Here is a 56590-nt window from a genome sequence, read left to right as displayed (position 1 = left end):
GCGAACGGGCGTTTCACCTGGCCGAGTCTAAAAGGCCCGGCATGGCGCGACCGTGAGTGCCGGATGAGAACACTCTCATCGAACCCATGCCGCGAAATCGGCTGGCTGTGGTGGGCCGATCACGGCACGATCGAGCGCCATGCACCTCTCGTTCGCCGACAAGCCGACGATGCCGGGCTCGGCCGTCGTACTGCGTCCCGTCTCCGTCACCGATGTTCCGGGCCTGCTCACGATGCTCGCCGATCCGGAGGTGCAGCGGCTCACCGGCACCCATCGCGCGCTGGAGTCCGGCCGCGAGCGAGAGCAGGCCGAGTGGTGGTACGCCACCCGCGCGGACCACGACGACCGCCTCGATCTCGCGATCACGGCCCGCGAGTCCGGCGAGTACCTCGGCGAGGTCGTGCTCAGCGAACTCGACACCCACAACCGGTCGTGCGCGTTCCGCATCGCCCTCGCGGGCAGCCGCCACCTCGGTCGCGGCTACGGCACCGAGGCCACCCGGCTGGTGCTGGCCCATGCCTTCGACACCGTGGGCCTGCACCGGATCGAGCTGGAGGTCTTCGCGTTCAACCCCCGCGCGATCCACGTGTACGAGAAGGCCGGCTTCCGGTGGGAGGGCACCCGGAGGCAGGCGCTGCGCTGGGACGACGAGTGGATCGACGCGTACGTGATGGCTGTGCTCGCCCACGAGTGGCGTGCCCTGCCGTAATCACGATGCGGCCGGACCACTGTTCGGTGTTCGGTCAATACCGAACACCGAACAGTGGTCGCGCCACGAACACCAGTTCCCGTCCCGGCCGGTCGGGCGCGTCACGGACGTCCTCCACGCGGTAACCGGCGCGCTCCAACGACTCCGCCACCTCGGCGCGCGAGCGGAACCGCAGGGTGGAGTCCGACGTCAGGGTCTCGCCGGAGGCGAACGCGTACGTCCAGCGGAAGGTGACCAGCGGCAGCGCCACGGCCAGCACCTCCCGCCAGGCGGTGACCACACCGGCGCCGGGGACGTCGAACTCGGTGAGCATGCGGTCCAGGGTCCAGTCCTCCCACGCGCGCCGCGCGGGATCACGCGTCTCGAAGACCAGCCGCCCGCCGGGACCCAGCGCTGCATGGATGCCGCGCAGGGTGGCGTGCCAGTCGGAGTCGGTGAGAAAGACCTGCGCGACGTTGGCGGTCATCGTGGCGAGCTCCACCGTCAACGGCGGCAGCGTCGTGGCGTCCCCGGGCAGCCAGCGAACCCGGTCGGCGAACGGCTTGGCGCGCGCCACCTCCAGCGACGCGGCGGCCGGGTCGACCCCGACAACGTCGTAGCCGCGCTCGGCGAGCAGGCAGGCGAACGTGCCCGTCCCGCACCCCACGTCGAGCACCCGGCGCACCCCGAACTCGTGCGCCATCGCGAGGTACGGGTCGAGATCGTCGCGGTAGTCCTCCAGCTCGTCGTACAGCGGCGCGAGCCGTGGGTCGGCGAACAGCGCGTCGGGCACCGTCAGCCTCCCGCCTCGGGCGCGAGCACGCAGAACTCGTTGCCGGACGGATCGGTGAACACCGTCCACGGCAGGTCGGGCGCGGCAGGCTCGACGGTGCGGGCGCCGAGTTCGGCCAGCCGGCCCAGCACCGGGTCGTCGGCGTGGTCGGGGCGGACGTCGAGATGCAGCCGGTTCTTGCCCCGCTTGGGTTCCGGCTCGGGGCACAGTTCCAGCAGGGGCCCGGTGCCGGAGGGATGGCGCAGCGTCGCCGCTGCCGGGCCGCCGACCCGCGTCCAGCCGGTCAGCTCGGCCCAGAACGCCGCGTCCCGCTCCGGATCGGCGCTGTCCAGCGGCAGCGCCGCGATGGGTTCGGCCCCGGCGTAGGCGTCGCGGTGTTCCATGACGCAGAACGCGTTGCCCTCGGGGTCCGCGAGTACCACCCACGGCACCTCGCCCTGCCCGACGTCGGCGTGGGTCGCGCCGAGGCCGAGCAGCCGGTCCACGATCTCGCCCTGCCGCGCGCCCCCGGCGAGATCGAGGTGCAACCGCGCCGGGGCACGCGACGGTTCGGCCACGGGCTGGAAACACAGATCGAGGAAGTAGCCGGGCGCGAAGGACAACCGGGCCTCGTAGTGATCGGGGTCGTCGATCTGTGGCTCCGCGTTCAGGGCGGCGGCCCAGAACGCACCGAGCCGTCGCGGGTCCCTGGCGTCCCAGATGATGTTTTCCAGTCGCATCCCCCGCTTCTACCAGCCCGAGCGGCGGGCGACGAACGAATAACCGCGTCAGCGGTCCCAGCCGCGGGCTTGGCCCTCGTCGATGAGACGCTGTCCTGCCTGCCAGAGAGCCGTGGAGGCATCGCCGATCACTGCCTTGCGCCGACGCACGTCGTCAGCGCTCACGCCGGGCGTCCGCCACGTTCCGCCCCGCGCCATCCAGTTGAGCAGCAGCGGTTGCAGCCGGTCCATCGCCTTCGCGAAGCGCGCCTCGGGCGTGCGGCGTGCCTCGAACTCGTCCCACAGCTCCCGCATCCGCCGCGCCTGGTCGCCGGGCAGCAGCGCGAACAGCTCCTCCGCCGCGCGAACTTCCCGCTCGAGCTGATTCTCCGCGGCGGTGCCGTCGTAGAGCGGGGTGTCACCGGCGTAGATCTCCACGAGGTCGTGGACGAGGACCAGCTCGACCGTGCGGGCCACGTCGAGTGGTTCGTCGGAATACTCTGCCAGCAGCACCACCATCATCGCCAGGTGCCAGGAGTGTTCCGCGTCGTTCTCCCGCCGTGGTGCCGAGGCCAGCGGCGACTGCCGGAGCACCGCCTTGAGCTGATCGACCTCGATGAGGAACGTGAATTGACGTCGTATCCGCTCGTCCACGCCGTCCGGCAGCGGCGACTTCTCCACCAGCAGTTCGCGGTCCTGAGCACTCACGGCGCCATCATGGCACCGCCACGACCCCGTGGGAACCACGTGGTATCCCACGGCACGCCAGCGCTACCGTTCGGGGTGACGTCGGCCCCCGAGATGCTCGGCGAAGTGCTTCTCGACCGCGCGATACAGCCAAATCTGGTTCTCGGGATTCTCGAAACCATGGCCCTCGTCCTCGGCCAGGAGATACTCGACGGGCACACCCCGCTCCCGCAGGGACGCGACGATGTTGTCGGATTCCGCCTGCACCACGCGAGCGTCGTTGGCTCCCTGCGCGACCAGCAGCGGTGTGCGGATGTGGTCGACCATCGTGATCGGAGAACGGGCCAGCATGTCGGCCTCGGCATCGGGGTCCTCGGGATCCCCGACGTAGGCGTACCAGTTGTTCAGCATGTGCGCCTTCGCGAGCGGCGGCACCGAGCGGAGGAAGTTGGTCAGGTCGGAGATGCCGACGTAATCGACCGCGGCCGCGAAGTAGTCGGGGGTCACGGTGACGCCCACGAGTGCGGCGTAGCCACCGTAGGAACCACCGAAGATGCCGATCCGATCCGCATCCGCGTAGCCCTGCTCCACGGCCCAGTCGGCGGCGTCGATGAGGTCGGTGTGCATCGCTCGGGCGAACTCACCGACGGCCGCCTCGGTGTGGCGCCTGCCGTAGCCCGTGGAGCCGCGGAAGTTGACCTGCAGCACCGCGTGCCCGCGGTTCGCCAGCAACTGGACGACGGGGTTGTACTCCCATGCGTCGTGGAACCAGGGCCCGCCGTGCACCAGCAGGACCAGGGGCAGCCGCACGGGCTCGGTCCCGACCGGCAGCGTCAGGAATCCGTTCAGCGGCAATCCGTCGCGCGCCGGGAAGTGCACGGCGGTCATCGGCGCCAGGTCAGCCGGGTTCAGCCGCGGGAACCCGCGGAAGAGCTGGCGGCTCTCTCCCGTGGCGTGGTCGTACAACCAGGTCACCGAAGGATCGCGGTCATGGACGAACGTCGCGATCCACCGTTGTTCCGACTCGTCGGAGGACAACGTGCTCAGCACCCCGTCGGACAGCGTCGACAACGCGGCGTAGACGTCGGCGAAGTGAGCGTCCAGGACTTCGATCCGAGGCCGGTCACCGACGAACCGGGCCGCGATGACCTCGTGCGTGCGTCGGCTGGTGAACACCATTGGGGGCAGCACCCCGGGTGCCATCGCGCCACGCACGTCGAGACTGTGCCCCTCGACGGCGGCGAGCACGCGCTCCTCTCCGGTCTCCCGGTCGAGACGAACCAACCGCAGATCATCGGAGTCCTGGTACGCCCCGATCAGCAGCCCCGTACCGTCCGGCGTCACCAGTTGCGGCTGCACCACCATCGGGTATGCGGTGCCACCCATCCGGCGCAGCACCCGCCGTTCGCCGGTGCCCGACTCGATGGCGGAGAACTCGTAGTCCCCGTCCTCGGTCAGGCGCCACGCGAAGGCGGGCTCGCCCGACCGATCGAGCAGCACAGTTCCATTCGGGTCGTCCTGCTCCAGATGCAACGTCACCGTCCCGGTGGCGACATCGACCAGGAAATGGTCGACGAACTCCGGCCGCTGATTCATGGCCACGATCATCGTGGCGCGCTGCGCGGCCAGCGGTTCGGCGCTGAAAACCCGGGAGCCCGGCGCCATGGGCGTCAAATCCACGGCGGGCTCGCCGGGAGCCGTGAGATCGACCCGGAACAGATGCCAGTCCTCGTTGCCGTCGGTGTCCTGCAGGTACAGCAGCCAGCGTGGATCGTCGGTCCAGAAGTAGTTCGTGATACCGCGACGGGCGTCGTGGGTGACACAGACGGCGTTGGCGGGGTCCTCGTCGACCCCACACACCCACACGTTCCGGCGTCCGTGCGCAGGCGCCAGAAAGGCGATTCGTGATCCGTCCGGGGAGATCGAGGGATTGGAGAAATCGGGGTCGGCGAAGAATTCCTCCACTTCGATCAGTCGCGGCAGAGTTTTAGGTTTCGCGGAAGTCACGAGCGTGCTCCTCGGGTCAGCGGTCGGAATCGTCGGCGAGAAGGTCATTCACCTGATGGATCACCCTGAGCTGTGCGGGGTTGTAGAGGTCGGCGAGCGCCTGGGTCACGACGCTGGCTGGCGATGTCGGCCCCGATCCGTACTGTGCGGCCGGCTCCTCGGTCAGTGGATGCTGCTCCTGAAGGGTCCGAATCACCGGAAACATCCGCGCGGCCAGCGCCTTGATCGTGTCCTCGTCCGCATCGGCGGGAAGGCCGCGGAAGTCGCGATCGGTGTCGTCGGACACGGCAGCCAGGGTGTGAATGACGCCCATTGTCTTGGGCGTGAAGAGCCGGGCGCAGACCGAGATCAACGCACGATCGGCATCGGAGAGATTGTGGGCGACCGGGCCGAACTGAGCAGGCAGGTCGGTCGGTGCACGATGCCGCAGGACGAGTGCCAGCTCGGCCCGCACTCGTTGCAGTCGCTCGATCGTTGCGGCCAGCTCGTCGTCGAGAGCACGGATCGACTCGTCGGAATCCCCGTCGCTCATCTCCGCGATCTGCGACAACGGTAGCCCCAGGTCACTCAATCGCCTGATGTGCAGCAGGCGCACCAAATGCTCGGTTCGGTACTGCTTGTACCCGTTCGACGCACGCTCGGGGACATCCAGCAGTCCGATCCTGTGGTAATGCCTGATCGCCTTGATCGTCGTACCCGCGAGGTCGGCAAGCTGCCGCGTGCTCCAAGCCATAGTCCTCCCTCCGCCCCGCGCGGCCCACGGTGTCTCACCGGTCCGGCATCCGGGTGATGCCCACGGCGAGTAGTCCAGACCATGCCCTTGGGGCCGAGTCAAGGCCCGGGTTCAGCGTGAAATTCCTCGACGCGTCACACGGTGAAGCCGAACTCCGCCGGACCGCGAGGCCCCGCGACCTCGGGCCGCGTCCACCCGGCAAGGCGCGATGCGACGTCGCCGTAGCTCAGCGACCCGGTGGACACGCCGATCACCAGGTCATAGGCGTCGTCCTCGGGAGCGTCCAGATCGACGCCGTTGAGGCCGTAGAACGTGAACGTGGCCATCCAGCCCAACCGCTTGTTGCCGTCGATCAACGGCTGGTGGCGCACAATCGACTCCAGCAGCACGGCCGCCTTCTCATGCACCGTCGGATAGGCATCCTGCGCCATCACCGACGACTTCGGGCGATGAGCCGCCGAGTCGAGCAGACCAAGGTCACGTACTTCGAGTACACCCAGGTCGTCGGCGAGACCAAGCAGATCCTCCAGGGTGAGGTACTCCACCCTCACTGGGCGAGGCGGTCGAGTAATCCGGCATAGCGATCGCGGCCTTCGCGAGACAACGCGCGTACCCGTTCGTCGCGCACACGCCGGGCCGCGGCCTCGGTGATGGCCCGTACCGCCGCCTCCTGCTTGCTGACGCCTTCGGACTCGGCGAGCAGAGCGAGGGCCCGCTCCTGCTCTTCGGTCAATCGCAGTGTCATCGCCATGACTCAATGATACCGTTTTGGTAGCACACCCGATGTCGAGGACAGTCACTCGAATTGCACCGCTCGGGCGGCGTCGCTGCGTTCCGGAACCGGAAGATCGCCGACACCACCGAACTCCTGCGCAGACCGCATGAGCGCGGAGCCGATATGGGCCTGCGCGCGGCCGGGCGCGGGCTGGCAGGAACGCTGACACGTCGAACCGGAACTCCACCACGTATCGGCAAAGAAGTGATGGAGGGTTGTATTTACAAGAGCCCGTGTCGCGATGAGTCGACGAAGAAGCCCCACGATCTCGCGATCATGGGGCTTCTGACACAGCGAAGGAGTTGCGACCGCTACGAGTCGTCACCGGCTTCGGCTGGCGTGACCTCGATCTTGTGGTTCAGCAGCGCGTCCAACAGCGCTGCGCGCACGGTCTGGGCGCGGGCCACCTCGTCCGAGGTCGCCTGCACTTGACGGTCGATGGCGTCCATGGTGTCGGCGATCTCCTTCTGCGTCTCGGGCAGCGGTACCGGGATGGTCAACCGCTTAAGTGCGTCCTTGGAGACACGAACGACCTTGGTATTCGAGATCACGGCTGGCAGCTGCGCGCGGAACTCCGGAGACGCAAAGGCGTAGGACGCGAACCGGGGCTCCAGTCCGTGCTCGAAGATGTAGGCGTCGTCGTGCAACGCCACGTCCTCGTCGCCGAGCCAGGCAACGGCCTTCAGGACCCCGTCGACGTTCTCGCTGGTGCCGGCGATCACGAGATTGTCGGGCTTGGCGAACCGCAGCTTGGGGCGCATCTCCTCCGGCAACCAGGAGTGGACCTCGTCGGTGTGCGCGCCGAAGTCCGTGTGGATCTGCGAGTAGTGGATGCAGCCGATGCCGCTCTCGACGTAGTCGGACTTGATGAATCGCTTGCCCCGGGTGACGGTGCCCAGCTTGCCGATCGGCGTGTCGGTCCACGTCTCGTCCCGTCGCTGCAGCAATTCGTTGAGCAGTGCGGTCCGGGCTGTTTCTGCGGCCTCGGCCTCAGCGAGCAACGCGTCGATAACGACATCGACGGCCGAGATGACCTCGAGGATGCGCTCCTGCACCGGAAGCGGCGGGCACGCGACCTCCAAGCGGAGGAAGTCGGCCACCTTCAGCCGGTTCCGGCTCACGGCTGCTGATCCGGACGACAGGCTCAGCGCCTTGGACGCGAATACGGGCGAGGAGCAGTAGAGGGCGAGGAACTCGGGCGTCGCCTGCGTGGCGTCCACCTCGAACTGAGGGAACTCGTTCGAGACCACAACGCCGTCGAACTCGTCGGTGACGACCGCGAACGACTGCTTCCAGGCGAAGAGCCGGTTGTAGACCAGCAGGCCCGGCTTCAACGCGTAGCACTTCGCCTTGACCGCGGAGCCCTTGCGCTGCTCGCGCACGAACAGGCCGTCGCCGTACCAGCGCACGCCAGCGAACCGCACGATGTCGTCGTCTGCGGGCGTGACCAGGTCCGGGACATGCTGGGTCACGAGCTTAGCGAGCGGAACAGAGGGCCACTCAGTCATCGAAGCCGCCGATCCCCGCGGCCGACAGCACCGCCGCCATCGCCGCCTGGGCCTCCTCTCGGACAGCACGCGCTTCCTGCCAGTCGGCGATCGCCGTGTCCAGGTCGTGCGACTGCGTCTGCGGCCACGGGTTCTGCCGGACGCCGCGCGGCAGGAACCTGCCAGCGTCGTCGAAGATCTGCGTGCGCCAGGAGCGGGCCTCGCAGTCTTCAAGGCCGTCGCGGATGGCGCGCTGGACGTTGGTTGCGATTCCACCCCAGCGGCCGATGTCGCGGCGGCCGTGCGCGAGCTGCACCTCGTGCCCGTCATCTTCCATGTCGACGAAGGTGACCAGCGCGTCGTGGTCGTGGCCGTTGCTGGTCTTGGTGAAGCCGAAGATCGACGTCTTCACGCCGCGCTTCTGCTCGAAGAACAGCTGCTGGGGCATGTCGATGACGAAGTCGAGGCGGGCACGCTTAAGGATCGCGAGGGCTGCCTTCTGGTTCGCGTTCTTCGACAGCGTGTTGTTCGGCATGATAATGACCAGACGACCGCCCTCCTCGAGGTACTCGATCGCCGACATTGTGAAGTTGATCGGGTTGTCGTTCTCGTACGGCGGGTTAATCACGCACTTGGTCGGCTTCTGGCTCTTGATGTAGTCGCGGAACTTCTCGTCCCGCTTGGCCACCGTGAAGGACTTGCCGCGCGTGACGAGCGAGTCGCGATACAGAAGGTTCGAGCGGCCGTCGCCGTGCAGGAACATGTTCGAGCAGGCCAAGGCGAACAGGATCGCGTCGTTCTCGAGCCCGATCAACTGGTGCTCGTGGATGTGGTCAATCACCTTCTCGTCGCCATGGGCCTTGTCGACGAGCTGTTCCATCGCATCCATGAGGAAGCCGCCGGAGCCCATGCAGGTGTCGAGGACGACGTCGTCGCGCCCTAGCCTGGCCAGGTCGACCATGAAGGTCTTGATGTGGTCCGGCGTCAGGATGATGTTCTTGTTGTCCATCTTGCCGGCGCGCGACAGGAAGATCTTGTACGCACGGCCCAAGATGTCCCGCTTCACCGAGCGCTTCGACGGCTGGTGCACCCGCTCGTCGATCTCGCCGATGATCTCCTTGTACTCGTCGAGCGGAATGTCGACGGTCTTCACGAACGCGAAGCGGTCGCGCCAATCGATCTGCTTCGACTCAGAGTTGATCTTCTTTTCCAGCTGGCGGGTGACGGCCTCGACGATTTGGTCGTTGAGATACCTGGCCCCGACCAGCCGGTCGTCCTCGGGCTTGCTAATCGACTTGTAGACGTTGCGGAACGGCTCGTCGTCGAGCGCGATCATCAGCGCCGAGAAGAACAGCGAGCGCTCGGTGTCCCGCACCCGAGAGTCCTTGTGGAAGCGCTCGTTGAGCCGCCGCAGGAAGCGCCGCAACTGGGTGTCGGAGAGCGGGTCGCCGATGGCTGCGGCCGCGTAGTGGTTGCTGAGCGCTTCAAGGCTCACCAGGCTCTGCAGGCCCTCGAGCTCTTCGATCTCGTCGCTGTCGCCTTTGCGCAGCAGATGGGTGACGCGCAGGCTCTCGAGGGTCTGGCCGGAGACGGCGATGCCGACGACGTCGGTGTGGGGCACCGCGTTGTTAATCATGTAGCTGCGCACGTCGGTCAGGGCTGCGGCGTGGTCCGATCGCGGCCCCGGCTCACCGGACTTGGCCTCGACGACGATGAGCCACGACCCCATGTCCTTGAAGAAGTCGGGGAAGCCGTCGTCGGTCGACCCCTTGCGCTTGGACTGGAAGCCGAACTTCTTCGGGATGTCGCGCTTCTCGACGAACGTCGAGGCCCCGTAGAACTCGCGGAACAGATTCTCCGTGGTGCTCTCTGCCATGACAGCGCCTACTTCTTCGAGGCAGAGGTTGTATTGTGTCGGAACTCCACCACGTCGCCGTCGGCCATGACGTAGTCCTTGCCCTCTATGCGGACCTTGCCCGCCGAGCGAGCCGCCGCCATCGACCCAGCCTCGACCAGATCGCCGAAGGAGATCACCTCGGCCTTGATGAACCCGCGTTCGAAGTCGGTGTGGATCACGCCAGCCGCCTGCGGTGCCGTCGCGCCCTGCGGGATCGTCCAGGCGCGGGCCTCCTTGGGGCCCGCCGTGAGGTAGGTCTGCAACCCGAGCGTGTGGAAACCGGCCCGCGCCAGGGCCGACAGGCCCGGCTCCTCCTGGCCGACGGACTCCAGCAGCTCGCGCACCGACTCCTCGTCGTCGAGTTCCAGCAGCTCCGACTCCACCTTGGCGTCGAGGAACACGGCGTCGGCGGGTTCGACGAGCTTCGCGAGTTCCGCGCGCCGCTGCGGGTCGGTCAGCACCGGCTCGTCGGCGTTGAACACGTACAGGAACGGCTTGGCCGTGAGCAGGCTCAGCTCGCGCAGCCCGTCGAGGTCCACCTCGTCGCGCGCCGAGAACAGCGTCCGGCCGGAGTCGAGAATGTCCTTGGCGCGCTGCGTGTTCTCCAGCTCGGGGCGCCGCTCCTTCTTGGTGCGCGCCTCCTTCTCCAGCCGGGGCAGCGCCTTCTCCAGCGTCTGCAGGTCCGCGAGGATCAGCTCAGTGTTGATCGTCTCGATGTCGGACAGGGCGTCGACCTTGCCGTCCACGTGGGTGACGTCCGGGTCGTCGAACACCCGGATGACCTGGCAGATCGCGTTCGCCTCACGAATGTTGGCGAGGAACTTGTTCCCCAGTCCCGCACCCTCGGACGCGCCCTTGACGATGCCCGCGATGTCCACGAACGAGACGGTCGCGGGGACCGTCTTGGCGGAGCTGAACAGCTCCGCGAGCGTGTCGAGCCGGGGGTCCGGCAGCGGCACCACCCCGACGTTGGGCTCGATCGTCGCGAACGGGTAGTTCGCCGAGAGCACGTCGGCGCGGGTCAGGGCGTTGAACAGGGTGGACTTGCCGACGTTGGGCAAGCCGACGATGCCGAGGGTCAGACTCACGGCTACCCAGTCTACGGGCGGGCGCGCGAGCCAGGTCAGCCGCCGTAGCCACCGCCGTCCTCGTCCTCGTCCTCGTTCTCGTCGTCCTCGCCGTCGTCGTTGCCGTTGTCGTTGCCGGGCTGGTTCTCCTCCTGCTGATTGCCGCCGTTGTCGTCCTCGACCGGCTCGTCGCAGGCAGCGGCACCCAGGCCCAAGGCCGCGGCTGCCGCACCGACGGCGACCAGGGCCCGCAACGGGTTGCGGCGGGTTCGCTCGCTCATACTCCGACCGTAGGTCGCGGGCCACCAGCCCGCACGCCAGCCGCCGTGTCCGATTTCCGCCAGTCAGGGCGGAGTCATGGTGGCACGATCGCAGCATGAGCCAGGTGACGACCGTGGAGCCCGCCCCAGACGGCACGGGGCTGTGGCGCGACACCGAGCGTTGCTACCGGGCGGTCAGCTCGCGCGACGCGCGCTTCGACGGCCAGTTCGTCGTCGCCGTGCGGACCACCGGCATCTACTGCAGGCCGTCCTGCCCGGCCCTGACACCGAAACCGCAGAACGTGGAGTTCTACCCGACGGCCGCCGCCGCGCAGTCCCGCCGCTACCGCGCGTGCCGGCGTTGCCTGCCCGACGCCGTCCCCGGCTCACCGGAGTGGGACGTGCGCGCCGACCTCGCCGGGCGTGCCATGCGCCTCATCGCCGACGGCACCGTTGAACGAGACGGCGTGTCGGGGTTGGCCCGCAGGCTCGGTTACTCGGAGCGACAGCTCGGCCGCGTCCTGACAGCGGAGCTGGGGGCGGGGCCGCTGGCGCTCGCCCGCGCCCACCGGGCCCACGCGGCGCGGGTGCTGATCGAGATGTCCGGACTTCCCATCACCGACATCGCGTTCGCCGCGGGGTTCACCAGCGTGCGGCAGTTCAACGACACCATCCGCGAGGTCTTCGCCACCACCCCGTCACGGCTGCGCGCCGCCGCCGCCCGGCGAGGCCACCACCGCACCACCGGTGGGGAACCGGTCCCGCACGGGGTGCGGTTGTCGCTGCGGCTCCCGTTCCGAGCACCGTTCCATGCCGCCGGTCTGGTCGACTTCCTCGCCGCGCGCGCCGTGCCCGGAGTGGAGGCGATCGGGACGTCCGGGGACGCGCCCCACTACAGCCGGACCCTGCGGCTCCCGCACGGTGCCGCCCTCGTCCACCTCACGCCCCGGCCCGCGCACGTCGAGTGCGCACTGCATCTCACCGACGTCCGAGACCTCGCCGGGGCGGTGTCGCGGGTGCGGCGACAGTGGGATCTCGACGCCGACCCGCAGGCGGTGCGGCACTGCCTGACGACCGACCCCGCGCTCGCCGCCGCCGTCGACGCCGCACCGGGGCTTCGCGTGCCCGGCGCGGTGGACGGCGCCGAACTGCTGCTGCGCACCCTGCTCGGGCAACAGGTCTCGGTGGCGGCGGCACGCACGGCCGCGAGCAGGCTCACCGCGGAACTGGGCGAGCCGCTGGCGCCCGCACTGCCCGACAGCGCGCTGTCGCGGCACTTCCCCAGTCCCGCGGCGGTCGCGGAACACGCCGGGGACGTGCTGACCGGCCCGCGCCGCCGCATCGACAGTGTGCGGGCGGTCGCCACCGCGCTGGCCGAGGGAGATCTCGACCTGCACGTCGGTCGCGACGCCGGCGAGCTGCGCCGCGACCTGCTCGCCCAGCCCGGTGTGGGCCCGTGGACGGCCGACTACGTGCTCATGCGGTTGCTGCGCCGCACCGACCTGCTGCTCGACACCGACGTCGCGCTGCTGCGCGGCGCCCGCGCGCTCGGCATCGCGACCACCCGCGACGAGCTCTCCACCCACGCCCGGCGCTGGCGGCCCTGGCGCTCGTACGCGGGGATGTATCTCTGGCGGGCGGCCACGCCCCCACGCCCGGCACCATCGACGGCACGGAAGGACACGACATGACCGCCTCCTGGTCCACACTCGACACACCGATCGGGCCGTTCACCGCACTCGTCGACGACGACGGCGCCGTGCTGGCCTCCGGCTGGACGGCCGAGCTCGCCGCGCTCACCGCCGTGGTCTCCCCCGGGTTGCGGCCCGGCGCACCGCGCCGGTTCACCGACCTCGGCCCGGTCACGGCCGCCGTGCGGAAGTACCACGACGGCGACCTGGCCGCGATCGAGGAGATCCCGGTGCGGCAACGGTCCGGGGCGTTCCTCCAGCACGCCTGGGAGGTGTTGCGCACCGTGCCCGCGAACAGCCCGGTGACCTACACCGAGTTCGCCGCGCTCGCCGGACGGCCCGCCGCCGTGCGGGCCGCCGCGTCGGCGTGCGCGCGCAATGCCGCCGCCCTGTTCGTCCCCTGCCACCGGGTGCTGCGCACCGACGGCACGCTCGGCGGCTTCCGGTGGGGACTCGACGTCAAGCGCGCGCTGCTGGCCCACGAGTCACCCACCGACGAGCAGGGTCGATCCCGTGCGTGACTTGCGCACGCGCAGCCGGGTAGGGATGCGCTGCCGCAACTCCTCGACGTGGGAGACCAGGCCGACCACCCGGCCGCCCGCCCGCAGCTCGTCCAGCACACCCATCACCACGTCGAGCGTCTCGCCGTCGAGCGTGCCGAAACCCTCGTCCACGAACAGCGTGTCGAGCAACGCCCCGCCGGTCTCGGCCGCCACGACGTCGGCGAGCCCCAGCGCCAGTGCGAGCGAGGCGAGGAACGACTCGCCTCCCGAGAGGGTCTTCGCGGGACGCACCATGCCCGAATAGTCGTCGAGCACGTCGAGCCCCAGCCCACCCCGCGTGCCGCGGCTTCCGGCCGCGTCGGAGTGGACGAACGAGTAGCGGCCCTGGCTCATCGACCGCAGCCGGGCAGTGGCCGCGAGCGCGACCTCCTCCAACCGCGCGGCGAGCACGTAGGAGCGCAGGGACATCCGGCGCGCGTTCTGCCCCCTGCCGTTGACGACGTCGGTGAGCGCGTCCAGTTCGGCGTACTCCCGCTCGACGGGCACCAGCGCGTCGAGCGCGGCCTCGAGGCTTTGCCCCAGCTCCGTGACCTCACGGGCGGTGCGCTCGGCCGCGTGCAGGGCGGCCACCGCCGCATCCGTGGCCTCCCGTGCGCGGTGAGCCTCCTGCTCCGCCGCGCTGACGTCCACCTCGTCGTCCGGACAGACGCCGCTCAGCTCGGGTTCGGCCAGCACGCCCCGCGCGGCCGCTGCCTCCGTGTCCGCCTCACTGATCAGGTGTTTCAGCTCATCGACTCGCTCGGCCGAGCGCACGGCGCCCAGCGCATCGTCGGTGGTGGAGAAACCGGCGCGCCGGGCCGCGTCGGCGAGCGAGTGGTGCCGCTCGTCGCGCTCCCGCCGTGCGGTGCTCACCGCCGTGCGCGCCTCGGCGAGCCGGTCGAGCGCCCGCCCGAGGGTGAGCAGGTGGTCGCGACGTGCCGCGACGTCGGGGAACTCCCCCCGTGCCTCGTCGAGTTGCCGCGCCCGATCGTCCACGCGCTCGGCGAGCAGGGCGCGCTCGGTCTGACTCTCGCCGAGCGATCGCTCGAGGGAGTCCCGGTCGGCCCGGAGGCTCTTCTCTTCCTCGGTGGCCGCCCGCACCGAGGCCGCGAGCGCCGCCGACCTGCCCGCGTGTTCAGCGAGCGTGGCCCGCTCGTCGCGCACGCCCGACAGTTCCCCGGCGAGCTCGGCCGCGCTGCGATCGCCGACCCGCCGCGCTGCCGCGTCGCGCTTCTGCCGCGCCTCGAAGCAGGCTGCGCGAGCGCGCTCGCACACCCGTTCCGCCTCCGTCTCCCGCTCGGCGGCGGCCCGCTCCGCCTCCTCGCCGACGGCGTCAGCGGTGGCGATCGCGGGAGCCGGGTGCGACGCGGACCCGCACACCGGGCACGGATCGCCCTCATCGAGCCGGGCCGCGAGCTCCGCCGCCATCCCCGCCAGTCTGCGCCCTCGGAGGTCGAGCAGCGTCTCCTTCGCGGCGAGCCGGTCGGCCTCGGCGGCGTTCTCGGCGGCGACCGCGGCGTCCACGCTCCGGCCGAGTTCCGGCAACGCCTCCGCGTCGGCGAGCAGCTCGACCAGCTCGGCCTCCCTGGCCGCAATTCCGTCGAGCTTCGCTTCCGCCTCGACCGCCCGTTCCCGCTCACGGGTCAGCTCCGCGACCCGTTCGGGCAGCCCGTCGAGCTTGGAGCGGAGCACGGCGACCCGCTCGCGGTCGTAGGTCGCGGACTCGTCGAGCGCCGCGATCCGGGTGAGATCGGCGTCCTGACGCCGCGCCTGCTCGACGAGCCCGGCGAGCCCGCCCGCCTCCTCGCGAAGCGCACCCGCCCGGTCCCGCAGCCCGGAGACCTCAACGTCGAGGACGTCGAGTTCGCGCAGGCCCAGCGTGGCGCACACCCCTTCGGCCTCGGACTCCTCGGCCACGGCCTGCGCGAGACCACCCTCGCTCGCCCTGGCCCCGGCCGCGAGTTCGGACACCGCCACCGCCCGGCGGGCGGCCTCCAGTTCGTCGGCCCACCGGCTCCGTTCGGCCGCTGTCCGCTCCAGCTCCGCGAGCCGCGCCCGCGCCGACCGCACCCGCCGCACCCGCTCGGCCGCCACCTCGCGCTCGCGGACCACGGCCTGCGCGTCCTCCCACGCGGCTCGCGCGCTCCGCTCGTCGTCCCGCGCCGCGGCGATGCCGGCGTCCGCGCTCTGCCGCAGCCGTGACACCCACTCGCGGTCAGGCTCCTCGGGCGGCTCCACCGCGGCGGCCTGGGCGAGCCGGGTCTGCCAGTCGCGGGCGTCGGCCCGCTGCCGGTCGAGCTCCGTCTTCCTGGCGAGGCGCTCCTCGCGGAACCACTGCTCCGCCACGGCGAACCGTTCGGTGCCGAACAGCCGTTCCAGCAGCTTCTCCCGCTCGGTGGTGTCGGCCCGCAGGAAACGGGCGAACTCGCCCTGGGGCAGCAGGACAACCTGGAAGAACTGCTGCGCGTTCATGCCCAGCAGCCGTTCCACGACCCTGCCCACCTCGTCGATGCGCGTCACCGCCTCCGCGGTGCCCCCCTCGGGGGGCGGGGTGAGCCAGGTCAGCGACGCCTTGGCCTGCTGGGTGGTGACGCCCTCGCCACGACGTTTGGGCCGCTCGTACTCCGGGCTGCGCACGACGCGCAACCGGTGGGACTGGATGGTCAGCTCCAGCACCACCTCCGTGTGGACGTCGGCCTCAGCGAGGTCGCACCGCAGCCGCTTCACCTGCCCCCTGGCACCGGGCACGGAACCGAACAGCGCGAACGCCACCGCGTCGAGCAACGTGGTCTTGCCCGCTCCCGTGTCACCGTGCAGCAGGAACAGCCCGTCGGCGCCGAGGACGTCGAAGTCGACGACCTCGCGTCCCGCGTAGGGGCCGAACGCGCACACCTCCAGCCGGTGCAGTCTCATCGCGTGGTGTCCTTCCGGTCCGAGTTCGCCCTTCCCGCGGTCTCCAGCGCCGCGACCAGCAGCTCGCGCTCACGCCGCCCTGGCTCGTCGCCCCGGCAGTCGGCGAGGAAGGTCTCGGCGATCTCCAGATCGGTCCGCCCTCGCACCGCGTCCGCGTACCGCAGCGGCCGGTCGCCACCCCCGTCGGGCTGCCAGTCGAGATGCACCGCGTGGGGGAACCTGGAACGGACCCGCCGCATCGCGTCGAGCGGGCGCACCGGGTCGGTGAGCGTCACCGAGAGATAGCACTCGCGCAGGGACTCGTGCGCCGGGTCCTCCAGCAACGACTCCAGCCTGTCCCGCACGGTCGCCAGTGCGCGCGGCACGGGAAGCTCGGCGCGCTCGGCGCCGGCGAACCCGTTCGCGTCGAGGTCCACGAGCCACACCGCCTTGCGGGCGGTTTCGGAGAACGAGTACGCCACCGGGCTTCCCGAGTAACGCAGGTGCTCCGCCAGTGTCTGCGGGCCGTGCAGGTGTCCGAGCGCGACGTAGTCCACGCCGTCGAACACGGATCCGGGGACCTGCTCCATCCCGCCGACCGCGATGGTGCGTTCGGACTCGCTTCCGGCTCCCCCCGTCACGAACGCGTGCGCCAGCACCACGGAACGGGTGCCCGCGGCACGTCCGGCGAGGTCCTGCCTGATCCGCCGCATCGCCTCGGTCAGCACTCCCGTGTGCCCGCGTGCTTCGGGGACGCCGAGCGCCAGCCGCGCCGGATCGGGTTCGAGGTAGGGGATGCCGTACAGCGCCACGGGCCCGTGCTCGTCGTCGAGCAGCACCGGCCGATCGAGCGCGTCGACCGTCGTCCGCAGGTGCAGACCACCCGCCTCGGCGAACTCCGCGAACGCGCCGAGCCGCGCCGCCGAATCGTGGTTGCCCGAGGTGATCACGAGTTGCGCCCCGGCCTCCCTGAGCCTGCGCAGCGCCGCCGTCGCCACCCGGACCGCCTCCGCGGACGGCACCGCGCGGTCGTAGACGTCGCCGGACACGAGAACGACGTCGACGGCCAGCCGTTCCACCAGTTCGGCCAGGTGCGCGAGGACCGCGTCCTGGTCGGCGAGCAGGTCGGCGCCGTGGAACGTGCGTCCCACGTGCCAGTCGGAGGTATGGAGCAGTCGCACGCCGCCAAGCTAGGACCCGGGGCCGACGAAACCACGCACAAATCCCCGGCGTGTCACTCGAACGTGTGTTCGAGTCGTCTGACCGGCCATGCTGGGCCCCGACTGCGCCATGATGAGGCGAGAACGACACAAGGCAACCACCACACCCGGGTGCGGCGTCCTGAGGGAATGCCGGGTTCCCGAGCGGAGCAAGGACGGGGGAGACACGTGGGTTCGACGATCGTCGCCACCGCGGCCGTCGTGGTCGCGGTGCTGCTGGCGCTCGCGGCGGTGCTGCTGTGGCGGCTCTACCAGGACGGAGTGCGCCGGGCGGACCGCGCGGCGAGGCAGGTGGAGGCCGAGCGCACCAAAGTGGACGCCCAGCAGGCCGCGTTGCGTCGCTACGAGGTCGCGTTCGCCTCCATCAGCGGGCGCGGCGAACTCGGCGAGCAGGTACTGGTGGAGACCGCGAGGGCACTCGGACTCCGCGAGGGTCTGCACTTCACGGTCCAGACCGATGTGGCGGGTGGCGGGGCGGCCAAACCGGACCTCGTCCTCACCGTCGGTGGGGGCCGGAGTGTGCCGGTGGACGCCAAGGCGAGCCTCGCCTGCTGGGCCGAGGCCGTGGAGACCGACGATGCCGAGGAACGACTCGACGCGCTGCGGGTCCACGTGCGCAACCTGCGCTCACGCGCGGCGGAGCTGTCGGGCAAGAACTACCAGCGCTGGGCCGACGCCATCTACGGCACGGTGATGTTCGTACCGTCCGACGCCGCCGTGGTGGCGGCGCTCGACACCGATCCGGAGCTGCTGCGCTGGCTGCTGGACCGCCGGATCTTTCTGTGCGGGCCGACCGGGTTCGCCGTCGTCGCGTCCGCCGCCCTGTTCGCCGCGACGGAACGCACACTGGTCGACGACGTCGAGCGGGTGAGGTCGCAGGCCGCCGCCGCGCACCGGGCGGCGGGCAACGCGGTGGAGGCGGTCAATCTGTCGAGCACCCACCTCCAGCGCTTTCTGTCCGCCCGCCGCCGGGAACTCGAAGCCCTCGACAGTTTCCGCGCCCAGGTCGCCCCTCTGACCGACGCGGCGGCCAGTCCGTCCCCGGTACCCGAGGTCCGCAGAACCGACGAGATGTCGGCGACCTGACCCGCCGATGCCCGGAACAGCGATAAGGTCACAGATCATGGTCTTCGTGCCGTCCGTCACACCACCACCCGACCGGATCGCGGTCGCCCGGACACGTCACCTGCGGCGGGGCCGCACGGGATACGGTGTTGCCTCGTGACCGCAATTCGTGACCGCAGGCGTGACGCGGTGAGCGACGACGCCAAGGACACCGAGAAGGACGCCGCGAAGAAGGCCGCGGTGCCCGCGTGGTCCGAGCGCTCCGTGCTGAACTCACGTCGCGGCATCCCCTGGTGGGCCGCCGCGATCCTCGGGTTCGGCCTCACGCTCATCGGCGCGTTCGTCGACCAGGCCGTCACCGACAGCTTCTTCGTGATCTTCCACGGCTGCTACGTCGTGGGTTCGGTGGGCGCCGTCCTCGCGGTGCGGCGCAGGAGCCTGTTCGGCCCGATGGTGCAGCCACCGCTGGCGATGGCACTGGCGGTTCCGCTCGTCGTGCTCACGGCCTCGGGCCTGCCCGAAGGCAGCGACATGCTGTCGAAGGCGCTGGCCATCGGCACCCCGCTGATCAACAGCTTCCCGTTCATGGCGGGCACCACAGCGGCCACGGTGGCGCTGGGGGCACTGCGGATGATGAAACAACGCGATCCGGACGCGGCGCGCACTCGCCGGAGCAAGGGCGAGCCCGACGATTCCGGCGCCGCCGACGACGCCGACGACGCTGGTGGCGCCGGTGGCGCCGACGACGCCAGGCCCGCCACAGGCTCCCGGCAGGAGGACAGGCCCAGGGACGACCGGGACCGCAAGCCGCGCCGTCCCGGGTCCGCGGCGCGGGAGGACTCGGCGCGCAAGGAAGCACCACGGAAGCGGCGGCCCAGCACACCCGACACCCCGCCCGAGGCCAGGACCAAGGGCGCCGACGCACCGCCTCCGCGGCAGCCACGGCCGCCGCGTCCACCGCAGCGCGAGCGTCCGGAGCCGGGCGAGAAAGGGCGCGTCGCCCGGGACGGCGAGCCGCCACCGAAGAAACGCCCCGCTCCCCCACCCGCACAGGGCGATCCTCGCCGCCGTGGCGACGGCCGCGCACAGCCGCCTGGTGGGAGGGGACGCCGGGTTCCGCCACCGCCGAGGCCCGACGAACCGCCCCGGGGCAGGCAGCCCGGAGGACCGAGGCGCGGCGGCCCCGGCGCCGAACCGCCCCGTGGTGGCCGCCCTGGGGGCGGCAACCGGCCCCGGCCCGAGCGGCCGTGGGACGACGACCGGCGGTGACGAAACCGGCGGTGACCGACTGTCAGCGCGCGGGCGTCAGCGCACGCCGCTGCGGGTTTTCTCGCCGTCGCGCAACTCGCGCGGCAGCGCGAAGGTGATCTTCTCGTTGGCGGTCGTGACCTCCTGAACGTCCTCCCAGCCGCGTTCGGCGAGGTAGTCCAGCAGTTCGAGCACCAGCACGTCCGGTACGGAGGCTCCGCTGGTCACGCCGACGGTGTCGGCTCCACGCAGCCAGGACTCGTCCACCTCGCGCGCGTAGTCGACGAGATGCGCCTCGCGGGCCCCGGCCTGCAAAGCCACCTCGACGAGCCGCTTCGAGTTCGACGAGTTCCGCGATCCCACGACCAGCACGAGATCGCACTCTGCCGCCATCGCCTTGACCGCGACCTGCCGGTTCGACGTCGCGTAGCAGATGTCGTCACTGGGCGGGTCCGCCAAACCGGGGAACCGCTCCTTGAGCTGATCGACCCGCTCCATCGTCTCGTCGACACTGAGAGTGGTCTGTGACAGCCAGACGACCTTCGACGGGTCGCGGACCTCGACCGTGTCCACGTCGTCGGCGGTGTCCACCAGTTGCACCCGGTCGGGTGCCTCCCCGGAGGTGCCCTCGACCTCCTCGTGTCCCTCGTGTCCGATGAGCAGGATGTCGTAGTCGTCGCGCGCGAAGCGGTTGACTTCCTTATGCACCTTGGTCACCAGCGGACAGGTCGCGTCGATGGTCCGCAGGTTGCGTTCCTCGGCCTCGGCATGCACGGCGGGTGACACCCCGTGGGCGGAGAACACGACGAGCGCACCCTCCGGTACCTCGGTGGTCTCCTCGACGAAGATGACGCCGCGTTCCCGGAGCGTGTCGACGACGTGCTTGTTGTGCACGATCTCCTTGCGGACGTAGACCGGAGGACCGTACTTCTCCAGTGCCTTCTCCACCGTGACGACGGCCCGGTCCACACCCGCGCAGTAACCGCGGGGCTTGGCCAGCAGGACGCGCTTGCCGTTCGGGGCGGGGCTCGCTGCACTCATGGCACCAGGGTACGGGAGGGCGTCGTGCCCACGCTCAGGCCGATCTTGTGGGACGCCCGACACGCTCGCGGAGGACCGGGTTGGGCGCGCGGCCGATGTGCGGCAGGCTTGACGGTATGAGACATGTCCCGTTCCCGCTGCGGGTCGCCGCCGGCCTGGCCGTCTCCACGGCCGAGCGGGCGCGTGAGCTGCCCAGGCAGGTCGTCGAGCTACCGGTCACGGTGGCCAGCCAGGTGCTCCAGGCGTCCATGCGCGTCCAGCAGCACGTCACCGAGTTGGCGATCAAGGGCGACGACGCGCTGTCGACGCTGCGGCGAGCCGACGAGAGCCCGGAGTGGGCGACCTTCGACGAGGACCTCGGCGACGACGCCGACGCTCCGGCGGCTTCCGGGAACGCGGAGGTCGACAGGGAGGCCGCCGACCCGTGGGCCGAGGAGGAGCGGGCGCTGGCCGCCGAGCACACCGAGGGTGAGTTCGACGTGCTCGACGCTCCCGGCGGGCTGGCCCGGTACGACGAGCTGACCCTGCCGCAGGTCCGGGCCCGCCTGCGGTCGCTGTCGCAGCCTCAGCTGGAGGAGTTGCTGGCTTACGAACAGGCGCATGCCAACCGCCCTTCGTTCGTCGGCATGCTCACCCGCCGGATCGCGAACGTGCGGCAGGCCGGTGAGCCGGACGACACCCGGGGCGCGGCGGCCGGTGAGTAGCGCGGAGGCTCGCGGCGGCGCGGCGCCGCCCACGGCCGAGGCTCCGTGGCCGGTGCGCACGGTGTCCCGCAAGATCGCGGACTGGATTCACCGGCTGGGCGCGGTCTGGGTGGAGGGCCAGGTCACCCAGATCTCGGCGCGGCCGGGAAACCAGACGGCGTTCATCACGCTGCGCGACCCGGCTGCGGACGTGTCGATGACGGTGACGTGCCCGTCGCGGCTGCTGCGGGCGTGTGAGCCGCCGCTGCGGGACGGCGCCAGTGTCGTGGTCCACGCACGCCCGACGTTCTACCTCGGCAGGGGAACGCTGAGCCTGCGTGCCGACGAGATCCGGCCCGTCGGCATCGGCGAGTTGCTCGCCCGGATCGAGCGGTTGCGCAAGCTGCTGGCGGCGGAGGGACTGTTCGCGCCGGAACGCAAGCGCCCGCTGCCGTTCCTGCCGAGGGGCGTCGGGCTGATCACCGGGCGGGCCTCGGCCGCCGAGCACGACGTCCTGGTCAACGCCCAGGCCCGCTGGCCCGCGGTCGCGTTCCGGGTGCTGAACACGGCGGTGCAGGGCGCGAACGCGGTGCCGCAAATCCTGCGCGCGCTCTCCACGCTGGACGCCGACCCGGACGTCGACGTGATCGTCATGGCGCGCGGCGGCGGCAGCGTGGAGGATCTGCTGCCGTTCTCGGACGAGACGCTGTGCCGCGCGGTGGCGGCGGCGGGCACGCCGATCGTCAGCGCCATCGGGCACGAACCGGACTCGCCGTTGCTCGACCTCGTCGCGGATCGGCGCTGCTCGACGCCGACCGACGCGGGCAAGACGGTGGTTCCCGACGTCGCCGAGGAAACCGCACGGGTCCACCAGCTCCGCGACCGGGCGCGCCGGGCGCTGCACGGCTGGGTCGACACGCAGTGCAGGCTGCTGGAGCAGGTGCGCAGCAGGCCCTCGCTGGCCGACCCGCTGGGGCCGGTGGAGCGCCGCGCGGCCGAGATCGAGACCAACCGGGAACGGGGGCGGCGGGCCGTGCTCACCACGCTCGGCCACGAGCAGGCCGCGCTGACCTCGGCGCGGGCTCGCCTGGCCACGCTCGGACCGTCCGCCACGCTCGAACGCGGGTACGCGGTCGTGCAGTACACCGACGCGGAGGGCCACTCGCGGGTGCTGCGGTCGGTCTCCGAAGTGGCGGAGGGAACGCAGCTTCGGGTCCGCGTCACCGACGGGGCCGTCCGGGCGATCGTGGCCCCGCCCGGGTGATCACCGCGTCGGATGCGGCGAAGGTGGCCTTCGCGGCATCACGGTGACCGGCCGGCGTCACGGTAGGGTGCGACCGTGAGCGAAGCGAACGACGGCGCCGACGAGGTGGCCGACCTCGGCTACGAAGAGGCCCGTGACCAGCTGATCGAGGTCGTGAAGGGGCTGGAGGCAGGCGGGCTGTCCCTGGAGGAGTCGCTCGCGTTGTGGGAGCGGGGCGAGCAGCTGGCCCGGCTGTGCGAGCGGCACCTGGAGGGCGCCCGCGAGCGGATCGAGGCCGCGCTGGCTACCGTAGAAAACACTGAAACCACTGCAGACGCTGAAGACACTGCGGACACGGACACCGAGAATGCGGGCGGCGACGGCGGCGCGTGATCTTTCCGACACGGCCGTGGGCGTGTCAGCCGGGCACCCGGTAGAGAGAAGCGACGCGGGACGACATCCTCGGGAGGCACCATGACCAGCGCCAGCCAGCCACCTGCCACCCGGCGCGGTGAGGCACCGGATCGCAACCTCGCGATGGAACTCGTCCGGGTTACCGAGGCCGCCGCCATGGCCGCGGGCCGCTGGGTCGGCAAGGGCGACAAACTCGGCGGCGACGGTGCCGCCGTCGACGCGATGCGGCAACTGGTGGGCACGGTGTCGATGCGGGGCGTCGTGGTGATCGGTGAGGGCGAGAAGGACGAGGCGCCCATGCTCTACAACGGCGAGCGGGTCGGCAACGGCGACGGCCCGGAGTGCGACGTCGCGGTGGACCCCGTCGACGGCACCACGCTGATGTCGAAGGGCATGCCCAACGCGCTCGCCGTGCTGGCGGTCGCCGAGCGCGACGCGATGTTCGACCCGTCCGCCGTGTTCTACATGGAGAAACTCGCCGTGGGGCCCGAGGCGGCTGGCGCCGTGGACCTGTCGGCTCCGATCGCCGAGAACATCCGCAGGGTGGCGAAGGCCAAGCACAGCAGCGTGTCCGACGTGACCGTGTGCATCCTGGACCGGCCGAGGCACGAACAGCTGGTGCGGGAGGTTCGGGAGGCCGGGGCACGCATCCGGTTCATCAGCGACGGTGACGTGGCCGGAGCGATCGCCACGGCGCGGCCCACCACCGGCGTGGACCTGCTGCTCGGCATCGGGGGCACGCCGGAGGGCATCATCGCCGCGTGTGCCATGAAGTGCCTCGGCGGCGAACTCCAGGGCAGGCTGTGGCCGAAGGACGACGAGGAGCGCCGCAAGGCGCTGGACGCGGGCCACGATCTCGACCGGGTCCTCACCACCGACGACCTCGTGGGTGGCGAGAACGTGTTCTTCTGCGCCACCGGTGTCACCGACGGCGACCTGCTGCGCGGCGTTCACTACCGCGCGGGCGGCGCGACGACCCAGTCGATCGTGATGCGCTCGAAGTCGGGCACGGTGCGGCTCATCGACGGCTACCACCGGCTCACCAAACTGCGGTCCTACTCGTCGGTGGACTTCGACGGCGCGGCCGACGACGCCGACGACGTGGTGCCTCCGATCCCGTGACGCGGCGCCGGGCGGCCGGGACGCTCAGACGTCGCTGGAGTGGCCGGGGAAGAGCTTCGCGCCGGGATCGAGTGCCACGGCGATGTTGTTGACGGCCGTGGCCGCCTCACCGAACCCCGTGGCGATGAGCTTGACCTTGCCGGGGTAGGACGCCACGTCCCCCGCCGCGTACACGCGCTCGCGCGCGGTGGCCATCGTCGTGTCCACGGTGATGGCCCGCCGCTCCACCCGCAGTCCCCAGCTTTCGAGAGGCCCGAGGTCGGCGGTGAAGCCCAGCGCGGCCACCACCGTCTGCGCGGGCAGGGTGAGCGTGTTGCCGTCCCTGCCTTCCAGGTCCACTTCGGCGAGTGCGCCGCTGTCGTCGCCGCGCAGGGCGGTGACCTCGGTGTCGGTGAGCACGCGCACGCCCTCGTCGTGGGCCTCGGCCACGACCGAGGGGGCGGCCCGGAACCGCGCCCTGCGGTGGACGAGTGTCACGCTCGCGGCGATCGGCCGCAGTGCCAGCGCCCAGTCGAACGCCGAGTCGCCGCCGCCGACCACCACCACGTGCTGGCCCGCGTGGACGTCGAGGGCGGGCACGAAGTGGACGAGTCCCCGGCCGAGCCAGTCGCCGCCCGAGGGCAATGGCCGGGGCGTGAACTCCCCGATCCCGGCGGTGATCAGCACCGCCCGCGCGTCCACCACCTCGCCGCTGGTGAGGGTGACCCGCAGGCCGTCGCCGGTGTCGTCGAGAGTGTCGGCCTTGCGGCCGAGGAGATATCCGGGATTCCAGCGGCTCGCCTGCTCCACGAGCCCCTTCACGAGGTCGCGCCCGCGCACGGCGGGGAATCCGGCGACATCGTAGATCATCTTTTCGGGATACATGGCCGTGATCTGACCACCGGCTTCGGGAAGCGAGTCGACGATCGCCGTCGACAACCCGCGGAAACCCGCGTAGTAGGCGGCGTACAACCCGGTGGGTCCCGCACCCACGATCAGCAGATCGACCGACAGTGTCCCGGACCCGCTCATGGGCCCACCGCCTTCCGGCTCGCCTGCGCTGGCAGTGGTGATCCTAGTGCCTCAGGCCACGCGGCGGTGGGTGTGAAGCTGCGCCAGACTGGCCGTATGGCTGAACAGGAGTACCGGATCGAACGCGACACCATGGGCGAGGTCGCCGTCCCGGCCCATGCGCTCTACCGCGCCCAGACCCAGCGGGCCGTCGAGAACTTCCCGATCTCCGGCCGAGGGCTGGAACGTTCCCAGATCCGGGCGCTGGGGTTGCTCAAGGCCGCCGCAGCGCGGGTCAACGCACGGCTGGGGGTGCTCGACGGTGACGTGGCCGCCGCCATCGCCGCCGCCGCGGACGAGGTGGCCGAGGGCGCGCACGACGAGCATTTCCCGCTCGACGTGTTCCAGACCGGCTCCGGCACGTCGTCGAACATGAACGCCAACGAGGTCATCGCCACGCTGGCGTCGCGCGCACTGGGCCGCGACGTCCACCCCAACGACCACGTCAACGCCTCGCAGTCGTCGAACGACACGTTCCCGACCACGATCAGGGTGGCGGCCACCGAAGCCGTGCTCGCGGACGTGGTGCCCGCGCTTGATCACCTGGCCGGGGTCGTCGAGCGGCGCGCCGCCGAGTGGCGGGACGTCGTGAAGTCGGGCCGCACGCACCTGATGGACGCCGTGCCCATCACGTTCGGCCAGGAGGCCGGTGCATGGGCGGCCCAGGTGCGATTCGGGATCGAGCGGCTGCGAAGCGGCCTGCCGAGGCTCGCCGAACTGCCCATCGGCGGCACGGCGGTGGGCTCGGGACTCAACGCCCCGCCCGGATTCGGCTCGGCCATGGCCGCCGAGCTGGCCCAGGTCACCGACCTGCCCCTGACGGAGGCCCGGGACCACTTCGAGGCGCAGGCCACGCAGGACGGCGTGGTCGAGACCTCCGGACACCTGCGCACGGTGGCCGTGTCGCTGAACAAAATCGCCAACGATCTGCGCTGGCTGGGGTCCGGGCCCCGGACGGGCCTGGCCGAGGTGGCGTTACCCGACCTCCAGCCCGGTTCGTCGATCATGCCGGGCAAGGTGAACCCGGTGATCTGCGAGGCGACCCTGCAGGTCGTGGCCCAGGTGGTGGGCAACGACGCCGCCGTGGCGTTCGCGGGCGCGCAGGGCAACTTCCAGCTCAACGTCAACCTGCCTGTGATCGCTCGCAACGTGCTGGAGTCCGCCCGGTTGCTGGCCGCCGTGTCCCGGCTGCTGGCCGACAAGGTGTTCGCGGGACTGACCGTGAACGTCGAGACGGCCCGCGCCTACGCCGAGGGCTCGCCCTCGATCGTGACGCCGCTCAACGCCTACCTCGGCTACGAGGAGGCCGCCGCCGTGGCCAAACAGGCGCTGGCCGAGCTGCGGCCGATCCGCGAGGTCGTCCTCGAGCGCGGGCACGTCGCCGGGGGCGCGCTCACCGAGGAGCAGCTCGACGAGGCGCTCGACGTGCTGGGCATGGCGCGAGGGCACCGCCCCCGCTCATGACCGGAGCGGAGCCCGCCGAGCCCCGTCACCGCGCGAGTCGTCGCGCGGTGACGGTGGCGCTGCTGCGCACGGCACTGTCCGCGGGCCTGCTGGTCACCGGCTACTACCTCGCTCCGCTGGAGGGCCAGCTGGACTCGCTCGGGTGGCTGTGGTTCGTGCTGGCTCTCGTCCTGTTCGTCGTGGTCGTCGTGCGCCAGCTCAGGGCGATCGTCGTCTCGGACCAGCCGAGGCTGCGGGCGGTGGAGGGCCTGGGAGTCGCGTTGCCCCTGCTGTTCGTGGTGTTCGCCCTGACCTACGTGTCGCTGGACCGCGCGGCCCCGGGCAGCTTCACCGAGGCGCTCGACCGCACCGACGCCCTCTACTTCACGGTCACCGTCTTCGCCACCGTGGGATTCGGCGACATCACGCCGGTCACCGCCACCGCGCGCATCCTCACCACCGTGCAGATGGTCGTCGCGATCGTCGCGCTCGGGGTGATCGCGAGGATCTTCGTGGCCGCCGTCGACGTCGCGGTCCGCCGCCGGGACAACCCGCCCTCGTAACGTTCAGCCCTGGTCGAGCAGCTGGCGCGCCACCTCCTTGGCATTGCCCACCGCACCGGGCACGATGCCCAGTGAGGCCGTGACCGTGGCTCCCTCCAGGAGGTTGAGCAGCGAGGTCGCCAGCTTGCGCGGGTTGCGCACCCCCACGTCGCGCACCAGCGTCCGCAGGTAGTCGAGCATCCACTGCTTCTGCTCGCGGATCACCTCGCGGGCCGGATGGGTGGCGTCGGGCAGCTCCGCCTGGGCGTTGACGAACGCGCAGCCCCTCGGGTTCTCCGTCGCGATCCACTCCTCCAGCGCGTCGAACACCAGCAGCACGCGCCGCGCGGGCGCGATCCTGCCCCGGCGCTCCACCACCGAGCGCACGTGCTCGCGGTAGCGCTCGTCGCGTCGCTTGAGGTACTGGCCCACGAGCGCGTCCTTGGAGCCGAACCGGTCGTAAAGCGTCTTCTTGGTGACGCCGGCCTCCGAGGCGATCGACTCGACACCGACGGCGTGAATGCCGTTGTCGTAGAACAGCTTCCCCGCCACTTCGAGCACCCGCTCGGCGGCAGGGGTCAGCACGAGGTCCTCACTCATACCTTGACGGTATACCGATCGGTCTAGTATGTCTAGTAACCATACCGGTCGGTATACTTCAGAGACGGAGGATCCATGCGACTCGACTCCGTGCTGTCCGCCTGTTTCGTGCTGACGTGGAGCTCCGGCTTCGTCGGCGCGGCGCTCGGCACGGCACACACCGGTGCCTGGACGCTGCTGGCCTGGCGGTTCTGGATCGTGGCCGCCCTGCTCGGTGGCTGGTGGCTCCTGCGGCGCCGCCACGCACTGCCGCGCCGGGCTGTTGCCGTGCACACCGTGGTCGGCGTGCTCTCCCAGGGTGTCTACCTCGCGGGCGTCGTGTGGTCGGCGGAACTCGGCGTACCCGCTGGCCTCGCCGCGCTGGTGGCCGCACTGCAACCACTGGCCACGGCGGTGCTGTCCGGCCCGCTGCTGGGCGAGCGGACGACCGGGCCGCAGTGGGCCGGGCTCGGGGCTGGGCTGGCAGGCGTGGCGCTCGTCGTGGGCGACGACGTGACCGGGCCCGCGGCGGCGCCCGCCCTCGCCTACGCGCTGCCGTTTTTGGCGATGGCGGGCCTGGTCGCGGGCACCTTCGTCGAGCGGCGAGCCGGAGCCTCCGCCCGGCTGCCGCTCACCGACTCGCTGGTGATCCAGGGCGTGGCCAGCGCGGCGGTGTTCACGGTGGTGGCTGGCGCGACCGGTGGCCTCACCGTCCCGGCCGAGGGCGGCTTCTGGTTCGCCGTGGCCTGGGTGGTCGTGCTGTCGACCTTCGGCGGGTACGGCAGCTACTGGCTCGTGGTGCGCCGCCGTTCCGTCAACCACGCGGCCACCCTGCTGTACCTGACGCCGCCCACCACGATGCTCGCCGGATTCGCCCTGTTCGGCGACACCATCACCCTCACGGGCCTCACGGGTCTCGCGGTGTGCGCCGCCGCCGTCACGTGGGTGCTGCGGGCCGCCTCCAACGCAGCCCCGCGACCCCGTCCGGCGCGCGCGATGTCGGAGTCCGGCGCCATGATGGCGGAATGCAGCTCCACGACGTCGTCACCGCCTCGGCACGACTCGCGGCCACCCGATCCCGCAAGGCCAAGACCGCCGTCCTCGCCGACCTCCTGAGCGGCGCGGCCGCCGACGAGCTCGCCGCCGCCGTGGCGTTTCTGACCGGGCAGCCGACGCAGGGCCGCATCGGCGTGGGCTGGCGCACCCTCACCGCCCTGCGCACCCCACCGGCCACCAGCGCGGAGCTCACCGTGTCGGAGGTCGACGCCGCGCTGGGCGCGGTGGCGGGCACCAGCGGTAGCGGGTCCGCGTCCCGGCGGGGCGAGAAGTTGCACGCACTGCTCGCCGGGGCCACCGCCGACGAGCAGGACTTTCTCCTCCGGCTGCTCACCGGTGAGCTGCGCCAGGGCGCGCTGGAGGGCGTGATGGTGGAGGCCGTCGCCGCCGCGGCCGGGGTGCCGGCCGAGGCCGTGCGGCGCGCGTTCATGCTGTCCGGCCGGTTGCCCGCCGCCGCCCACGCCGCGATGGCGGGCGGGGTGGCCGCGCTGCGCGAGTTCCGCATCGAGCTCGGCAGGCCGCTGCGGCCCATGCTGGCCTCGCCTGCCGACTCCCTCACCGGAGCCACGGCCGAGCTGGGCGCGGTCTCCGTGGAGTACAAACTGGACGGCGCACGCATCCAGGTTCACCGCGACGGCGGCGACGTGCGGGTCTACACGCGCACGCTGCGCGAGGTCACCGACCACGTCGCCGAACTGGCCGCGTTGGTCCGCGACCTGCCGTGCCGGGCCGTGGTACTGGACGGCGAGACACTCGCGCTCACCGACGACGGCAGGCCCCGGCCGTTCCAGGAGACGATGTCGCGCTTCGGCAGCACCCGCGAGGAACAGGTGCGGCAGCTCCTGCTGCGGCCCTACTTCTTCGACTGCCTGCACCTCGACGGTGCCGACCTGCTCGACGCTCCGCTGCGCGAGCGGCAGGCCGCGCTGCGGACCGTCGCGGCCGACCACCTGGTGCCCGGCGAGCGCGCCCCCCGCGACCCGGACGAGGTCCTCGCCGCGTCGCTGCGGGACGGGCACGAGGGTGTGGTGGTGAAGGCACTGGACTCGCCGTACGCGGCGGGCAGGCGGGGTCGCGCCTGGTTGAAGGTCAAGCCCGTACACACGCTCGATCTGGTGGTGCTTGCGGCCGAGTGGGGCCACGGGCGGCGGCGAGGGTTCCTGTCGAACCTCCACCTCGGGGCCCGCGACCCCGACGGCGGCCCTCCGATCATGGTGGGCAAGACGTTCAAGGGGCTCACCGACGAGCTGCTGACCTGGCAGACGGAGACCTTCCCCCGGTACGAGAGCCACCGCGACAGCGCGGCCGTGTTCCTGCGGCCCGCGCTGGTCGTGGAGATCGAGCTCGACGGCGCCCAAGTCAGCACCCGCTACCCCGGCGGAGTCGCCCTGAGGTTCGCCCGGGTGGTGCGCTACCGGCCGGACAAGGAACCCTCCGACGCCGACACCATCGACGCCGTACGGGCACTCGCTCCCGGCGGGCGCTGACACCGGCGGCCCGTACCACGTAGGCTGAAGCCTCGTGCGGTTTCTCGAAGGCCACCGGCCCGCTCACGACCTGACCTACGACGACGTCTACCTGCTGCCCAACCGCTCCGCGGTGGAGTCACGCTTCGATGTCGACCTCTCGGCAGCCGACGGCACGGGCATCACCATTCCCGTCGTCGCCGCCAACATGACCGCCGTCGCGGGGCGGCGCATGGCCGAGACCGTCGCCCGACGTGGCGGCCTGGTGGTGCTGCCCCAGGACGTCGATCCCCACGCCGTCACCGACATCACCGCGTGGGTGAAGGACCGGCATCCCGTGTGGGACACCCCGCTCGTGCTGACGGCGGGCGACGCCGTGGCCGACGCGCTGAACCTCGTCGGGAAACGATCGCACGGCGCGGTGGTGGTCGTGGACGACGACGGCCGCCCGCTCGGCATCGTCACCGAGACGGCCTGCGCCGGTGTCGACCGCTTCGCCCGGCTGGGCGAGGTGCTGGAGGAGTCGGTGCTGACGGTGCCGCTGACCACCCCGCCCCGGGAGGTCTACGAGCGGCTGCACGAGCGCGGCGAGACGCTGGCGCTCGGGGTGTCCGAGGGCGGTCACCTCGTGGGCGTGCTGTCCCAGGTCGGTGCCCTGCGCGCCGGCATCTACACGCCCGCGCTGGACGCGGGCGGCAGGCTCCGCGTCGGCGCGGCGATCGGGGTCGGCGGAGACGTCGCCGCCAAGGCCGAGGCCGTGCTCACCGCCGGGGTGGACGTGCTCGTCGTCGACACCGCACACGGCCACCAGGAGAAGATGCTGGCCGCACTCAAGGCCGTGCGTTCGGTGTCGCCGCGCGTGCCCGTGGTGGCGGGCAACGTGGTCACCGCGGCGGGTACGCGGGACCTCATCGAGGCCGGAGCCGACGTCGTGAAGGTCGGGGTCGGGCCCGGCGCCATGTGTACGACCCGCATGATGACCGGCGTGGGCAGGCCGCAACTGTCGGCCGTGCTCGACTGCGCCACGGCGGCGGCCGAACTCGGCAAGCACGTCTGGGCCGACGGCGGGGTGCGGCACCCGAGGGACGTCGCGCTGGCGCTCGCGGCCGGTGCCTCGGCGGCCATGGTGGGCTCGTGGTTCGCCGGCACGCACGAGTCGCCCGGCGACCTGCGCTACGACGAGCACGGCAGGCCCTACAAGGAGTCGTTCGGCATGGCGTCCAAGCGCGCCGTCACCGCGCGGACCCGCTCCGACAACGCCTACGAGCGGGCCCGCAAGTCCCTGTTCGAGGAGGGCATCTCGTCCTCGCGCATGGCGCTCGACCCGCAGCGCCCCGGCGTGGAGGACCTGCTCGACTCCATCACCGCGGGGGTGCGCTCCGCCTGCACGTACGCGGGCGCGGGCACCCTGGAACAGTTCCACGAGCGCGCCGTGCTCGGCGTGCAGTCGGCGGCCGGCTTCGCCGAAGGCCGCCCCCTCCCCGCAGGCTGGTAACCATGTCCGCAGCCTGCGTAGCCGTGTCCGCAGGTTACGTAGCCGTGTCCGCATCGTGCGGTGCGGACACGGCTACGGGAGGTGCGGACACGGCACCTGAGCTGCGCGTCAGCTGTGGTTCTCCAGCATCTCCGTCACCAGCGCGGCGATCGGGGACCGCTCGGACCGCGTCAGCGTCACGTGGGCGAACAGCGGATGCCCCTTCAGCTTCTCGATCACCGCGGACACCCCGTCGTGCCTGCCGACACGCAGGTTGTCGCGCTGCGCGACGTCGTGGGTCAGCACCACCCGTGAGGCCGTCCCCAGCCGGGACAGCACCGTGAGCAGGACGTTGCGCTCCAGCGACTGCGCCTCGTCCACGATGACGAACGCGTCGTGCAGCGAACGGCCCCGGATGTGGGTCAGCGGCAGCACCTCCAGCATGCCGCGGTCGAACACCTCGTCCACGACCTCCTGGCTCACCAGCGCGCCGAGGGTGTCGAAGACCGCCTGCGCCCACGGCTGCATCTTCTCGCTCTCGCTGCCCGGCAGGTAGCCGAGATCCTGCCCGCCCACGGCGTACACCGGGCGGAACACGACCACCTTCCGGTGCATGTTGCGTTCGAGCACGGCCTCCAGCCCCGCACACAGCGCCAGCGCCGACTTGCCCGTACCCGCGCGCCCACCCAGCGACACGATGCCGACCTCGGAGTCCAGCAGCAGGTCGAGTGCGATGCGCTGCTCCGCCGAACGCCCGTGCAGGCCGAAGACCTCCCGATCGCCCCGCACCAGCCGCACCCGCTTGCCTGCCGTGACCCGGCCCAGCGCGCTCGTGGTGCCCGCCAGCAGGCGTAACCCGGTGTTGCAGGGCAGCTCGCGCGCCTCGGCTCTGCCGTAGTCGCCGAGGTCGGCCTCACCCGTGGCGAACAAGGCGTCGATGGCCTCGGCCGGCACGTCGAGATCCGCCATCCCCGTCCAGCCCGACGGCGTGACCTCCTCGGCGCGGTACTCGTCGGCGGTCAGCCCCACCGCGCCGGCCTTGACGCGCAGCGGGATGTCCTTGGTCACCAGCGTCACCGTCTCGCGCTCCGTCGCCAGGTTCAGCGCGCACGCGAGGATGCGGTGGTCGTTGGAGTCGGTGCGGAATCCGGGTGGCAGCACCGTTGGGTCTGAGTGGTTGAGCTCCACGTGCACGGTGCCGCCGTGCTCCCCGATCGCCACGGGCGCGTCGAGCCTGCCGTGCGTGCGCCGCAGGTCGTCCAGCAGCCGCAGGGACTCTCGGGCGAACCACCCGAGTTCCGGGTGGTGCCGCTTCGCCTCCAACTCGTTGATCACCACGAGCGGCAGCACCACGTGGTGCTCGGCGAACCGGGTGATCGCCCACGGGTCCGACAACAACACGGACGTGTCCAGCACGTAAGTGCGGGGCCGCTGGTCGCCGGTGTCGCCCGGGGCGGAGCCCGGTCGGGGTAAACGCTGCGCAGTCACGACGGCATCTCCCTCAGGGGCGTCGGCACCACGCCCCGCACTCGCTGGGCCGGGCACTGCCCTGGCTGGTCGTCGGCTCCGACACCGTCGGTGTCAGGGCAGACGCCCACGAGGGCCCGGTGCCGGCCCCCTCGCGCGCGTCGGAAGCGGCGGCACCGTGGGTGTCGCCGCCGTTCGCTCCATCACTGCCACGACCAGGGCCTCCCGTGGCGACGCACCTGGGTCCGTGTGCCGCCACCTCGGAAGCTACCCGCGACACCCTGCCTCATGCAGGCAGCCAGGTAGGTGAATCGGTGAAAACGAGCCTTACGTTTCGTAAACGCGGCCCACCGCAACGGGGGATGACCCCCTGCGCGTCACCTGATGTTCACCCGCCGTACCGGCGATGGCGGAGCGCGAAGTCACGCAGCGCACGCAGGAAGTCGACACGGCGGAACGCGGGCCAGTATGCCTCGGTGAACCAGAACTCGGAGTGCGCCGACTGCCAGAGCAGGAACCCGGACAGCCGCTGCTCCCCCGACGTCCGGATGATCAGATCCGGGTCCGGCTGCCCCGACGTGTACAGGTGCTCGGAGATGTGATCGACGTCGAGGATCTTCGCGAGTTCGTGGATGGTGGTGCCCTCGTCGGCGTGCTGCTGCAGCAACCTGCGCACCGCGTAGGCGATCTCCTGGCGACCCCCGTATCCGACCGCGACGTTGACGATCATGCCGCTGCGGCCGTCGGTGCGCTGCGCGGCGGCGCTGAGCCGCGCGGCCACGTCGGTTGGCAGCATGTCGAGCGCGCCGACGATGGACAGCCGCCACGAGTTGCCCGGCTTGGCCAGCTCGTCCACCACGTCCGGGATGATCTCCAGGAGTGCGGCGACCTCCTCGTTCGTCCGGCTGCGCACGTTGTCGATCGACAGCAACCACAGCGTCACGACCTGGACGTTCGCCTCCCGGCACCACGTCAGGAAATCAGCGATCTTGCGTGCCCCGACCCGGTGACCGCCGTTGACGTCGGTGAATCCGGCCTCCCGAGCCCACCGGCGGTTGCCGTCGAGGATGATGCCGATGTGGCGCGGATGCCGCCCCGCGGCCTGTTGTTTGAGCCGCCACGAGTACGCCGTGTACACCACGCGAGAGAGGACCGACCGAAGACTCACAGCACGGCAGCGTACGCCTGGCCGTGACGTGACGTTCGCCGTACTCCCGGCCCCATACCGGTGCGCCCGAACCTACGCTTCCGTAGCCTTGGCCGGGTGAGCGCAGCAATGCACGATCAGCCCCCGGCCCCGGTCTCCGACGCCGTCGACAACCGTCCCCGCCTGAGGGGCCACCTGCACTTCTGGAGTTTCTTCGGAGCCCTCGCGGCCGGAGCCACGTTGATCGCTCTGGCCGCGTCCACCGTCTCGGGCCTGGCCGCGCTGGCGACCTCCGTCTACGGCGTCACGGTGCTCGGCGTGTTCGGCGTGAGCGCGCTGTACCACCGCCGCCTCTGGAGCCCCCGCGCCTACGCCTGGATGAAGCGCGCCGACCACTCCATGATCTTCTTGTTCATCGCGGGCACCTACACGCCGTTCACCCTGCTGGCGATGTCGCAGCCCACCGGCTACGTCGTGCTCGGCGTCGTGTGGGGCGGCGCCGTGGCCGGGGTCGCACTGAAGATGCTGTGGCCCAAGGCTCCGCGCTGGGTGGGGGTCCCCATCTACGTCGCGCTCGGCTGGGTGGCCGTGTTCGTGCTGCCCGAACTCGCCCGCAACGCCGGGGCGGCGGCGCTGGTGCTGCTGCTCGTGGGAGGCGTGCTCTACACCGTGGGGTCGGTCTTCTACGCGACCCGCTGGCCGAACTACTGGCCGAAGACGTTCGGCTATCACGAGTTCTTCCACGCCTGCACCGTGGCCGCCGCCATCGCGCACTACATCGCGATCTGGCTGGCGATGTACTCCTAGCCTTCGTCAGTCCAGCACCGCGGAAGCTTCGACCTCCACGAGCACGTCGGGCTCGAAGAGGTAGTCGACTCCGATGAGCGACGCGGGCGGCAGCGGGCGTGGGATCGCCAGTTCGTCCGCGACCTCGTCGATGCCCGCCATGAAGGCGCCCATCTGGTCGGGTTGCCAGCCGACGACGAAGAAGCGCAGGCGCACGACGTCGTCGAAGGTCGCGCCCGCGCCCGCGAGGCCGCGCGCCGTGTTGCGCAGCGCGTGTGCGAGCTGGCCGGTCAGATCCCCCGGCGCGAGGGGAGTGCCCTGGGCGTCGCGCGAGATCTGCCCGGCGACGTGCACCTGCCTCGACCCGGTTCCGATCGCGACGTGGTGGTACGGGACTGGCTGGAACATGCCCTCGGGAGTCAGGAGCTGCACTGTCATGGTCTTCCCTTCGGTGGTGACGCCGACGAACTTCGCCGGTATACGAGAGGTACCTGGTTTCAGAAAGCAACTTCAACGAGACTAGGTTTCATGCCGGATACCACCCCCATCACTTCGGAACATCCGCAGATCACCGCCGAGCACCGCGAACTGTTGGACCAGCTGCTCGACAAGTGGTCGCTACTGGTGCTCGACAGACTGTGCGAGCGCCCCCGACGCTTCAACGAGCTGCGCCGCACCATCCCCGTGATCACCCAGAAGTCGCTCACGGCGACGTTGCGGCGGCTGGAGCGCAACGGGATGGTCTCGCGGCACGTCGTCGCCACCCGTCCCGTGGCCGTCGAGTACCACCTCACGCCACTGGCGAAGACGCTGCAGGACCTCATCGACGCGCTGCTGGCATGGACCTCCGCGAGCCTGCCCGAGGTGCGGCAGGCACGCGCCCGGTACGACGAGTGCTGAGGCGCCCGGGTCAGGACGCGATGCCCACCACCTGCCGCACGGTGGCGGGGTCGTCGAGTGACGCGAGCATGGCGTGGGCGAGATCGGCGCGCGAGACGGAGTGTCCGCCCGGGACGCCCTGACCGAGTGCGCGCCGGTAGTTCTCGGTCAGCGGCGTGTCCAGCAGCCGGGGTGGACGCATGATCGTCCAGTCGGTGTCGCTGTCGCGCACGTGGCTTTCCATCGCCGCCAGGTCGGCGTAGACGTCGCGGAAGACGGCCCGCACCACGGGAGTCAGCAGCGCACGTCCGAGCAGGGACTCACCGGCGGGCACGGGGCCGACCGGCGCCGCACTGACCACGACGATCCGGCGCACGCTGTCCCTGGCACGCAGGATGGCGCGCACGGCGGTCGCGGCGATGTCGCCGCGTTTGTTGCTTGCCGCCAGCGCCGAGAGCACGGCGTCCCGCCCGGCGATCGCGGGCCGCAGTGCGGCCGGGTCGGCGACATCGGCGGTGAGGACCGTGAGGTTCCGGTGCGAGAGCGGCATTCGCGCCGGGTCTCGCACGACCGCCGTGACCGTGTGATCGTGTTCGAGAGCCTGTTCGACCAGGTGCCTGCCGGTACCCCCGGTTGCCCCGAAGATCGTGATGTCCATGAACGCCTCCTCGATCAGTGAGTACTCACTCACCCTAGTATGGTGAGTGAGTACTCACCAACCACGGAGGTGCGACTGCGATGACCGCTCCGTTCCAGACGACCCACGCCGACACACGCTGGCTGTGGCACCTCGGTTCGCTGCTCCAGCTCAAAGCGACCGGGGAGGACACCGCCGGACGGTTCGCCATCACCGAGCACACGTGCAGGCAAGGCGCGGCGGCGCCACTGCACCGCCACTCCCGGGAGGACGAGACGTTCGTCGTGCTCGAAGGCGAGCTGAGCATCCACATCGACGGCCAAGTCTTCAGCGCAGCCGCCGGGTCACTCACCTTCGCGCCGCGCGGGATCTCCCACGCCTACCGGGTAGAGTCCCCGACCTGCCGCTTCCTCGCGCTCATCACGCCGGCCGGATTCGAGCAGTGGTTCACCGACACCGGCGAACCGGCGACGTCACCGACGCTGCCGCCGCGGCCCGGCCCAGCCGACACCGCGATCCTTGCCGACGCCGCCGCCCGCTACGGCGTGGAACTGCTGGGACCACCGCCGCACTGACGCCCTGCCGAAGACAACGACCTGGCGCCCGCGCCACAGACTGCGGACACGGCTACACAGGCTGCGGACACTGCTACGTAACCTGCGGACACGGCTACACAGGCTGCGGACACGGTGGGGGCGGCCGGGTTCGGCCGCCCCCACCACGATCAGTCGGCCGCCTCGACCCGCTCGGTCGGCTCCGCCGACTTCGGCAGGAACGCCTCGCCGGACTTCTCCCGGCTCAGTGCCTTGTACAGGCCCCACATCACCAGGATCATCACCACCGAGAACGGCAGGCCCATGATGATGGTCGCGTTCTGCAACGTCGCCACGCCGCCGACCACGAGCATCGCCAGGGTGAGCACGCCGATCACGATCGACCAGAACACGCGCACCCACGGCAGTGCGTCGGTCGTGGGCGTCGGCAGCCGCGACGTCAGGTTGCCCAGCACCAGCGCACCCGAGTCGGCCGAGGTCACGTAGAACAACAACCCCACCACGGTGGCGAGCCCCGCGCTGAAGGTCACGCCGGGGTACTGCGCCAGCAGCGTGTAGAAGCCCTGCTCGGGCGCGTTGGCCGCGATCTCGCCGAACTCGGCGTTGCCACCGCGCACGAGGCGCAGTGCGCTGTTGCCGAACACCGACAGGAACGCGAGCGTGAACAGGAACGGGATGACCAGCGTGGCGGCCACGAACTGGCGGATGGTGCGGCCACGGGAAATCCGCGCGAGGAACAGTCCCACGAACGGCGCCCACGCGATCCACCACGCCCAGAAGAACAGCGTCCAGTCGTTGAGCCACTGCACCGGCCGGTCGTAGGCGAAGGTGTTCAGCGTCATGTCGCTGAACCCGCTGACGTAGTCGCCGATGTTGAGCACGAGCCCGTTGAGCAGGTACACGGGATCACCGGCGAACAGGATGAACACCATCAGTCCGAGTGCCAGCACCACGTTGAGCTGCGACAGCCGCCGGATGCCCTTGTCGACGCCCGCGACGGCGGACACGGTCGCCATGAGCACCGCCAGCGCGATGAGCCCGATCTGCGCGGTCGTGCCCTGCGGGATGCCGAACAGGAAGTTCAGCCCGAAGTTCAGCTGCACCACGCCGATACCCAGCGAGGTCGCGATGCCGAACACGGTGCCCAGCGCGGCCGCGATGTCCACGGCGTGGCCCGGCCTGCCGTGAATGCGCCTGCCGATCAGCGGGTAGAGCGCCGAGCGGATCGCCAGCGGCAGCCCGCGCCGGAACGCGAAGTACCCCAGAGCCATGCCCATCAGCGCGTACATGGCCCAGCCGGTGATGCCGTAGTGGAACAGCGTCCACACCACGGCCTCCCGCGCCGCGTCGAGCGTCTCGGGATCGCCCTGCGGCGGGTCGAGGTACTGGGTGACGGGCTCGGCGACGGAGAAAAACATCAGATCGACGCCGATGCCCGCCGCGAAGAGCATCGAGCCCCACGCGAACAGGCCGTAGTCCGGTGTGGACTTCGCGGGCCCGAGAGTGATCTTGCCGTACTTCGAGACGGCCAGGAACACCACGAACACGAGGAACGCGGTCGCGATCAGGATGTAGTACCAGCCGAGTCCTTCCGAGACCCAGCCGACGAGGACGCCGATGGTGTCCGCCGCGTGGTCGGGGGCGAGCATGCCCCAGAGTGCGATCACGAGGATCACCGCCGCCGATCCCGCGAACGTGACGCGGTTGACGGTGTTGGGCTCCTTCGCGACCTGAGGTTCGCCGGACACGGAACTCACCTTTCGTCGGACCGGACGTGCCGGTGGTAGGGGGTCTCGGCCGGGGCCAGCGGGGTGTTGCCGCGGATCAGGTCCGCCGCCTTCTCGGCCAGCATCATCACGGGGGCGTAGATGTTGCCGTTCGTGAGGTAGGGCATGGCGGAGGCGTCGACCACGCGCAGGTTCCGCGTGCCGTGGACGCGCATACTCGTGGGGTCCACGACCGACATGTCGTCGACGCCCATGCGAGCCGTGCACGACGGGTGGTATGCCGTTTCGGCGTCGCGGGCGACCCAGTCGAGGATCTCGGTGTCGGACTCCACGCCGGGGCCGGGTGAGATCTCCCCGCCGTTGTACCCGTCGAGCGCGGGCTGTTTCAGGATGTCGCGCGCCACTCGAACGGCCTCGACCCATTCCTTGCGGTCGTTCTCCGTGGACAGGTAGTTGAAGCGCAGCGCGGGCTTGTCCTTCGGGTTCCGCGATCTGATCTTCACGTCCCCGCGCACGTCGGAGTACATGGGTCCGATGTGGACCTGATAGCCGTGCGGGGTGTCGATCTGCGTCCCGTCGTAGCGGACGGCGATCGGCAGGAAGTGGAACATCAGGTTCGGGTAGTCGACGACGTCGTTGCCGCGCACGAACCCGCCCGCCTCGAAGTGGTTCGTCGCGGCGGGGCCGGTGCGGCCCAGCAACCACTGCAGGCCGATCTTGGGCCGCTTGTGCAGCTTCAGTGCGGGGTTGAACGACACCGGCTGCGTGCAGGCGTGCTGGACGTAGACCTCCAGGTGGTCCTGCAGGTTCTGTCCGACCCCGGGCAGCGCGTGGACCGGATCGATGCCGAGCGGGCGCAGGTGATCGGGGTCGCCGACACCCGAGAGCTGGAGCAGTTGCGGCGTGTTGATCGCGCCGCCCGCCAGGATGACCTCGCCGCCGTAGACGGTCTCCGGTTTGCGGCCCAGCCTGCTCACCGACACACCGGTGGCGCGGTCACCGTCGAACAGGACCCGGTTGACGTGCGAGAGGCACTGCACGGTGAGGTTGCGCCGCCGCTTGACCGGATGCAGGTACGCCCGGGCCGACGACCAGCGCCTGCCCTTGCGGACGTTGCGGTCGAACGGGGCGAAGCCCTCCTGCTGGTAGCCGTTGACGTCGGAGGTCAGCGGGTGCCCAGCCTGCCGCGCGGCGTCCAGGAACGCGCCGAACAGCGGGTTGGTCGCGGGCCCGCGCTCCAGCCACAGCGGGCCGTCGTCGCCACGCCACTCGTCGCCGCCTGCCCGGCAGTTCTCCATGCGCTTGAAATACGGCAGGCAGTGCGCGTAGTCCCAGGTCCCCATGCCGGGGTCGGCGGCCCAGCGTTCGAGGTCGAGCGGATTGCCGCGCTGGAAGATCATGCCGTTGATGGAGCTGGAGCCACCGAGCACCTTGCCCCGGCCGTGGTAGACGCGGCGGCCGTTCATGTACGGCTCGGGCTCGGAGGTGTAGCGCCAGTCGTAGAGCGGGTTGCCGATGACCATCGTCAGCGCCGCGGGCATGTGGATGAGGACGTCCCAGATCCAGTCGGGACGGCCCGCCTCCAGCACCAGCACGCTGGTGGAGGGGTCCTCGCTGAGCCGGTTGGCCAGCACGCACCCGGCCGAACCGCCGCCCACGATGATGTAGTCGTACCGCCTGGCCACGGTGTCATCCCTCCTCGGGCGCGCCGGCGAACCAGCGCATCGGTGCGGGGTTGATGTTGTGGTAGATGTGCTTGGTCTCGCGGTACTCGTCGAGCCCGGCCGGGCCGAGCTCGCGGCCGATGCCGGACTTGCCGAACCCGCCCCACTCGGCCTGCGGCACGTACGGGTGGAAGTCGTTGATCCACACCGTGCCGTGGCGCAGCGCGTTCGCGACCCGCTGCGCGCGCGATGTGTCGCTCGTCCAGACCGCACCCGCGAGGCCGTAGTCGGTGTCGTTGGCGAGCCGGATGGCGTCGGCCTCGTCGTGGAACCGCTCCACGGTGACGACGGGACCGAAGACCTCCTCACGGACGGCCGTCATGTCGGCGGTGCAGTCGGCGAACACCGTCGGCCGCAGGAAGTAGCCGTCGGCCAGCTCCGGCTGGGTGGGGCGGCCCCCGCCGGCGACCAGCCGCGCGCCCTCGTCGACGGTTCGCGCGATGTAGCTCTCGACCTTGTCGCGGTGGGCGGCGGAGACGAGCGGGCCGCACTCGGTGGCCTCGTCGAGTCCGTTGCCGAGCCGGATCAGCTCGGCGCGGCGACCGAGTTCGGCCACGAACTCGTCGTGGACGGAGTCCTGCACGATCAGCCGAGCCCCCGCCGAGCACACCTGTCCGGAGTGGATGAACGCGGCGGCGAGCGCGTAGTCGACCGCCGTGTCGAAGTCGGCGTCGGCGAACACGACGTTGGGATTCTTGCCGCCGAGCTCCAGCGCGACGCGCTTCACGTCGTCCGCGGCCATCGCCATGATCTTCTTGCCGGTGGCCAGGCCACCCGTGAACGACACGAGGTCGACTCCGCCGTCGCGCACCATCGCGGAGCCGACCGTCGGCCCGTCGCCGAGCACGAGGTTGACGACGCCGGGCGGGACTCCGGCCTCGGCCAGCAGCGACACCAGGGTGACCGTGGTGAGCGGCGTCAGCTCGCTGGGCTTGAGGACCACCGTGTTGCCCGCCGCGAGCGCGGGCGCGACCTTCCAGCACATCTGGAGCAGCGGATAGTTCCATGGCGCGATGAGCGAGCACACCCCGACCGGCTCGTGGACCACCCGGCTGACGACTCCGGGATCGCCCGTGTCGACGACGCGGCCCGCGTCGGTGTCGGCCAGGTTGGCGTAGTAGCGGAAGACGTTGGTGACGTCGTCGACGTCGACGCGTCCCTCGGCCAGGGTCTTGCCGGTGTCGAGGCTCTCCTGCCTGGCGATCTGCTCGCGGTCGCGCTGCAGCAGCCCGGCGACGGCGCGGAGCAGTTCTCCCCGCTCCCGGGCCGAGGTGGCGCGCCACGGCCCGTCGTCGAAGGCGCGCCGAGCGGCTGTCACGGCGGCGGCGACGTCGTCCGGTCCGGCTTCGGACACGGTCGCCAGCGTGCTCCCGTCGTAGGGGTTGAGGACCGCGCGGCCACCGGTCGGTGTCGCCGCCTCGGTCCAGGCTCCGTCGATGTAGAGGTCTCTCATGGGACGGGTGTCCTGCTCCCTCCAGAGTGATGTGGTGTGGACCACACCATTTGTGTACGTCGGTACATGTTATATGTACTCACGTACACAATGGGGAGAAGGGTGTGTCGGAACCCACCCGACGAGATGTGGTGTCATGGCGGGTGACCGGCGGATCACGGTCGGGTTCGTGGTGCTCCGACGGGAGGGGAGCCTCGGGTATGACGACACAGGAAACGGCGACGCGCCGGCGCGGACGTGGTCCGAACGACCCGGACCGCCGCAACCGCATCGCGCGCGCGGCCATCAGCGTCATCGCCGACCGTGGCATCGGCGCGCTGACCCACCGTGCCGTCGCCGCCGAGGCCGGGGTGCCGCTCGGCTCGACGACCTACCACTTCGCCACGCTCGACGACCTCATCGCCGTGGCCCTCGACGAGGCGGCCCGGCTCAACGTCGCCGCGCTGCGGGAGTGGGACGCCGCACTGGAGAGCGACACCGATCTGGCGTCCGCGCTCACCGACCTCGTGCTCGACTCGGTGACGCAGCAGCGCGCCAGCACGATCGCGGAGTACAACCTCTACGCGCTCGCGCTGCAACGCCCCGACCTGCGCGGAGCCGCCGTCGCGTGGGACAACGCACTGGCCGAGTTGTTCGTCGCCCGCACCGACCCGCTCACGGGTCGCATGATCGCCATGCTGACGTGCGGGCTCATGATGCAGGCCGTGCTCGGCGACACTCCGCCGCATCGCGACGACGTCGAAGCGCTGTACCGCCGAGCCCTCCAGGACTGACCGTGTCCGGTCAGCTTGCACGTCGTCACCAGGTCTTCCGGGGTGGCCTTCGCGGGGCGCGGGACCGTCGCCGACGGCGGCAACGGCGTGCCCTCGGCCAGGAAACCCTCCAGGGACTCGAACGCCGTGCGGTGACACGGCGTCAACGCCCGCAGCCGGGCCGGGAAGGCGTCCACCAGCGAGTCGGTATGGGTGCCGTCCTCGATGCGGTAGTACCGGTGCAGGTCCCCACGCGCCTGCTCGCGCACCATGTCCGCGTAGACATCGGAGTCCTCGCTGATCGGCAGCAACACGTCGAGCGTGCCGTGCAGCGTCAGCAACGGCTTCCCGATACGGCCCGTCAGCCCGATGCGCTCGACGGCCTCGTGCACCTCCACCGGGCGTTGCCGGTAGTCGTAGTCGGTGTCGTCGCCGTCGAAGCCCGGGTCGATCTCCTCACGGTAGATCCGCTGCGTGAGTCCCCAGTAGACCTCGTGGTGGTACTCCCACAGGAACTCGGACCCCTCGGGAAACCCGGCCGCGACCAGCTCCGCGTGCGCCGCTGCGGCGCCGGGGCCGCCATCGGCATAACGCGGGTAGGCCGACAACGCGGTGGGCAGGTACTCCACCAGATTCGGCCCGTTCTCCGACCACAGTGTCCCTTCCCAGTCCACCCCGCCGTCGTACAACTCGGGGTGGTTCTCCAGCTGCCAGCGGACGAGGTAGCCCCCGTTGGACAGTCCGGTCACCAGCGTCGGATCGGGCCTGCGGTGGTAGTGCCGGGTCGTGGCGGCCTTCGCCGCGCGCGTCAGCTGCGTGAGGCGGTGGTTCCACTCGGCGATGGCATCGCCGGGACGGTCGCCGTCGGCGGCGAAGCCCACGCCGGTGTTGCCCTTGTCCGTGGCGGCGAAGGCGTAGCCCTCCGACAGCACCCAGTCCGAGATCGCACGGTCGTTGGCGTACTGCTCGCGGTTGCCGGGCGTACCCGAGACCACGAGCCCGCCGTTCCAGTTCTCGGGCAGGCGCAGCACGAACTGCGCGTCGTGGTTCCAGCCGTGGTTGGTGTTGGTGGTGGAGTCGTCGGGAAAGTAGCCGTCGACCTGCACTCCCGGCACGGGATCGGGCACCGGCAGCGCCTCCTGGGTGAGCCCCGCCCAGTCGGCGGGGTCGGTGTGCCCGGTGCGCGTGGTGCCCGCCGTGGTGAGGTCGGCCAGGCAGGCGACTTCCTGGTGCTGCGCACCCGGTACCCGCAGGCGCGGAGTGGGGCAGCCGGGACCCTCCGGTTCCGCGAGTACGGCCGGGGTCGCTGTGGCGGTGAGTCCCGCCGCCAGCAGGAGCGTGACGAGCGTGCGCATGAGCTGACCTCCGTTCCCTCGCCACCGTAGAAGCCGCTGTGACCGGGTGGAATGTGCCGCCGACCCACACTCGCGCACCGCGATGTGGCCGTCGGTGACATGGTTCGGACCACCGGCCACTCCCTACCGTGGTGTGGATCACAACGAGGTGAGGAGGGTCCCGTGAGAACGCACGTCCGCGCCCGGCGACTGCTGCCGCTTCTGCTGGCGGCCGCCCTGTTGGGGGTTCCCGTATCCGCTCATGCCGCGCCCGCCGCGGCGGCCGTCGAGGAGGTCGGCGATTTCGGCGCCGATCCCGGCAACCTCCGCATGCTCCGCTACGTTCCCGACGGGCTCGCACCTGACCGCCCGGTGGTCGTCGCGCTGCACGGCTGCACGCAGAACGCCACCGGCTACGGCACCGACTCCGGCTGGGTGGAACTGGCCGAGCGCTGGGATTTCAGTCTCGTCCTGCCGGAACAGCGTGGCGCCAACAACCTGAACAGCTGCTTCAACTGGTTCGACTCGGCCGACACGACCCGAGGACAGGGCGAGGTCGCGTCGGTGGTCAGCATGGTGGACCACACGATCGCCGCGACCGGCGCCGACCAGTCGCGCGTGTACGTCACGGGCCTGTCCGCGGGCGGCGGCATGACGTCGGCCCTGCTCGCGACCTACCCCGAGCGGTTCTCCGGCGGCGGGGTGGTGGCGGGCCTGCCGTACCGGTGCGCCGCCGCGCTCTACGAGGCCTACACCTGCATGTACACCGGCAAGAACCTCAGCCCGGAGGCGTGGGGCGACCGGGTACGTGACGCCAGCTCACACGAGGGCCCGTGGCCGACGATGAGCGTCTGGCACGGCGACGCCGACTACACCGTCACCGTCGCCAACCAGCGCGAACTGGTCGAGCAGTGGACCGACATCCACGGCACCGACGCGGAGGCGGACCGCAGCGACACGGTGGCGGGCTATCCGCGCACCGTGTATGAGGACGGTGCCGGGCGCCCGGTGGTGGAGGCCATCACGGTCACCGGCATGGGCCACGGCCAGCCGGTGGATCCCGGCACCGGCGAGGGTCAGTGCGGCAGTGCCGGCGCCTACGTGCTCGACGTGGACGTGTGCGCGGCCTGGCACCTGGGGCAGACCTGGAGCCTGCCGTGACGCTCAGCGCAGGCCGGGCCTGCCGCTCACGGTCACGTCGACGGCCACCGGACGGTGGTCCGACGCGGTTGTGTCGATCACCCGGGCCGCATCAGGGCTGACAGCACTGACGCTGTCGTCGGCGAACACGTAGTCGATGCGCGTGCGCGGAGCCTCGGCCGGGTAGGTGAGCCCCTGACCCTGCCCCGCCGCGGGCCAGGTGTCGGCGAGGTGGGTGGCCAGGCGCTCGATCTCCGGGGTGCCCGGCTCGGCGTTGAGGTCGCCCACCAGGACCGTCGGCCCCTCGACGTCGGCGAGCACCGCGTTGATGGCGTCGGCCTGGGCGAGCCGCTCCACGCGCGAGTCGTGCTGGAGGTGGGTGGAGTAGAAGTGCAGCGGGACACCGCGCACCAGCACCACCGCCTCCAGCAGCCCGCGCTGTTCACCGCCCTCCGGCCGGGGCAGTGGCACGTTGCGGCTGGCCTCGATGGGATACCGCGACAGGATCGCCGTGCCGTACTGGCGGCGCGGCTGCCCGGCCTCGGCCGGGTCCTCGTCGAGGTTCGCGCCGAAGGCGACGTGCATGTCGAGTTCGGCGCCCAGCCACCGCGCCTGGTCGACGAACTCGCTGCGCTCACCCCAGTGCCGATCGACCTCCTGCAGCCCCACGACGTCCATCCCGTGCCCCGCGATCACCTCGGCGACGTGCGGCAGGTCCAGCTCGTCGTCCGGACCCGCTCCGTGGTGGATGTTGAAGGTCGCGACGGTGAGGTCACGCGACTGCACGGGACTCCCCTGGGCCGACGGCGCTGACACCGCCACCATGCTCACGGCCAACAACACGCTCACGCCAAACCGTCTCACGCCGGTCCTCCCCACAGCTCGTCACGGACACCGTCTGCGACCCTATGCGTACCGGGCGGAGACGAACAGCGGCCGACTCGGCGATGAACCGGCGACGTCACTCCAGCATCGGAGCGCGCAACAGCGGCTCCGGGATGGCGAAGGCGTCCACCAGCGTGCGCGCGTGCGGGCGCAGCTCGCGGCACAGCCGGTTGACCCCCGCCACCACCGCCTTCGCGCGCGGGCTGGTGAGCCTGCCGTGTTCGAGAAACCACGCGCGGTCGGCCTCCACGGTCGAGAGCACGTACAGGTCACACAGCCTGCTCAGCAGCGTCCGCGCGTCCGCGTCCTCGACGCGCTCGATCGCCGCCACGAACGAGTCGAGCACGACGCGCTCGACGTGGACCCGCGCCGCGCGCAACACGTGGTCCTGCGCGTTGTTGAACACCTCGAACGCGTTGTCCCTGCCCGCCGCGCGCAACCGGCGCGCCAGCCCGTCCAGGACGTGCGACTCCCGGTCGGTGAACAGCTTGCACTGCCAGGCCCGGTCGAAGACGACCTCGTCGTCGTCGCGGGCGGGTGTGGCGTCGATCAGCCGCTCCACCACCTTCCTCGCCGCGGTGCGCTCGATCATCGCGCCCACGAACTGCTCCGCCGCGAAACGGGCTGTCGCGAGTGGACTCAGATCCTGGAACTGGTGCTTGTAGTGGGTGAGCAGGCCCTTGGCGACGAGCTGCAACAACACCGTGTTGTCGCCCTCGAACGTCGTGAACACGTCGGTGTCGGCCTTCAGCGACGGCAGCACGTTCTCCGCCATGTAGCCCGCGCCGCCGCAGGACTCACGCGCCGCCTGGATGCTGCTCGTCGCGTGCCACGTCGTCAGCGCCTTCAACCCGGCGGCCAGCGACTCCAGCTCCCGCTGGCGCACCTCGTCGTCCTCGGTGGCGGGAGCGCCGACGGTGGCGGCGCCGCCCTGCAGCTCGTCCAGGGTGGCCACCAGGTCCTCCTGCGCGAAGTGCAGCGCGTACGTGCTGGCCAGCGCGGGCAGGAGCCTGCGCTGGTGGGCGAGGTAGTCGAGGATCGTCACCTCACCGCCGCCGGGGCTGTCGAACTGGGTGCGGGTCTCGGCGTAGCGCACCGCGATCGCGAGCGCGCGCTTGGTGGCACTGCCCGCGCTGCCCGCGACGCTGATCCGGCCGCGCACCAGCGTGCCGAGCATCGTGAAGAAACGCCGGCCGTCCGAGTCGATCGGGCTGGTGTAGGTGCCGTCTTCGGTGACGTCGCCGTAGCGGTTGAGCAGTGCCGCGCGCGGCACCCGCACGTGGTCGAACGCCAGCCTGCCGTTGTCCACGCCGTTGAGCCCGGCCTTGACGCCACAGTCCTCGGCGGTGACGCCGGGCAGTACCGCGCCGCGCTCGTCCCGGACGGGCACCAGCAGCGCGTGCACACCCCGCGACTCGCCGTCCACGACGAGCTGGGCGAACACCACCGCCATGCGGCCGTCCCTCGCGGCGCCCCCGATGTAGGTCTTCACCGCCGACGGATCGGGCGTGTGGACGTCGAACTCGGCCGTCGCGGGATCGTAGGTGGCGGTGGTGCGCAGGCTCTGCACGTCCGAGCCGTGGCCCACCTCGGTCATGGCGAAGCAGCCGAGCAGCGAACCCGCCATGATGTCGGGCAGGTAGCGCTCGTGGTGGCGGCGCGTGCCGAGCAGTTGCACGGCACCCCCGAACAGCCCCCACTGCACCCCGGCCTTGACCATCAGCGACAGGTCTCCGAACCCGAGCATCTCGAACGACACCACGGCGGCGCCGATGTCGCCGCCCCCGCCGTACTCGGCGGGAAAGCCCAGCCGGGGCCGCCCTGTGCCCGCCAGCGTGCGCAACTGCTGGGTGATGCGCTCGCGATGCTGTGTGACGTCGAGCTTCTCGGTGTCGAAGGCTCCGCGGGCGGCTTCGTTCGCCAGGTGCTCGCGGACGTCCCGGCGGGTGTCGGCCCAGCGGCCGTCCAGCAGCGACGTCAGCACTCCGGTCAGGGTGTCCATGTGCCCAGCCTGCCTGAGAAAATCCTCGTGTGCAGGGGAAAGATCATCGAAACACCGTGTCCGCAGCCTGCGTAGTCGTGTCCGCACCCTGCGATGCGGACACGACTACGCAACTCGCGGACACGGCTACGGGAAGTGCGGACACGGCTACGTAACTTGCGGACACGGCGTCAGAGGGAGCGGGTCAGCGCCTCCGGCGTCGTCACCGGGCGGTCGCAGACGTAGCCCCGGCAGACGTAGGCCGCGGGCGCGCCGTCCACCAGTGGGCGGTCGGCCAGCAGCGGCACGCCGTCGGCCTCGGGCGGGCCGCCCAGCACCACGCCGCCGCCGTGGACCGCGGTCGCCGCCGTCGCGAGCAGCTCCGACCGCGCCTGCGCGTCCGGGCCGACCACCGCCACCTGCACGGGACCCGACAGCAGCGCCTCGGCCACCGAGAGCCAGTGCCCCGCGAACCTCGGGGCCTGCGCCACCAATGCGCCGGCCCGGCCCAGTGCCTGCTCACACGCCGCCCGGTAGCGCGCCGCGTCCTCCGGCCCCACCAGGGCCGACGCGGTGAGCAGCGCCGAGGCCAGCGCGGAGGCTCCCGACGGGCTCGCGTTGTCGGTGGGGTCGCTCGGCCGGTGCACGAGGGCCTCGGCGTCGGAGGCCGTGTCGTGGAACGCGCCCGGCGCGTCGGACACGGCGAAACGCCGCAACGCGCTGTCGAGCAGCGTCGTCGCCTCCACCAGCCACACCGACTCCCCGGTGGCCTGGTGGAGGGTGAGCAGGCCGTCGGCAAGGCACGCGTAGTCCTCCAGCACTCCCGCCGCGTCGCCCACGGTCCCGTCGCGGGAGCTGCGGCGCAGGCCGTCCTCCGTGCGGTGGACGTCGAGCACGAACGCCGCCGCGGCCACGGCGGCCTCGACCCAGTCGGGCCGGTGCAGCGCCATGCCCGCCTCCGCGAGTGCCGTGACCGCCAGGCCGTTCCAGGCCGCGATCACCTTGTCGTCGCGGGGAGGCTGCGGACGGTCGCCGCGCGCCGCGAGCAGCGCGGCACTCACCCGCATCCACCGGGCCGGGTCGTCGGGGTCCTCCGGAAGTCGCAGGGTGGAGGCTCCGCGCTCGAAGGTGCCCTCCTCGGTGACGCCGAAGGTGCGCGCGGCCCACGCGCCGTCCTCGGTGCCGAGCACGGCGACGAGTTGTTCCGGCGTCCACACGTAGGTCAGCCCCTCGACGCCGTCGGTGTCGGCGTCCAGCGACGCGGCGAACCCACCCTGCGCGGTCCGCAGGTCCCGCAGCAGGAACTCCGCCGTCTCCCCCGTGATGCGGTGGGCCAGCGCCGAACCGGTCCGCCGAGCGAGGTGCGCGTAGGCGCGCAGCAGCAACGCGTTGTCGTACAGCATCTTCTCGAAGTGCGGCACCACCCACTCGCCGTCCACGGAGTAGCGGGAGAAGCCGCCCGCGAGCTGGTCGTAGAGCCCGCCGCGCGCCATCCCGTCGGCCGTCAACTCCACAACGGACAGTGCTTCGGGCGCGCCCGTGCGCTCGTGGTGGCGCAGCAGGAACTCCAGCACCATCGACGGCGGGAACTTCGGCGCCCCACCGAATCCGCCGTGCTGCGGGTCGGTCTGGGTTCGCAACGTGGACACGGCCTTCGCCACGGTGTCGGCGTCGACGTCGTGGACCGACAGCGGCCGGGTCTGCTGGGCGATGTGGTCGGCGATGCGGCCCGCGCTCTCGTCCAGTTCGTGGCGGCGGTCGATCCACGCCTCGGTCACGGCGCCGAGCAACTGCCGGAACGACGGCATCCCGTGCCGGGGTGCGGGCGGGTAGTAGGTGCCGCAGTGGAACGGCTTGCCGTCCGGGGTGAGAAAGCACGTCATGGGCCAGCCGCCCTGCCCCGTCATCGCCTGCGTGGCGGTCATGTAGACGGCGTCGATGTCCGGGCGTTCCTCCCGGTCGACCTTGATGTTGACGAAGTGCTCGTTCATCACACGGGCCACGTCGGCATCCTCGAACGACTCGTGCGCCATGACGTGACACCAGTGACAGGCGGCGTAGCCGATCGACAGCAGGATCGGCACGTCGCGCCTGCGGGCCTCCGCGAGCGCGTCCGGCCCCCACTGCCACCAGTCCACGGGGTTGTCGGCGTGCTGGAGCAGGTACGGCGACGTGGCACTGGCGAGGCGGTTCATGGCCCCAGCGTGTCACAGCCACCGGCCGCTCACAGCGGGTCGGCTTCCGGGCCGCTGCGGTGGGCTGCCTGGTCGACGAGCACCGCGACGCCGTCGAGGAGCCGGGCGAGTCCGAATTCGAACGCCCTCAACGGAGCGTCAGGACCGTAATGTTCCGCGTCGGTCGCCTCCCCCACCGACGCGGCGACGGGGTACCGCTCACCGTCGAACAGCTCGGTGAGCAGCGGCTCGTACTCACGCCACCACTCGTCGTTGTCCTGGCCCGTGTCCTGCCCGACCCTGCGGAGATCGACGGCGGACCGCACGGCACCGTGGACATAGTTGGCCACCAGGGTGACCACCTGATCCATTTCGATGGGTGTGAGCCCGAGCCTGTCAACGGCGCGCAGGTCGTTGTCCCATTTGGCGAGCACGTTCGGCCCGAGGACGGGTTTGACCGCGGAGACCTGGAGCAGCCACGGGTGCCGCAGGTGCAGCTCCCACGTCTGGTGAGCCACGGCCTCCAGCTCGGCCCGCCAGCCTGAACCGGATGTCTCTGGTGGCCCCAACTCGGCGTGCACGCGATCGACCATGAGGTCCACGAGTTCGGCCTTGCCGGGCACGTACCCGTAGAGCGACATGGCCGTGAGGCCAAGGGCCGACGCGACCGCCCGCATGGTGACGGCGTCGATGCCCTCCACGTCCGCCAGCTCGATCGCCGCACCGACGATGTCCTCGACGGTGAACCGCGGTTTGGGCCCGCGCCGAGGCTTGTCCGCCACTCCCCACAGCAGTTCCATGCTGCGCTTCGGGTCACCGCCGCCCGTGTACACGCTGCTCACATCTCCGGACACTACCCTCGCCTTGAAAACTCCCTACGTTGTAGAGTAAAGTTTCAACTCCCTACAACGTATACCGTTTTGGAGGTGGCATGAGCCCCGCTCCCGCCGTGGCCGCCAGCGCTCTGCGCAAGCGGTACGGCACCACCGACGCGCTCGACGGCCTGAACCTCGTCGTGCCACCGGGCACCGTGCACGGAATCCTCGGCCCCAACGGGGCAGGGAAAACCACCGCCGTGCGCGTACTCAGCACGCTCGTTCGCGCCGATTCCGGCACCGCCCGCGTCGCCGGGTTCGACGTGGCCACGCAGGCGACACTCGTGCGACGCAGCATCGGCCTCGTGGGACAGAACGCCGCCGTGGACGAGATCCTGACGGGCAGGCAGAACCTCGTGCTCTTCGGACGGCTGCACCACCTGCGTTCCGCCGCCGCCACCCGAAGGGCGGGTGAACTGCTCGACGCCTTCGGCCTCACCGAGGCCGCCGACAAGCCGGTGAAGCAGTACTCCGGTGGGATGCGCCGCAGACTCGATCTCGCCGCCGGACTGCTCACCGCGCCGTCGGTGCTGTTCCTCGACGAGCCCACCACCGGTCTCGATCCCCGCGCCCGCACGGAGATGTGGGAGTCGGTGCGGGAACTGGCCGCGTCGGGGACCACGGTCATCCTCACCACTCAGTACCTGGACGAGGCCGACCACCTCGCCGACGCCGTCTCGGTAGTGGACGGCGGCCGGGTCATCGCGCAGGGCACGCCGGACGAACTGAAGGGACGCCTCGGCGGCGACCGGCTCGACGTCACCGTGCGGGACGCCGCCGATCTGGTCCCAGCGGCGGAGTTGTTGCAGCGAGTCACCGGCGGCGACGTGCACACGGACGCCGACCGTCGCAGGGCCAGCGCACCCGTGACCGACCGCGTCACCGCGCTCGGAACCGTCCTTCGCGCGGTCGAGGGAGAGCACTTCGGGGTCGAGGACGTCACCATCCGCCGCCCCACGCTCGACGAGGTGTTCCTGCACCTCACCGGCAGTGACGCCAGCCAGCCCGCGAAGGAGACCACGGCATGACCGTTCCCACGACGAACCACACGATGTCGGCCTCGATGCCGCGCCCCGCCGAGGCACCCGCCACGGGCGGCTCACGCCTGCGCTGGGCGCTCGCCGATGCGTGGACAGTGACCCGCCGCGACCTCATCCACTGGGCCAACCAACCCGGGATGTTGGTGGCCAACCTGCTGTTCTCCGTGCTGGTCCTGCTGATGTTCGGGTTCCTGTTCGGAGGCGCGATGGCGGCACCCGGCAACTACTGGGAGTTCCTCGTGCCGGGTGTCCTGGCGCTCACCATGGTCTTCGGCGTCGAGTCCACCTTCACCGCCGTCAACACGGATCTCGCGCGCGGCGTCACCGACCGGTTCCGTTCACTGCCGATGGCCGGGTCCGCGGTCGTGGTCGGACGCGCGGGCGCGGACCTGCTGAACAGTGTCGTCACCCTCGCCGTCCTGGTCGCCACGAGCCTGGCCGTGGGATGGCAGCCGCACAGCGGGATCGGCCCGACCCTGGCCGCGTTCGGTCTCCTGTTGCTGCTGCGCCTGGCGATGCTGTGGGTCGGCATCTACCTCGGGCTCGTCGCCAAGAGCCCGGAGTCGGTCATGGCGCTGCAGATCCTGGTGTGGCCGGTGGGCTTCCTGTCCAACGCTTTCGTCTCACCGGCCACCATGCCGGGCTGGCTCGGTGCGATCGCCGAGTGGAACCCGCTGTCGGCCACCGTCGCCGCCGTCCGCCAACTGTGGGAGAACCCGAGCTGGTCGAGCGAGTCCTGGCTCGCGACGCAACCCGTGCTGTTCGCGGTGCTGTGGCCGGCGCTGCTGATCGCCGTCTTCTTCCCGCTGTCCGTTCGCCGCTACCGGCAGCTCAGTCGCTAGGAGGCACCTGAAGGTGCTCGGCGCGGCACGGATACCGGCGGGCGGACGAGCCGAACCGGCCTCGTGCTCGCCGTGGCCCGCCTCGTGTCGGGCATCGCCCGGCTGACCACCCGGCGCACGGCGACAGCAGCGGTCAGCTAGTCGCCCCCGCCCCCTCCGGAGTCACCGCCGGAGCCGGAATCACCGGAGCCGGAACCACCGCCCGACCCGACGTCGGACGTGGCGGTGTCGCCGCCGCGGTCGCGGGAGTCGTCCGTACCCGAGGCGGCCGGAGTGCCGGAACCCCGGTCGAAGCTCGCAGGCACCCGCTTGAGGTGCTTGGTCATCGAACGGACGAGAAACGCCACCGCCACGAAGAACACCAGCAACAGCAACAGGCCCACGGGCGAGGACTTGCCGAAGTCCTCGCCCTGCCCGCCGCCGTCGCCGCCCTCGCCGTCGGGCTGCTGCGCCAGCACCAGCCCGGCGGACATGGCGGGACCGACCGCGAAGGCGGGCAGTGTCATGTCGTCACCCTCTCTCGGACCCCGGCGAACAGGTCGTCCTCCGGCAGTGTCGTGTCGACCAGCGAGCGCACCAGTTCGTACTCCTCGGTCGGCCACACCTCGCGCTGCACGTCCAGGGGCACGGCGAACCAGCGGCTGTTCGGGTCGATCTGGGTGGCGTGGGCCCGCAGCGCGTCGTCGCGCACCTCGAAGTAGTCGGGGCACGGCACCCTGGTGGTCACGCGCTCCATCACGTCCGGCCGGTTCGGGTCCCAGTTCTTCAGCCACTCCTCGAACGGCGAGTCCAGGTTCCGTGAGGTGAGCGCCTCGTGGAACCCCTCGAACTTCGCGCGCGAGAAGCCGTGCCCGTAGTACAGCTTGAGGGGCTGCCAGGGCTCGCCCGCGTCGGGGTGGCTGTCCGGGTCCGCGACGACGTCGTAGGCCGCCATCGACACCTCGTGGCAGCGGATGTGGTCGGGATGCGGGTAGCCGCCGTTCTCGTCGTAGGTGACGACGACGTGCGGGCGGAACTCGCGCATGACCTCCACCAGCCGCGCCACCGGCTCGTCCAGCGGGATGCTGGCGAAGCAGTCCTCCGGCAGGGGCGGCGGCGGGTCACCCTCGGGCAGGCCCGAGTCGACGAAGCCGAGCCACCGGTGCCGCACGCCCAGGATCTTGGCGGCCCTGGCCATCTCCTCCCTGCGGATCTGGGTCATGTTCTCGTGTACCTCGGGCCGGTCCATCGCCGGGTTGAGCACACTGCCTGCCTCACCGCCGGTGCAGGTCACGACCATGACCTCGTGTCCCTCGGCGACATAGCGGGCCATCGTCGCGGCCCCCTTGCTCGACTCGTCGTCGGGATGAGCGTGTACCGCCATCAGCCGCAACCCCGCGTCCACGTTCTCCGCCCTCTTCTCGTCGGTTCCCGCCATCTCCGGCTCGGTTCCTTTCCGCTCGCCCGTGCGCTGTGCGGACCCCCTGGCCCACGCCTGTCCGCTCTCACGGATACTCAACACGCGAGGTGGGTGTTTTCATTCTCCCCACCGCGACGACACGACCGATCGGGAGGCCCGGTTGAGCGACGCGGAGCCCGGCCCGGAGCACGACGACGGGTTGGCGGACCGCTACGGCTCCGCCCGGCGCTCCCGGCTGCCGTCACGCCGGACGCTCGGCGGCACCCGCGGCTGGGTGCTCGGCACCGCGACCGCGCTCGCGTTGCTGGTGGGCGGCTACGTCGTGTACACGCAGTTCTTCGCGGTGCCCCTGGAAGCGCAGCGCGTGGCATTCGAGCCGCGGCCGGGCAACGCCATGGAGGTCACCGTGGACGTGACCCGCGACGACCCCTCGCGGCCCGCCGTGTGCATCGTGCGGGTCCGCGACATCTCGGGTGCCGAGAGCGGCAGGAAGGAGATCTACGTCGCACCGGGCGGCGTCGATGTCGAGCGCCTGAACACCACCGTGCGGAGCATCGGAGAGCCGGTTACAGCGGACGTTCACGGCTGCTCCTATGATGTTCCCGAATACCTGTCAAGCCCCCAGCGGCCAACGGAGTGAAATAGGCGCCGGACGCACCGGGTACCGGTATTGGCGGCGGCCTCCGGGGGTCGTTTCGTGCTATCCTCTGGGTGTCGGCACGGCCCCGCGCGGGCCGTGTCTTTCCTTTATTCACCAGCCACGACAGCGTGGCAGATCCGGCCTGTAGACCCAGGTTCGGAGGGCCCAAGAGGAGATGGTGACCGTGAGCGACAGCAAGGTGACCTGGCTGACCCAGGATGCCTACGACAGGCTCAAGAGCGAACTCGACGAGCTGATCGAGAATCGTCCGGTCATCGCCGCGAAGATCAACGCCAGCCGCGAAGAGGGCGATCTGAAGGAGAACGGTGGCTACCACGCCGCCAGGGAGGAGCAGGGCCAGCAGGAGGCCCGCATCCGGCACCTCCAGGAGTTGCTGCGCTCCGCCAAGGTCGGCGAAGCACCGAAGGACGACGGCGTCGCCGAGCCGGGCATGGTGCTGACCGTGCGCTACGACGGCGATGACGACGAGGAGACCTTCCTGCTCGCCACCCGCGAAGAGGGCGGCAGCGGGCCGGTGGAGGTGTACTCGCCCGATTCCCCGCTCGGCAAGGCGTTGCTCGGCGCCAAGGAGGGCGAGTCGCGGGAGTATCCGCTGCCCAACGGCGGGAACCAGAAGGTCACGCTGGTCAAGGCGGTGCCCTACAGCTCGTGAGCAGGCGATGACCGGCGGCCCTTGAGGCACTTCGAGACTTCCGAGTCTTTCCCGGACACGTGAGCGACGGCCGGTGAACGCGACCCGCGAAGGGCGCGGTCACCGGCCGTCGTCATGCTCAGCGCCCCGCGATGCGTTCCAGCAACGGTCGCACGCGCGGCGGCACGGGTGTCGACAGCGCGATGGACGTCGCGGTCCTTCGCACCCCGGGCACGCCCACCACCTCGTCGATGACGCGCTGGAGGTCGTCGTTGGAGCGTGCCACCACCCGCACGAACAGATCGCCCTGACCCGTGGTCGCGTGGACCTCGCAGACCTCGTCGATCGCGGCGAGCGCGGCGGCCACCTCGCCCCGGTGCCCCTGGGCGATCTCCAGTACCGCGAACGCGGTCAGCCCGTAGCCCACCGCGGCGAGGTCGAGCTCCGGAGGGAATCCGGTGAGCACTCCCGCCGAGGTGAGCCGGTCGAGCCGCGCCTGCACGGTGCCGCGCGCGACGCCGAGCCGCCGCGCGCACTCCAGCACTCCGAGCCGCGGCGCGTCGGTCAGCAGCAGGAGCAACCGCGCGTCCAGGGCGTCGAGGGTCATGCGGTCCTCCTGCACAATCCGGCCGATCTGAT

At 70.8% G+C, this 56590-nt stretch carries 54 protein-coding genes and 1 pseudogene (1 of these 55 running past the window's edge); 23 read left to right on the top strand and 32 right to left on the bottom strand.

The window, feature by feature from the left end:
• A protein-coding gene (locus FFT09_RS13220; protein WP_081191479.1) for a hypothetical protein crosses the window boundary here: on the bottom strand, positions 1-17 show its 5' portion. It extends 331 nt beyond the left edge of the window; the window shows 17 of its 348 coding nt (coding positions 1-17); the start codon lies at positions 15-17; its stop codon lies off the left edge, out of view.
• Between the two features lie 122 nt (positions 18-139).
• On the opposite strand from FFT09_RS13220, the gene FFT09_RS13215 reads away from it, so the two are divergent.
• A complete protein-coding gene (locus tag FFT09_RS13215; RefSeq protein WP_081191480.1) occupies positions 140-709 on the top strand; it encodes a GNAT family N-acetyltransferase in 570 nt (189 codons plus the stop codon).
• A gap of 34 nt (positions 710-743) precedes the next feature.
• Here the strand turns inward: FFT09_RS13215 and FFT09_RS13210 are convergent, their stop codons facing one another.
• The 11 genes from FFT09_RS13210 to FFT09_RS13155 form a co-directional block, all read right to left on the bottom strand.
• Positions 744-1481: a class I SAM-dependent methyltransferase gene (locus FFT09_RS13210; protein WP_208544416.1), complete on the bottom strand. Its 738-nt coding sequence runs from the start codon at positions 1479-1481 to the stop codon at positions 744-746.
• A gap of 2 nt (positions 1482-1483) precedes the next feature.
• Entirely contained in the window at positions 1484-2200 is a 717-nt protein-coding gene (locus FFT09_RS13205; RefSeq protein ID WP_138382878.1) for a VOC family protein, read from the bottom strand.
• 48 nt (positions 2201-2248) lie between these two features.
• Positions 2249-2887: an HD domain-containing protein gene (locus FFT09_RS13200; protein WP_138382877.1), complete on the bottom strand. Its 639-nt coding sequence runs from the start codon at positions 2885-2887 to the stop codon at positions 2249-2251.
• A 63-nt stretch (positions 2888-2950) separates the two neighbouring features.
• On the bottom strand, positions 2951-4873 hold the full coding sequence (locus tag FFT09_RS13195; protein WP_244231352.1) for a S9 family peptidase: 1923 nt from the start codon (positions 4871-4873) through the stop codon (positions 2951-2953).
• A 16-nt stretch (positions 4874-4889) separates the two neighbouring features.
• Positions 4890-5606 carry a MerR family transcriptional regulator gene (locus tag FFT09_RS13190; RefSeq protein WP_138382875.1) on the bottom strand — a complete coding sequence of 239 codons (717 nt, stop codon included), beginning with the start codon at positions 5604-5606 and terminating at the stop codon, positions 4890-4892.
• Between the two features lie 134 nt (positions 5607-5740).
• The gene (locus FFT09_RS13185) at positions 5741-6157 is read right to left on the bottom strand and encodes a type II toxin-antitoxin system death-on-curing family toxin (protein ID WP_081191484.1); all 417 of its coding nucleotides are present in this window, start codon (positions 6155-6157) and stop codon (positions 5741-5743) included.
• Positions 6154-6357, bottom strand: coding sequence for a hypothetical protein (locus tag FFT09_RS13180; RefSeq protein WP_024874908.1), 204 nt, complete (start codon positions 6355-6357; stop codon positions 6154-6156). The genes FFT09_RS13185 and FFT09_RS13180 overlap by 4 nt, the downstream gene beginning before the upstream one ends.
• 335 nt (positions 6358-6692) lie before the next feature.
• Positions 6693-7853, bottom strand: coding sequence for a restriction endonuclease subunit S (locus tag FFT09_RS13170; protein ID WP_167305375.1), 1161 nt, complete (start codon positions 7851-7853; stop codon positions 6693-6695).
• A 28-nt stretch (positions 7854-7881) separates the two neighbouring features.
• Entirely contained in the window at positions 7882-9744 is a 1863-nt protein-coding gene (locus FFT09_RS13165; protein ID WP_138382873.1) for an HsdM family class I SAM-dependent methyltransferase, read from the bottom strand.
• 8 nt (positions 9745-9752) lie between these two features.
• Positions 9753-10853, bottom strand: a complete 1101-nt coding sequence (ychF, locus tag FFT09_RS13160) for a redox-regulated ATPase YchF (protein ID WP_138382872.1) — start codon at positions 10851-10853, stop codon at positions 9753-9755.
• A gap of 35 nt (positions 10854-10888) precedes the next feature.
• Entirely contained in the window at positions 10889-11113 is a 225-nt protein-coding gene (locus tag FFT09_RS13155) for a hypothetical protein (RefSeq protein ID WP_081191487.1), read from the bottom strand.
• Positions 11114-11208: 95 nt separating this feature from the next.
• Here FFT09_RS13155 and FFT09_RS13150 point away from each other — a divergent pair, with 95 nt between their 5' ends.
• Both FFT09_RS13150 and FFT09_RS13145 read left to right on the top strand, forming a co-directional pair.
• On the top strand, positions 11209-12783 hold the full coding sequence (locus FFT09_RS13150) for an AlkA N-terminal domain-containing protein (protein ID WP_138382871.1): 1575 nt from the start codon (positions 11209-11211) through the stop codon (positions 12781-12783).
• Positions 12780-13304: a methylated-DNA--[protein]-cysteine S-methyltransferase gene (locus FFT09_RS13145; protein WP_081191489.1), complete on the top strand. Its 525-nt coding sequence runs from the start codon at positions 12780-12782 to the stop codon at positions 13302-13304. The genes FFT09_RS13150 and FFT09_RS13145 overlap by 4 nt, the downstream gene beginning before the upstream one ends.
• Here the strand turns inward: FFT09_RS13145 and FFT09_RS13140 are convergent.
• Positions 13269-16238 carry an AAA family ATPase gene (locus FFT09_RS13140; RefSeq protein ID WP_138382870.1) on the bottom strand — a complete coding sequence of 990 codons (2970 nt, stop codon included), beginning with the start codon at positions 16236-16238 and terminating at the stop codon, positions 13269-13271. The genes FFT09_RS13145 and FFT09_RS13140 overlap by 36 nt on opposite strands.
• A complete protein-coding gene (locus tag FFT09_RS13135; RefSeq protein ID WP_138382869.1) occupies positions 16235-17398 on the bottom strand; it encodes an exonuclease SbcCD subunit D in 1164 nt (387 codons plus the stop codon). Before FFT09_RS13135 ends, FFT09_RS13140 begins: the two co-directional genes overlap by 4 nt.
• 207 nt (positions 17399-17605) lie before the next feature.
• On the opposite strand from FFT09_RS13135, the gene rmuC reads away from it, so the two are divergent.
• The gene (gene rmuC / locus FFT09_RS13130) at positions 17606-18523 is read left to right on the top strand and encodes a DNA recombination protein RmuC (RefSeq protein WP_138382868.1); all 918 of its coding nucleotides are present in this window, start codon (positions 17606-17608) and stop codon (positions 18521-18523) included.
• A 135-nt stretch (positions 18524-18658) separates the two neighbouring features.
• A complete protein-coding gene (locus FFT09_RS13125; protein ID WP_138382867.1) occupies positions 18659-19771 on the top strand; it encodes a DUF6542 domain-containing protein in 1113 nt (370 codons plus the stop codon).
• A gap of 36 nt (positions 19772-19807) precedes the next feature.
• On the opposite strand, the gene FFT09_RS13120 is transcribed toward FFT09_RS13125, so the two are convergent.
• A complete protein-coding gene (locus tag FFT09_RS13120) occupies positions 19808-20791 on the bottom strand; it encodes a 4-hydroxy-3-methylbut-2-enyl diphosphate reductase (protein WP_138382866.1) in 984 nt (327 codons plus the stop codon).
• A 116-nt stretch (positions 20792-20907) separates the two neighbouring features.
• On the opposite strand from FFT09_RS13120, the gene FFT09_RS13115 reads away from it, so the two are divergent.
• The 4 genes from FFT09_RS13115 to glpX all read left to right on the top strand — a co-directional run bounded on the left by FFT09_RS13115 (position 20908) and on the right by glpX (position 24253).
• Positions 20908-21495, top strand: a complete 588-nt coding sequence (locus FFT09_RS13115; RefSeq protein ID WP_138382865.1) for a lipid droplet-associated protein — start codon at positions 20908-20910, stop codon at positions 21493-21495.
• Positions 21488-22738: an exodeoxyribonuclease VII large subunit gene (gene xseA / locus FFT09_RS13110; RefSeq protein ID WP_244231351.1), complete on the top strand. Its 1251-nt coding sequence runs from the start codon at positions 21488-21490 to the stop codon at positions 22736-22738. Before FFT09_RS13115 ends, xseA begins: the two co-directional genes overlap by 8 nt.
• 75 nt (positions 22739-22813) lie before the next feature.
• Positions 22814-23110, top strand: a complete 297-nt coding sequence (locus tag FFT09_RS13105; protein WP_081191497.1) for an exodeoxyribonuclease VII small subunit — start codon at positions 22814-22816, stop codon at positions 23108-23110.
• 81 nt (positions 23111-23191) lie between these two features.
• Positions 23192-24253, top strand: a complete 1062-nt coding sequence (glpX, locus tag FFT09_RS13100) for a class II fructose-bisphosphatase (protein WP_081191498.1) — start codon at positions 23192-23194, stop codon at positions 24251-24253.
• A 24-nt stretch (positions 24254-24277) separates the two neighbouring features.
• Here glpX and FFT09_RS13095 read toward each other — a convergent pair whose 3' ends face one another.
• Positions 24278-25264, bottom strand: coding sequence for an NAD(P)/FAD-dependent oxidoreductase (locus FFT09_RS13095; protein WP_138382864.1), 987 nt, complete (start codon positions 25262-25264; stop codon positions 24278-24280).
• Between the two features lie 96 nt (positions 25265-25360).
• Between FFT09_RS13095 and FFT09_RS13090 the strand changes: the two genes are divergently transcribed.
• Together FFT09_RS13090 and FFT09_RS13085 are read left to right on the top strand one after the other, a co-directional pair.
• Positions 25361-26767, top strand: coding sequence for a class II fumarate hydratase (locus tag FFT09_RS13090; protein ID WP_138382863.1), 1407 nt, complete (start codon positions 25361-25363; stop codon positions 26765-26767).
• Positions 26764-27309 carry a potassium channel family protein gene (locus FFT09_RS13085; protein ID WP_138382862.1) on the top strand — a complete coding sequence of 182 codons (546 nt, stop codon included), beginning with the start codon at positions 26764-26766 and terminating at the stop codon, positions 27307-27309. The genes FFT09_RS13090 and FFT09_RS13085 overlap by 4 nt, the downstream gene beginning before the upstream one ends.
• A gap of 3 nt (positions 27310-27312) precedes the next feature.
• Here the strand turns inward: FFT09_RS13085 and FFT09_RS13080 are convergent, their stop codons facing one another.
• Entirely contained in the window at positions 27313-27888 is a 576-nt protein-coding gene (locus FFT09_RS13080) for a TetR/AcrR family transcriptional regulator (RefSeq protein WP_024874936.1), read from the bottom strand.
• Positions 27889-27963: 75 nt separating this feature from the next.
• Here FFT09_RS13080 and FFT09_RS13075 point away from each other — a divergent pair, with 75 nt between their 5' ends.
• Genes FFT09_RS13075 through guaB1 form a run of 3 tightly spaced genes read left to right on the top strand, consistent with a single transcriptional unit; the run spans position 27964 to position 31884 of the window.
• Positions 27964-28983 (top strand): DMT family transporter, encoded by a 1020-nt coding sequence (locus FFT09_RS13075; protein ID WP_138382861.1) that lies wholly within the window; start codon positions 27964-27966, stop codon positions 28981-28983.
• Positions 28893-30410, top strand: a complete 1518-nt coding sequence (locus FFT09_RS13070) for an ATP-dependent DNA ligase (RefSeq protein ID WP_138382860.1) — start codon at positions 28893-28895, stop codon at positions 30408-30410. The genes FFT09_RS13075 and FFT09_RS13070 overlap by 91 nt, the downstream gene beginning before the upstream one ends.
• A 34-nt stretch (positions 30411-30444) precedes the next feature.
• Entirely contained in the window at positions 30445-31884 is a 1440-nt protein-coding gene (gene guaB1, locus FFT09_RS13065) for a GMP reductase (protein ID WP_024874939.1), read from the top strand.
• A gap of 108 nt (positions 31885-31992) precedes the next feature.
• On the opposite strand, the gene phoH2 is transcribed toward guaB1, so the two are convergent.
• Positions 31993-33351, bottom strand: coding sequence for an RNA 5'-3' helicase PhoH2 (phoH2, locus tag FFT09_RS13060; protein ID WP_081191504.1), 1359 nt, complete (start codon positions 33349-33351; stop codon positions 31993-31995).
• 367 nt (positions 33352-33718) lie between these two features.
• Entirely contained in the window at positions 33719-34498 is a 780-nt protein-coding gene (locus FFT09_RS13055) for an isoprenyl transferase (protein ID WP_081191505.1), read from the bottom strand.
• 108 nt (positions 34499-34606) lie between these two features.
• Between FFT09_RS13055 and trhA the strand changes: the two genes are divergently transcribed.
• Positions 34607-35284, top strand: coding sequence for a PAQR family membrane homeostasis protein TrhA (gene trhA / locus FFT09_RS13050; protein ID WP_138383193.1), 678 nt, complete (start codon positions 34607-34609; stop codon positions 35282-35284).
• A gap of 6 nt (positions 35285-35290) precedes the next feature.
• Here trhA and FFT09_RS13045 read toward each other — a convergent pair whose 3' ends face one another.
• On the bottom strand, positions 35291-35701 hold the full coding sequence (locus tag FFT09_RS13045; protein ID WP_081191515.1) for a Rid family hydrolase: 411 nt from the start codon (positions 35699-35701) through the stop codon (positions 35291-35293).
• A gap of 90 nt (positions 35702-35791) precedes the next feature.
• On the opposite strand from FFT09_RS13045, the gene FFT09_RS13040 reads away from it, so the two are divergent.
• On the top strand, positions 35792-36163 hold the full coding sequence (locus tag FFT09_RS13040) for a winged helix-turn-helix transcriptional regulator (RefSeq protein ID WP_081191516.1): 372 nt from the start codon (positions 35792-35794) through the stop codon (positions 36161-36163).
• A 10-nt stretch (positions 36164-36173) separates the two neighbouring features.
• Here FFT09_RS13040 and FFT09_RS13035 read toward each other — a convergent pair whose 3' ends face one another.
• On the bottom strand, positions 36174-36833 hold the full coding sequence (locus FFT09_RS13035; RefSeq protein ID WP_244231350.1) for an NAD(P)-dependent oxidoreductase: 660 nt from the start codon (positions 36831-36833) through the stop codon (positions 36174-36176).
• A gap of 47 nt (positions 36834-36880) precedes the next feature.
• On the opposite strand from FFT09_RS13035, the gene FFT09_RS13030 reads away from it, so the two are divergent.
• Positions 36881-37354: a cupin domain-containing protein gene (locus FFT09_RS13030; protein ID WP_081191517.1), complete on the top strand. Its 474-nt coding sequence runs from the start codon at positions 36881-36883 to the stop codon at positions 37352-37354.
• Between the two features lie 149 nt (positions 37355-37503).
• On the opposite strand, the gene betT is transcribed toward FFT09_RS13030, so the two are convergent.
• The 3 genes from betT to FFT09_RS13015 are packed head-to-tail and all read right to left on the bottom strand — an operon-like array spanning position 37504 to position 42237.
• On the bottom strand, positions 37504-39081 hold the full coding sequence (gene betT, locus FFT09_RS13025; protein WP_244231349.1) for a choline BCCT transporter BetT: 1578 nt from the start codon (positions 39079-39081) through the stop codon (positions 37504-37506).
• Between the two features lie 5 nt (positions 39082-39086).
• Positions 39087-40745, bottom strand: coding sequence for a choline dehydrogenase (gene betA / locus FFT09_RS13020; RefSeq protein WP_138382859.1), 1659 nt, complete (start codon positions 40743-40745; stop codon positions 39087-39089).
• Between the two features lie 4 nt (positions 40746-40749).
• Positions 40750-42237: an aldehyde dehydrogenase family protein gene (locus FFT09_RS13015; RefSeq protein WP_138382858.1), complete on the bottom strand. Its 1488-nt coding sequence runs from the start codon at positions 42235-42237 to the stop codon at positions 40750-40752.
• Between the two features lie 200 nt (positions 42238-42437).
• Between FFT09_RS13015 and FFT09_RS13010 the strand changes: the two genes are divergently transcribed.
• Positions 42438-43010 (top strand): TetR/AcrR family transcriptional regulator, encoded by a 573-nt coding sequence (locus FFT09_RS13010; protein ID WP_024874949.1) that lies wholly within the window; start codon positions 42438-42440, stop codon positions 43008-43010.
• 11 nt (positions 43011-43021) lie between these two features.
• Here FFT09_RS13010 and FFT09_RS13005 read toward each other — a convergent pair.
• A pseudogene (locus FFT09_RS13005) lies at positions 43022-44344 on the bottom strand (3-hydroxybutyrate oligomer hydrolase family protein); the annotation flags it as partial.
• Between the two features lie 162 nt (positions 44345-44506).
• Here FFT09_RS13005 and FFT09_RS13000 point away from each other — a divergent pair.
• Positions 44507-45484, top strand: coding sequence for an extracellular catalytic domain type 1 short-chain-length polyhydroxyalkanoate depolymerase (locus tag FFT09_RS13000; protein WP_244231348.1), 978 nt, complete (start codon positions 44507-44509; stop codon positions 45482-45484).
• 3 nt (positions 45485-45487) lie between these two features.
• Here the strand turns inward: FFT09_RS13000 and FFT09_RS12995 are convergent, their stop codons facing one another.
• The 4 genes from FFT09_RS12995 to FFT09_RS12980 all read right to left on the bottom strand — a co-directional run bounded on the left by FFT09_RS12995 (position 45488) and on the right by FFT09_RS12980 (position 51336).
• Positions 45488-46312, bottom strand: coding sequence for an endonuclease/exonuclease/phosphatase family protein (locus FFT09_RS12995; RefSeq protein ID WP_244231347.1), 825 nt, complete (start codon positions 46310-46312; stop codon positions 45488-45490).
• Between the two features lie 112 nt (positions 46313-46424).
• The gene (locus tag FFT09_RS12990; protein ID WP_138382856.1) at positions 46425-48350 is read right to left on the bottom strand and encodes an acyl-CoA dehydrogenase family protein; all 1926 of its coding nucleotides are present in this window, start codon (positions 48348-48350) and stop codon (positions 46425-46427) included.
• A gap of 170 nt (positions 48351-48520) precedes the next feature.
• Positions 48521-50524, bottom strand: coding sequence for a thioredoxin domain-containing protein (locus FFT09_RS12985; protein ID WP_081191524.1), 2004 nt, complete (start codon positions 50522-50524; stop codon positions 48521-48523).
• 29 nt (positions 50525-50553) lie between these two features.
• Positions 50554-51336 (bottom strand): TetR/AcrR family transcriptional regulator, encoded by a 783-nt coding sequence (locus FFT09_RS12980; RefSeq protein ID WP_244231385.1) that lies wholly within the window; start codon positions 51334-51336, stop codon positions 50554-50556.
• 98 nt (positions 51337-51434) lie between these two features.
• Between FFT09_RS12980 and FFT09_RS12975 the strand changes: the two genes are divergently transcribed.
• Positions 51435-52406, top strand: a complete 972-nt coding sequence (locus FFT09_RS12975; RefSeq protein ID WP_081191525.1) for an ATP-binding cassette domain-containing protein — start codon at positions 51435-51437, stop codon at positions 52404-52406.
• Positions 52403-53260, top strand: coding sequence for an ABC transporter permease (locus tag FFT09_RS12970; RefSeq protein WP_138382855.1), 858 nt, complete (start codon positions 52403-52405; stop codon positions 53258-53260). The genes FFT09_RS12975 and FFT09_RS12970 overlap by 4 nt, the downstream gene beginning before the upstream one ends.
• Before the next feature lie 137 nt (positions 53261-53397).
• Here the strand turns inward: FFT09_RS12970 and FFT09_RS12965 are convergent, their stop codons facing one another.
• Both FFT09_RS12965 and mca read right to left on the bottom strand, forming a co-directional pair.
• Positions 53398-53766, bottom strand: a complete 369-nt coding sequence (locus FFT09_RS12965) for a hypothetical protein (RefSeq protein ID WP_138382854.1) — start codon at positions 53764-53766, stop codon at positions 53398-53400.
• Positions 53763-54677, bottom strand: coding sequence for a mycothiol conjugate amidase Mca (gene mca / locus FFT09_RS12960; RefSeq protein ID WP_138382853.1), 915 nt, complete (start codon positions 54675-54677; stop codon positions 53763-53765). The genes FFT09_RS12965 and mca overlap by 4 nt, the downstream gene beginning before the upstream one ends.
• Positions 54678-54819: 142 nt before the next feature.
• On the opposite strand from mca, the gene FFT09_RS12955 reads away from it, so the two are divergent.
• Positions 54820-55299 carry a DUF4307 domain-containing protein gene (locus FFT09_RS12955; RefSeq protein WP_138382852.1) on the top strand — a complete coding sequence of 160 codons (480 nt, stop codon included), beginning with the start codon at positions 54820-54822 and terminating at the stop codon, positions 55297-55299.
• Between the two features lie 178 nt (positions 55300-55477).
• Positions 55478-55972, top strand: a complete 495-nt coding sequence (greA, locus tag FFT09_RS12950) for a transcription elongation factor GreA (protein WP_081192307.1) — start codon at positions 55478-55480, stop codon at positions 55970-55972.
• A 118-nt stretch (positions 55973-56090) separates the two neighbouring features.
• Here the strand turns inward: greA and FFT09_RS12945 are convergent, their stop codons facing one another.
• The gene (locus FFT09_RS12945) at positions 56091-56558 is read right to left on the bottom strand and encodes an Lrp/AsnC family transcriptional regulator (RefSeq protein ID WP_024874966.1); all 468 of its coding nucleotides are present in this window, start codon (positions 56556-56558) and stop codon (positions 56091-56093) included.
• Positions 56559-56590 lie beyond the last annotated feature (32 nt).

The organism is Saccharomonospora piscinae (assembly GCF_005862235.1).
Taxonomy (GTDB): Bacteria; Actinomycetota; Actinomycetes; order Mycobacteriales; family Pseudonocardiaceae; genus Saccharomonospora; species Saccharomonospora piscinae.
Note: the sequence above shows the minus strand (reverse complement) of the source record. Positions and strands in the feature narration are given on the sequence as shown.

What these genes read in the sequence shown, in the direction of transcription:
- FFT09_RS13215 (WP_081191480.1), top strand. Translation starts at nt 140, where the DNA reads ATGCACCTCTCGTTCGCCGACAAGCCGACGATGCCGGGCTCGGCCGTC.
- FFT09_RS13205 (WP_138382878.1), bottom strand. Translation starts at nt 2,200, where the DNA reads ATGCGACTGGAAAACATCATCTGGGACGCCAGGGACCCGCGACGGCTC.
- FFT09_RS13190 (WP_138382875.1), bottom strand. Translation starts at nt 5,606, where the DNA reads ATGGCTTGGAGCACGCGGCAGCTTGCCGACCTCGCGGGTACGACGATC.
- FFT09_RS13180 (WP_024874908.1), bottom strand. Translation starts at nt 6,357, where the DNA reads ATGGCGATGACACTGCGATTGACCGAAGAGCAGGAGCGGGCCCTCGCT.
- FFT09_RS13165 (WP_138382873.1), bottom strand. Translation starts at nt 9,744, where the DNA reads ATGGCAGAGAGCACCACGGAGAATCTGTTCCGCGAGTTCTACGGGGCC.
- FFT09_RS13155 (WP_081191487.1), bottom strand. Translation starts at nt 11,113, where the DNA reads ATGAGCGAGCGAACCCGCCGCAACCCGTTGCGGGCCCTGGTCGCCGTC.
- FFT09_RS13150 (WP_138382871.1), top strand. Translation starts at nt 11,209, where the DNA reads ATGAGCCAGGTGACGACCGTGGAGCCCGCCCCAGACGGCACGGGGCTG.
- FFT09_RS13145 (WP_081191489.1), top strand. Translation starts at nt 12,780, where the DNA reads ATGACCGCCTCCTGGTCCACACTCGACACACCGATCGGGCCGTTCACC.
- FFT09_RS13140 (WP_138382870.1), bottom strand. Translation starts at nt 16,238, where the DNA reads ATGAGACTGCACCGGCTGGAGGTGTGCGCGTTCGGCCCCTACGCGGGA.
- FFT09_RS13120 (WP_138382866.1), bottom strand. Translation starts at nt 20,791, where the DNA reads ATGAGTGCAGCGAGCCCCGCCCCGAACGGCAAGCGCGTCCTGCTGGCC.
- FFT09_RS13115 (WP_138382865.1), top strand. Translation starts at nt 20,908, where the DNA reads ATGAGACATGTCCCGTTCCCGCTGCGGGTCGCCGCCGGCCTGGCCGTC.
- glpX (WP_081191498.1), top strand. Translation starts at nt 23,192, where the DNA reads ATGACCAGCGCCAGCCAGCCACCTGCCACCCGGCGCGGTGAGGCACCG.
- FFT09_RS13095 (WP_138382864.1), bottom strand. Translation starts at nt 25,264, where the DNA reads ATGAGCGGGTCCGGGACACTGTCGGTCGATCTGCTGATCGTGGGTGCG.
- FFT09_RS13090 (WP_138382863.1), top strand. Translation starts at nt 25,361, where the DNA reads ATGGCTGAACAGGAGTACCGGATCGAACGCGACACCATGGGCGAGGTC.
- FFT09_RS13085 (WP_138382862.1), top strand. Translation starts at nt 26,764, where the DNA reads ATGACCGGAGCGGAGCCCGCCGAGCCCCGTCACCGCGCGAGTCGTCGC.
- FFT09_RS13080 (WP_024874936.1), bottom strand. Translation starts at nt 27,888, where the DNA reads ATGAGTGAGGACCTCGTGCTGACCCCTGCCGCCGAGCGGGTGCTCGAA.
- FFT09_RS13075 (WP_138382861.1), top strand. Translation starts at nt 27,964, where the DNA reads ATGCGACTCGACTCCGTGCTGTCCGCCTGTTTCGTGCTGACGTGGAGC.
- FFT09_RS13070 (WP_138382860.1), top strand. Translation starts at nt 28,893, where the DNA reads ATGCAGCTCCACGACGTCGTCACCGCCTCGGCACGACTCGCGGCCACC.
- trhA (WP_138383193.1), top strand. Translation starts at nt 34,607, where the DNA reads ATGCACGATCAGCCCCCGGCCCCGGTCTCCGACGCCGTCGACAACCGT.
- FFT09_RS13045 (WP_081191515.1), bottom strand. Translation starts at nt 35,701, where the DNA reads ATGACAGTGCAGCTCCTGACTCCCGAGGGCATGTTCCAGCCAGTCCCG.
- FFT09_RS13040 (WP_081191516.1), top strand. Translation starts at nt 35,792, where the DNA reads ATGCCGGATACCACCCCCATCACTTCGGAACATCCGCAGATCACCGCC.
- FFT09_RS13030 (WP_081191517.1), top strand. Translation starts at nt 36,881, where the DNA reads ATGACCGCTCCGTTCCAGACGACCCACGCCGACACACGCTGGCTGTGG.
- FFT09_RS13015 (WP_138382858.1), bottom strand. Translation starts at nt 42,237, where the DNA reads ATGAGAGACCTCTACATCGACGGAGCCTGGACCGAGGCGGCGACACCG.
- FFT09_RS13010 (WP_024874949.1), top strand. Translation starts at nt 42,438, where the DNA reads ATGACGACACAGGAAACGGCGACGCGCCGGCGCGGACGTGGTCCGAAC.
- FFT09_RS12990 (WP_138382856.1), bottom strand. Translation starts at nt 48,350, where the DNA reads ATGGACACCCTGACCGGAGTGCTGACGTCGCTGCTGGACGGCCGCTGG.
- FFT09_RS12985 (WP_081191524.1), bottom strand. Translation starts at nt 50,524, where the DNA reads ATGAACCGCCTCGCCAGTGCCACGTCGCCGTACCTGCTCCAGCACGCC.
- FFT09_RS12975 (WP_081191525.1), top strand. Translation starts at nt 51,435, where the DNA reads ATGAGCCCCGCTCCCGCCGTGGCCGCCAGCGCTCTGCGCAAGCGGTAC.
- FFT09_RS12970 (WP_138382855.1), top strand. Translation starts at nt 52,403, where the DNA reads ATGACCGTTCCCACGACGAACCACACGATGTCGGCCTCGATGCCGCGC.
- FFT09_RS12965 (WP_138382854.1), bottom strand. Translation starts at nt 53,766, where the DNA reads ATGACACTGCCCGCCTTCGCGGTCGGTCCCGCCATGTCCGCCGGGCTG.
- mca (WP_138382853.1), bottom strand. Translation starts at nt 54,677, where the DNA reads ATGGCGGGAACCGACGAGAAGAGGGCGGAGAACGTGGACGCGGGGTTG.
- FFT09_RS12945 (WP_024874966.1), bottom strand. Translation starts at nt 56,558, where the DNA reads ATGACCCTCGACGCCCTGGACGCGCGGTTGCTCCTGCTGCTGACCGAC.